This is a genomic window from Nocardia sp. JCM 34519.1 (genome assembly GCF_020361265.1).
In the GTDB taxonomy this organism is placed as follows: Bacteria; Actinomycetota; Actinomycetes; order Mycobacteriales; family Mycobacteriaceae; genus Nocardia; species Nocardia arthritidis_A.
Genome location: NZ_JAIRBR010000025.1, coordinates 57,672 through 114,293 on the forward strand (window position 1 = coordinate 57,672; position 56,622 = coordinate 114,293).

Below are 56,622 nucleotides of genomic sequence, written 5' to 3' on the forward strand. Positions count from 1 at the left end.
TAGCGCCACCGCGCGACCAGTGAGGTCGCCATGATGCGGTCGTCGGTCGGCCGCAGGGTGGTGTACTTGTCGGTGAAGAAGCCGTGGAATTCCGAGCCGGTCGACTTGAGCAGCAACAGATCTCGGACGCCGGTGATCACATGGGTGCGGCGTTGGTCGCCGTAGCCGTCCATATTGACGACCGTGTTGCGCACGCCGCCCTCGGCCCGCACGAACGAATGATCGTGTCCCGCACCGTCTACCGGGATCCGGTCCCAGGCGTACTCCTCGATTTCCACGCGTGCGCCGTCGGCGCCGGGGCAGCGTGCGATGAAGTGGTCGGCCAGCGTCAGCGCGAATTCCTCGATGGCGCGCACTCCCTTCTCCTTGGCGAAGGAGAAGGCGGTGTTCTTCTGGGTGTCGGTGGGCAGGACGTCACGCTGGTCACCGGTGATGTGCGCATCGCCGAACCGGCCGCGCAGCGCCGATGAGACATTGAGATCGCGGATGACGTGCCGATCGGTGTCGCGGTAGACCCGCACCACCCGGCTCTCGGCCTTGCCGTACTGATTGTGTCCAAGCTGGATTGCCATGCGAAACGTTCAACTCCCTCGGTAGACGGAACAGGCGAATGGGCTGAGCAGCAGCGGTACGTGGTAGTGCGCGCGGCCCTCGACAGGCGTGAAGCCGATATCCACCGTGGTGAGGAAGTAGTCCTGCCCGGTGGCGGCGCCGTACTGGGCGACGTCGAAAACGACTCGGTAGGAACCGGATTCGAGATGCTCCGGGCCCAGCTCCCGGATCCGGCCATCAAGGTCGGTAACACCGGCGCCGAGCACGCCCGCGCCGGCCAGCTCCAGCCGCACCGGGACTCCGGCCGCCGGTACACCCAGCGCCGTATCGAGGACATGCGTTGTGACAGCGCTCATTCCGCGATCACCTTCCGCAGCCGCAGGCGGGCGATCTTCCGGAGTTCGGCGGCGATCACCCGGATTTCGGTTTCCTCGTCGTTGTCGAGGCGCGCCGTCAGCGCGGTCAGCACCTCGTCGGCGGTCAGACCGGTGGCGCAGATCAGGAAGACGCGCCCGAATCTGTTCTCGTAGCGGCGATTCGCCGCAGCCAACGCGGTCGCCGCGGCGGCGGATATTCCCGACTGTTCCGCGCGGGACCAGGCCGCGCCGCGGTCCGCGCCGTCGCGGCGTTCGCCGATGCGTGGGTGGGCGGTCGAGGCGCGGTCCACCTCGGCCGGTGTGAACTCGCCCGCGAGGCGATCGGAGGTGTCGAGCAGGCTGTTGAGATCCCGATACGGCCGGGCGCCGAGCAGGGCGTTCGCCCATCGCGGCACGTCGCAGCATTCGAGCAGCGCGGGCAACAGTCGTTCGCTCCCCAACCTGTTGAACTCGTCGATTGTGAGCATAGGCAGCACTTTCTCGCATTGCGGAATCATGATTCCGACAAGAGAAATAGTGTCACGGGTCACGCGGGCGCGTCAACAGTTTGTTGAAAACGCAGTGCGGTCAGTAGAACCCGGCAACCGCCGAATTCGCTTCGAAACGCAGGAAACCCGTTGCATCGCAACGGGTTTCCAGTAACGATCGAATCAGGAGCGCGTGCGGTTGAGGTAGTTGTAGATGGTGAACCGGGTGACCCCCAGCGCCTCGGCCACCGTCTCGGCGGACCTGCGATAGCTGAACGCACCGCGTTCCTCCAGCAACCGCACCGCGCGCTGCTTGTCCGCGCGCGGCAATTCGGCCAGCGGCCGGTCGAATTCGGCCGCGACCTCCCGCAACAGGCGCTCGATACCGTCCACGACGCCGAGCCGCACGCAGGCGAGCGTCGCACCCTCCCACACCAGCGGCACATCGTCGGCGGCGCAGTTGGCGGCCGGAATCAGCGTCGCGCCAACGCGTTCCAGCAGCGGCGCGATGGTCACCAGCACCGGATGCGTGCGGTCGGGCCCGGGCGATTCAGTCATCGTCCCGCTCGACCTGCAGCGTCACCCGTGACGCACCGTTGCCGAAGGCCACCACCAGCATCTGCTGCAACGCCGGGAGCAGCGCCGCGGCCGGACCGGCCACCAACGTGCCGAGCGGACCGAATTCGCATGTGAGACCGAGCTTCTCCAGCGCGGCCAAGGCCTCCGTGGCATGCGGCGGCGGATCGCCCTCGCCACGGAAGGGCTCGGTGGTGAACTCCGCGCGTAATCGCATGGCGAACAGGCTACCGCCCTGGTCACCCATGCCGAGCCGGACGACCCGGCGACACATCGAACTCCGCGAATTCGAGAGTGTCCGGCACCGCGACCTCGGGCACCGGCACGCTGTCCCGGTGGATCGGGGCGCCGCTCGTGCCGAGCGGTAGGCCGGAGCCGCCGCGGCGCGACGCGATGATCTCGGCCGCGATGGATACCGCGGTCTCCTCCGCGGTGCGTCCGCCCAGATCCAACCCGATCGGCGAACGCAGGTGCGCCAGTTCGGCTTCGGTCAGCCCGACGGCGCGCAGCCGGGCCATCCGGTCCGCATGGGTGCGGCGCGAGCCCATCGCGCCCACATAGGCCACCGGCAGCCGCAGCGCCACCTCCAGCAGCGGCACATCGAATTTCGCGTCGTGCGTCAGCACGCACAGCACGGTGCGCGAATCCACCTGTGTACCGGCCAGATAGCGGTCCGGCCAGGAAACCACCACCTCGTCCGCCTCCGGGAACCGCGCCTTCGTCGCGAACACCGGCCGGGCGTCGCACACGGTGACGTGGTAGCCGAGGAACTTCCCGATCCGCGCCACCGCGCCCGCGAAATCGATTGCGCCGAAAACGATCATCCGCGGCGGCGGCACCTGCGACTCGATGAAAACGGTGCGCTCCCGATCGGCGCAGCCGATCACCCGCACCCCGGTAGCGCCGAATTCGAGCATCGCCCGCGCCTCGGCGGCGACGGTGGCATCGAATTCCGTCCCGACGATCCAGGACGCGCCAACGGCCATCGCCTCGCCGGAACCCATATCACGCACCAGCGCAACGGGTTCGACCGCTCGCAGCACCGCATCGAAGACGGAGCGTTCGGCCTCCCCCACCGGCTGCACGAAGACCTCGATGACGCCCCCGCAGGTCAGCCCGACCGCGAACGCGTCGTCATCGCTGTACCCGAAGCTTTCGCGCACCGGAGTTCCGGTGCGAAGTGCCTCGCGGCAGAGCTCGTAAACGGCGCCTTCCACACAGCCACCGGAAATACTCCCGATCACTGTGCCCTCATCGTCGACGGCCATGGCGGCACCGAGCGGCCGGGGCGCGCTTCCGGTGATGCCGATGACCGAGGCAACGGCGTAATTCTTCCGCGCCGCATGCCATTTCCCGAGTTCTGCCGCGAGGTCACGCATTATCTCCCGACCCTTTCCTATCCGCCGAGCAGCAGCTCGATCGCGGAAATTCCGAAGTAACAGGCGAATACGGCGCCGACCACCCAGAGCAACCAGTGCACTTCGCGGAATTTGCCGCGTGCCGTCTTGATCACCAGCAGCGCGATCAGACCCGCGCCGACACCGTTGGTGATCGAGTAGGTGAACGGCATCAGGATGATGGTGAGGAACGCCGGTACCGCCACCTCCAGATCCGTCCAGTCGATCTTGCGAGCCTGGGTCATCATCAGCGCGCCGACCAATACCAGCGCAGGCGCGGCGGCCTGGATCGGCACCACACCCGCGAGCGGTGTGAAAAGCACTGCGAGGCAGAACAATCCGCCGGTCACCAGGCTGGTGAGTCCGGTGCGGGCACCCTCACCGACACCCGTCGCGGACTCGACGTACACGGTGTTGCCCGCACCGCCGCTGAGACCACCGATGATCTGGCCGACACCGTCGACGGTGAGCACCTTGCCGAGCCCCGGCATGGTGCCGCGCTCGTCGAGCAGCCCGGCCTCGTCACATACCCCGAAAACCGTTCCCATGGCGTCGAAGAACCCGGTGAGCACCAGGGTGAACAGCACGACACCCGCCGTCAGCGCGCCCGCGGTGGCGAAGCCGCCGAGCGGATCGATATGCAGCATCAACCCGAAATCCGGTGCGGCGAACAGCTTTTGCGGCGTCTTCGGCACCACCGTGCCCCAGGACTTCGGATCGATCCTGGCCAGCGAATTGATCACGACGGCGACAACGGTCGCGACCGCGATGCTGATCAGGATGGCGCCGGGCACTTTCCGCACGTAGAGCGCGAGCATCAGGACCAGCCCGACGGCGAAAACCACTACGGGCCAACCGACGAGGTGCCCGCCCTGCCCGAGCGTCACCGGTGGACCATCGCTCGCACCGTGCCCGACGACACCGGAGGACACCAACCCGATCATCGCGATGAACAAGCCGATGCCCACGCCGATGGCGTTTTTCAGCCCGATCGGGATGGCGTTGATGATCAGTGTCCGCAGCCCGGTCGCGGCCATGATCACGATGATCACGCCCATCAGGAAGACCAGGCCCATGGTCTGCGGCCAGGTCATATGCGGCGCCGCCTGGAAGGCAACCACCGGAACCACGCCGAGACCGGCCGCCAGGGCCAGCGGCACATTGCCGACGACACCCATGAGGATGGTGCTCAGGCCCGCGGAAAACGCGGTGGCCGTGGTGAGTTGGGCAATGCTGAGCGATGCCCCGTTGACGTCCTTGACGCCGCCGAGGATCAGCGGGACGAGGAGTATGACATACGCCATAGCGACGAATGTGGTGACACCGCCGCGGATTTCCCGGGTTATAGTGGTTCCGCGTTCACGCAGTCGAAACAACTTCTCGAGCGCGGTCGAACCAATCGCCTGCCGCGATGCGGGAGATTGGGTCTGTACTTGGGTCATGGCTGCCCTCCTAAGGGCGTAGCCGACCTACGGTGCGCGGGGTTGCCGCCCCGGCACCGGTTGGTTCGGATCTAGCGGTTGTGGGGCCCGGACATGTCACCCGCCGGGCCCCCGTTGATCAACAGCTCCGGATGATGTCCTCCGGTCGCACCGGCACATGGGTGATGTGCACGGTTCCACCCGCCGACCGGCACGCGTCACGAATGGCGGCGACGATGGCGGGAGTCGAGGAGAGCGTGGGTGGCTCGCCTGCGCCGCGCAGCCCGTATGGGGCACGCGGATCTGGGTTTTCGAGTATGTCGAGCCGCTGCGGCGGCGTATCGAGGATGGTCGGGATCAGATAGTCGGTGAAGGACGGGTTGCGCACCTTGCCGTCGCGCACCTGGATCTCCTCCATGACCGCCAGGCCGAGGCCCTGCACGGCGCCGCCGTGGATCTGACCCTCCAGCGAGAGCCGGTTCATGATCTTGCCGACGTCCTGAACCGCGTCCAGCGCAACGACTTTCACCAAGCCGAGCTCGGTGTCGACATCCACCACCGCACGGTGCACGCACAGCGCGAGCTGGGTGTGGCTATTGCCCTGGCCGGTGACCGGATCCATCCCGGTGGTCCGATGATGCGAGTAGGTCCTTGTCTCCTCGATGAATTCGTCGCCGAGGATGTCGACAATGGCGGCCAGCACCTCACCGGTATAGGAGACCACCTTGCCGCCGATCAGCGCGACACCCGGATGTCCCTGTGCGGCAGCGCGTTTCAGCAGGGTCTCGCGTACCGCCTCGCATGCGGTCTTCACCGCGCCGCCGGTCATATAGGTCTGCCGGGACGCCGAGGACGAGCCCGCGTCGCCGACCCCGTTGTCCGCGGGATGAATGGTGACCCGCTCGATGCCGAGTTCGGTTCGCGCGATCTGCGCCTCGACCGTCACCAGGCCCTGGCCCACCTCGGCCGCCGCGGTGTGCACCAGCGCCACCGGCTCGCCGCCGATCACCTCCAGCCGCACCCGCGCCGTCGAGTAATCGTCGAAACCCTCGGAGAAGCAGATGTTCTTGATGCCGACGCCGTATCCGATGCCGCGCACCACACCTTCACCGTGCGTCGTCTGCGACGCGCCGCCGGGCAGATTGCGAATGTCGGCCGCGTCCAACGGTTCCGGCAACGGCATCGCCTTCGCCCTGCTCAACATCTCGGCCATCGGCGTCGGCGCGTGCAGCACCTGCCCGGTGGCCAGTTTGGAACCCTGCGATACCGCGTTGATCTGGCGCACCCGCACCGGATCCATATCCAATGCCTCGGCCAGCTTGTCCATCATCGACTCGTGTGCGAAACACGCTTGCACCGCGCCGAATCCGCGCATCGCACCGCACGGCGGATTGTTGGTGTACACACCGTAGGCGTCGATCTCGAGATGCGGAATCTCGTAGGGGCCCACCGCGAGTGAGGACGCGTTCCCCGTGACGTTCAGCGTCGCCGAGGTATACGCGCCGCCGTCGAGCACGATGCGCACCTTCCCGTAGACGAGCTTGCCGTCCTTGGTCGCGCCGTATTCGTAACGCATATGCGCCGGATGCCGGTGCACATGCCCGAAGAACGACTCCTCGCGGTTGTACATCATCTTGATCGGCTTGCCGGTGTACATCGCCAGCATGCCCGCGTGGATCTGCATGGACAGGTCCTCGCGGCCGCCGAACGCACCGCCGACGCCGGCCAGCGTCATCCGGATCTTCTCCGGCGGCAGGCGCAGGCACGGGCCGATCTGCGAGAGATCGTTGTGCATCCACTGGGTGGCCACATAGAAGTCGAGCCCGCCGTCCTCGCCGGGTATCACCAGACCGGCCTCGGGGCCGAGGAAGGCCTGATCCTGGATGCCGACCGTATACTCCTCGGTCACAACGACTTCCGCGAGCGCGCGGCCCACCGCGAGATCGCCGGTGCGCACCGGCTGGTGGCGGGCGATGCCGCCGCGCTCCTGCACCTTCAGCCGCTCCGGATCCTCGATCACCGCGATCGGATCGGTAATCGGTTCCAGCACTTCCCATTCGATCGCGATGGCCGCGACGGCGCGGCGGGCGATCTCCGGATGATCGGCGGCGACCAGCGCGATCGGCTCGCCGTGGTGGCGCACCTCCCCGATCGCCAATACCGGCTGATCCCAGGTGTGGTCGAGCCCGTACATCTTGCGGCCGGGCACATCCTCGTGGGTGAGCACCGCGTGCACGCCGGGCAGTGCCAGCGCGGGCGCGATATCGATCGAGACGATGCGGGCGCGCGGGTGCGGGCTGCGCAGCGTCGCACCCCACAGCATCCCGTCCATCCACAGATCGGAGGCGTAGGCGAATTCGCCTTTCACCTTGAGCGTGCCATCCGGGCGCAGCGGGCTCTCGCCGACGCCGCCCTTACCCGGCGCGGCGACCTGCTCCGGAAAACGCGTAGTACGTGCTGTAGGCCCGCCCGCCACCCGACCGCCACCCCTCACGGAATCGCTTCGCGATGTCGTAGTCATCGCCCCTCCTGTTCGAATCGCGCGAGGCGTTTACGGGCCAGCGCGCCCGCACGGCCGACGGCATCGTGTGCGACGGTGCGCAATTCGTCGTTCTCCACCACGGTCCGGCCGCCGACGAGCAGCCGGGCCAGCGGCGGCTGCGGGCCGAATACCAGGGCGCACACCGGATCCGCGACCGCGGACCGGAAACCGTCGACCCGCCACATCGCGATATCGGCCAGCTTGCCCGGTTCGAGCGTGCCGATCTCGTCCTGGCGGCCGAGGTTTCGCGCACCGCCGATGGTGCCGATCTCCAGCGCCTGCCGCGCGGTGAGCGCCTTCGGTCCGTGCACCGCGCGCTGGAACAGCATGGCCTGCCGCATTTCTCCGGCCAGGGAGGTCAATTCGCTGGAGGCGGCGCCGTCGACGCCGAGCCCCACCGGCGCACCCGCCGCCAAGAGGTCGGTGACGCGGGCGATTCCGGCGCCGAGCCGGGCATTGGAGCTGGGGCAGTGCGCCGAACCCGTTCCGGTTTCGGCGAAGCGGCGAATATCCTTGTCGTGCAGGTGCACCGCGTGCGCGAACCAGACGTCGTCACCGAGCCAGCCGAGCTTTTCCATATATTCGACCGGGGTGCAGCCCATCTGCTCCTTGCAGTGCTCCTCCTCGTCGAGGGTTTCGGCGAGGTGGGTGTGCAGCCGGACGCCCATACTCCTGGCGAGCGTCGCGGATTCGGTCATCAGATCGGCGCTCACCGAGAACGGCGAGCACGGCGCCACCGCGACCCGCAGCATCGAGCCGAACGACGGATCGTGGTACTTGTCGATGGTTTCCGCGGTGTTGGACAGGATTTCATCCCGGTCCTCGACCACCTCGTCCGGCGGCAGCCCGCCGTCCTTCTGCCCGCGATCCATCGAACCGCGGCACGGATGGAACCGGATGCCGAGTTCGTGCGCGGCGCGCACCTCGGCCTCGAACAGGTCGCCGCGACCCTTCGGGAAGACGTAGTGGTGGTCGGTGCTGGTGGTGCAGCCGGTGAGCGCCATCCAGCCCAAACCCGCTGCGGCAGCGCCATATACGACATCGGCGTCCATCCGTGCCCAGATCCGGTACAGGCCGGTCAGCCATTCGAACAGGGTGGCGTCCTGGTACAGGCCCTGCGTCGCCCACTGGTACAGGTGGTGGTGGGTGTTCACCAGACCGGGCGTCACCAGGCAACCGGTGCCGTCTATCCGCTGGGCGTCAAGGCCCGCGGGCGCCGCGCCCGAGCCGACCGCCTCGATCAGCCCGCCGTCCACCACGACGTACCCGGATTCGATCTCCGGCCCGGCAATCGGTGCGATGTACGCGTTTTCGATGACAAGCCGACTCATGACCGCGCCGCCTTCCGCTCGGCCGCCAGCCGGACGGCATCCAGGATCTTCTCGTAACCCGTGCAGCGGCACAGATTCCCGGCCAGTGCCTCACGGATCTCGGCATCCGACGGATCAGGGACCCGCTCGATCAGGTCGTGCGCCTGCACGATGAGACCCGGTGTGCAGAAACCGCATTGGACCGCACCCGCCTCGACGAAGGCCTGCTGCATCGGATCGAGCCGATCGCCCTGCGCCAGCCCCTCGACGGTGCGCACCGAGCGACCGTCGGCCTGCCCGGCCGCGACCAGGCAGGAACAGACCGGGGTGCCGTCCAAATAGACCGTGCACGAACCGCATTCGCCTTGTTCGCAGGCGTTCTTGGAGCCGGGCAAGCCCATTCGCTCGCGCAGCATGTAGAGCAGGCTCTCGCCCTCCCAGACATCGTCGACGGTCTCCTCGGAGCCGTTGACGTCGAAGGTGACGCGCATCAGGCCGCCTTCCTTTCTGCCACATAGTCGTTCCAGGCCCAGCCCAGCGCGCGGCGCGCCAGCACCGAGAGCGCGTGCCTGCGGTAGTCCGCGGCGCCGCGGACGTCGTCGATCGGCTTCGAAGCCGCCGCGACCAGTGCGCCGAATTCGCGCCGCACCGCATCCGGCAGCGGCGCCGGATCGTCCCACGGCAGTCGCGCGGCCAGGAATTCCTCGGCCGGGGTGGCCCGCAGCGGCGTCGGACCCGCCGAACCGATGCCGGTGCCAACGGTTTTCGTCTCCGGATGCAGTGCGACGGCGAACGAGCAGACCGCGATCACCATCGCGTTCCGCGTGCCAACTTTGGCGAAATACTGTGGCCCGCTTGCATTTTCCAACCACACCGCGCGAATCAGCTCATCGGGCTCCAGCGCGTTGCGCTTCACCCAGACGTAGAAGTCGTCCACCGGGATCATCCGGGTGCCGCGCGCCGCGGATTCCACCTCGATCACCGCATTCGCCGCCAGCAGCGCCGGATGACTGTCGCCCGCGGGGGATGCCGCGCCGAGATTGCCGCCGACGGTGCCGCGATTGCGGATCTGCGGCGAGCCGACGGTGCGCGAGGCCTGCGCCAGACCCGGCAGCTGCCGGTGCAGATCCCGGATGATCTTCACGTAGGGCACGCCCGCGCCGATGCGCAGCCGATTCCCCTCCACCTGCACACCGAACAGCTCACGACAGGGGTTGAGATCGAGTAGCGCGGCCGGGCGGCTGTGGTCGAAATTGAGTTCGACCATCACATCGGTACCGCCCTGTATCGCGCGGGCGTCGGGGCGCTCGGCCTTCAATTCCAATGCGTGCAACCAGTTTTCGGGTCGTAGAAAGTCCATCGCTCACTCCCACGCCGGACCGGGGGCCGGGGCGTCCTCGCGCAGCACCGCGCCCTCGATGAGCCCGTACGGGCGGTCGGCGGCGAAGAACACCTCGTTATCGTTGACCAGCCCGAACGGCTCCAGATCCACCTCGAAGTGGTGCTTGTTCGGCAGCGACAGCCGCACCTCGACGATCTCCGGGCAGGCGGCGAGCACCCTGTCGCCCATGGCGTAGAGGGTCTGCTGCAGCGAGAGGCTGTGCGTCTGCGCGAACGCCTCCAGCATCGCGCGCCGCGCCTCCCGGTAGGACTTGTCCCAATCGGCGGTGGCATCGGAGGCGTGCCGCCATTCGGCGTTCACCTCGGTGGCCAGGATCCGGTCGGTGGTCTCGCGCAGGGTGGTGTACTTGTCCTTGATATAGCCGTGGAATTCCGAACCGGTCGAGTTCAGCACCACCAGATTGCGCAAACCCGATACCACCCAGGCGTTTTCGCCGTCGAAGTGCACCCGGGCCGTCCGGGTCTCCTGACCGTTGCGCACGAAGGAATGCTGTTTGTCGCCGTTATCGGCGACGATCCGCTCCCAGCCGTACTCCTCGAGCGAGACCCGCGCATGATGGATCGGCTCCTGTGAGCCGACGAAATGCCTTGCGAGCAAAAGACCGAACGCCTCGGGCGAATCGATGCCGTATTCCTTGGCGAAGGCGAAGACGGTGTTCTTCTGGGTGTCGGTCGGCAGCACCGTCGCGTTGTCGCCGGTGAGATGCACCTGGTCCATCTCGCCGGAGAGCGCGACGCTCACGTTGAGATCCCGGATCTCATGTACGCCACCGTTTTTCGTCACCTTGACGACACGGTTCTCCGACTTTCCGTATCGGTTCGGACCGAGCTTGATCGACATTGTTCAGCTACCTCGATAGGTGGAGTAGGAATACGGACTCAGCAGCAACGGCACGTGGTAGTGCTCGTCGGCATCGGTGACGGTGAATTCGATGGTGACCGTCGGATAGAAGGGGCTCACCGCCGCGGTGTCGAAGATCAGTCGGTGCACGCCGGGCGCGGGCGCGGGCAGATCCTTGACCCGCCCGTCGTCATCGGTGCGCCGGTCGGCCAGCACCGTGCCGTCCGCGGCGACCAGCCGGACCGCGAGCCCGGCCGCCGGACGGCCCGTCGCGGCATTCAGCACATGGGTGGACAAACTCAACGGTGTCCCTCCACCAGCTTGGCCACCCGCAGCCCGGTGATCTCGGCGAGCTGATCGCGCACCACATCGCGTTCCACCTCGGGTGGGTTCCCCAGCCGTTTGTGCAATTCCACGAGCATCTGCGCCGCGTCGCGCCCGGCCGCCCGGATCAGGAACACATGGCCGAAGCGCTGCTCGTAGTCCCGGTTGCCCTGCGCGAGCGCCGCGAGCACGGTCGGGTCGGCGTCGGCCGCACCGGACTGCTCGGACCGCGACCAGGCCGCTTCCCGCTCCGAAAGACCATGCGGCCCTTTGGTTTCGGCGCGATCGCCGATGCGCGGGTGGGCGGCGAGCGCCGCCTCGACATCGGGCCAGGCCAGTTCGCGGACCGCGGCGGTCGCGGTCTCGATCAGGACGGCCGCATCGGCGTACGGGAGACCCGACGCCACCGTGCGCGCCCACCTCGGCGAGGCGCAGCAGGTGAGCAGTTCCCGCTCGGCCTGGTCGGGCGGCAGCGCGTTGAGCCATCCGATTCCGTTCGACATCCAACCTCCATGCGGCCATATCCGGTGGTCAGCCCAGTACACCCGCATTGGAGATCCACAGCCAGAAGCGAGAAATCTGAATTGTGCGCTGCTTCACAACCCAGCTTTTGTACTTATGTCCAAGGCCACCTCTCGTTAACCCTGTTAACCTTCGCAAACGTGCGACTTCGATCCCTGCTCACCATGACTGACCTGGGCCTACAGCTGGTCACCGGCGAGGATCAGCTCGACCGGTTCGTGCGCTGGGTGGTCACCACCGACATGCTCGACCCCAGCCGCTACCTGTCCGGCGGCGAACTGGTGGTGACCGGGATGCAGTGGCGTCGCGACGCCGCCGACAGCGAGGCGTTCGTCGCCGCCGTCGCCCGATCCGGTGCGGCCGCGCTGGCCACCGGCGACGCCCGCTACGGCGGTGCGCCACCCGATATCGTCGATGCCTGTCGCCGCTATCGGCTCCCACTCTTCCGCGTCCCGGAGGATATTGCGTTCGCGCAGGTCACCGAGGAGATCACCCGGAATCTGTCGACCGGCCGCGCCGCCGACCTCACCGCGGTGCTCGACCGGCACCGCCAACTGGTCTCCGGTGACGGGCTCGGCGCGGTGCTGGAGCTGATCGAACGCGACCTCGGCATGCGCTGCTGGGTGCTGTCGTCCACCGGCCGGGTGGTCGCCGGGCCCGCCGAACCGCCCGCCGACGTCACCGCCGCCTTTCTCAGCGCCCGCCGCCTACCGCACCTGATCGCCGAGCGACGGCTGTCGCTGTTCGCCGTCGACGAGCACAGCACCTCACGCGCCGCCGACTGGTTCCTGGTCTTCGAGGGCGATTTCAAGGATTGGCCGGAGGAGCGGCGCGCACTCGCCGAGGAATTGGCCGCGGTAGTGTCGCTCGAACGCGCCAGACAGGACGACCGGCAGCGGACCTCCGGGCGGCTCGCGCAGGAACTCATCCAATTGATCGTCTCCGACGCGAAACCGGCCGAGATCATCTCCCGGCTGGAGCTCACCGGGCTCGGCGCCACCGAGAACTATCTCGCGGTGGCCGCCGACGCCGATCTGCTGCGGCCAGGTGAGGTGCGAATGTTGTTGCGCGAGATGCAGTTCGGCAGGCGGCCCGCGGTCGGCGTGGTCGAGGAGGAGGCCATCGCGCTGGTGCCCGCCGACGAGGGCGGCTCGGTCATCGACGAAATACGGGACGCCGTCCAGGCTTTGGCGCCGGGACTGCGCGGCAGCAGGCTCTCGGTCGGCGTCAGCGGCATCGTCGACGGCGAGGGGCTGCGCGGCGCGGTGGAGGAGGCGCGCTACGCCCGGCGGATGGCCGCCGCCCGCCCGCAGCGGGCCAGCGTCGTCGGCCACGGCGAACTCGCCACCCACATGCTGCTGCTGGCCAGCGTGCCCGACGAGGTGCGCCGCATGTTCCGGCTGCGCCTGCTCGACCCGCTCAGCAGCTACGACCAGGACAACCGCGCCGACCTCATCCACACCCTGGAAACCTTCCTCCAGGTCTCCGGCTCGTGGACGAAATGTGCTGAGCTGCTGCACGTTCACGTGAACACCCTGCGCTACCGCATCCAACGGATCGAGGAGCTCACCGGCCGCGACCTGTCCCGCCTGGAAGACCGGGTCGACTTCTTCCTCGCCCTGGCCCTGCGCTGACCGCCTTGACGGCGAGCACCGTCGGCGTCGGCCCCCCGCCCTCCGCAAACCCAACCAATTCCATTCCAGCGCTGACGAATTCGGACAGCAATCCGGCCAGCGGCAGATGCGCCGCCCCGACCTTGTCGCGCAACCCACGATCGGTCCACGAGCGCGTCGTCCAGTGCGGTTCCCGATAACCCGGCCGGATCACGATCGCCGCCGCGTCGGCGCGATCGGCGAAACTCCCACAGAAGCAGGGATGTACGCCGATATGCACGAATATCCCGCCCGGCCGCAATATCCGCCGCACCTCGCCGAGCACCGCGGGATAGTCCGGCATATCGGTATGCGTCATGATCGCCACCGCGGCCGGGATGCTGTTGTCGCGGAACGGAAGTCGTTTCGCATCACCGCACACCACCGGTAGCCGGGGCGCCGCGTATGCCAGCATTCGAGCGGACAGGTCGACGCCGAGCGGGCGCCAGCCGAGCTCGTGCATGCGGGCCGCGTATATTCCGGTGCCGCAACCGATGTCGAGACAGGTGTCGGCTTCTTCGCGGCTGCCGAGCAATTCGCCGAGGATGCGATCGATCTCCAGCGGATCTCCCGGGCGCTGGCTCGCCAGGAACTCACGCTCGTACCAGTCGGCGATACCGTCATATCCGGTATTCATCGGTCTCGACCCCTCTGTTTCCATCGGTCGATTACAGACGGGCCGAGCGAGTAGGTGCCAGGGTTTCGGCCGAGGGCGGAATCGGTGGGTTCGCGATCTGCGGAAACGCGGTGAAATGAGCTCGCATGCAGCGACTTTCGCTGACATAGTGCATATATGGCCGTGACGGGGTTGGATGCCGATGGGTTCATCGCGCGAGAGGGTTCGCTCAGCAATGTCCAGCCGGAGTTCGCGCCGCTGGTGGCGCGCACTCGCGAATTGATCTCGGACACCTTCGGTCCCGGCCGACTGCACAGTGCCTACCTGTACGGGAGCGTGCCGCGCGGCACCGCCGTGCCAGGGGTATCCGATCTCGATGTGCTACTCGCGCTGCACCGCGAACCCACCGAGGAGGACCGGGCCGATGCCGACCGCATCGGCGCCGAACTGGATGCCGCCTTCGCCCAGATCGACGGCGCCGGAATGCAAATCGCGGCCACCACCACGCTGCTCGACGATATCGGCCACCATGACCTCGGCTGGATGGTCGCCTGCCTGTGCACCCCGCTGCTCGGCGACGACCTCGCCGACCGGCTCCCCCGCTACCGTCCCACCGCGCGCCTCGCCCGCGCCGCCAACGCCGACCTGGACCAGGCCATCGCCGCCTGGCGTGCCCAACTCGACACCGAACTCACCGACGCCGACCGGATCACGCTGTGCCGCAAGGCCGCCCGCCGCATCGTCCGCACCGGATTCACCCTCGTCATGCCCCGCTGGGGCGGTTGGACCAGCGACCTGCAACTGTCCGCCACCATCTTCGGCCGCTACTACCCCACCCGCGCCGCGCAAATGCGCACCGCCGCAACCGCCGCCACCACCCCGGACCCCGCCGTCCTCGACGACCTCATCAACGATCTCGCCCCTTGGCTCGCCGCCGAATACGATTCGGTCCTCGGACCGAATACGCCCGTTGCGGAACAGTCATGACCCGCAATGTCCTTGACAGCCGGCGGGGCTGCTTGCGAAGCTGGCGATCGGCCAGGTGCGGCCCGCCGCTCACCCCCGGTTCGGGGCAGGTGAACGCACCCTCGACGAACTTCGCGAGACATCGAATGCGCGGCGTGATCGTGGCAAAGTGAGCACCACCGTCAGCTTCCGCCGCGAGCAAGGATGTCCCGATGGAACCCACCTCCCGCGCCAAATCCATGGCCCGTGCGCTGCGTTCGGCGCTGGCCGAGCACGATGTGACGCTCGGCCACGGCCAATGCCTGGAGATCGTGGCCCGCCAACTCGGCGCCCGCGACTGGAATACGCTGTCCGGCACCGCGAACGGCGGATTCGCCTGCGCCGCCGCGATTCCGGTGCTGCGCATCTTCGACCTCGCCAAGGCGACCGAATTCTATGTCGACTACCTCGGGTTCACCGTCGACTGGGTGCATCAATACGAACCGGATACGCCGCACTACCTTCAGATTTCGCGGTCGAATACGGTATTGCACCTGTCGGAGCATCACAGCGACGGCAGCCCCAACACCGTCGTCTGGATCGCGGTGCGCGATGTCGAGGCCCTGTGCGCCGAATTGCATTCACGCCCATATCAATTCCTGCGCCCCGGCATCGAGGACGACGGCGAATTCCGCACCCTCGCCGCCATCGATCCATTCGGCAACGTGCTGCGCTTCGCCGAAGCGGCCTAGAGTCCGCCGAGCATCAGGTCGATGGTGAAATCGAACCGTTCGTGGCCGTCGCCCGCGGTGAGTTCGGCGGCGTAACGCGTTGTGTGCGGGAACGTTTCGGCGGGCAACGCGGTGAATCGGCGGATCAGTTCGGCGCGGTCGAGCACCCAGGCGGTGTCGTCGTGTACGGCGCGCTGCCGCACGACCGATATTTCGAGGCAGTACGCGGCCACATACAGCAGGAGGGCATCGGCGGTCCACGCGGCGACCTGCGGGGCGATACCGCCCGCCAGCAGGATCGCCAGCATGCCCTCGTTGATCCGCACGATCTCGAGATCGGTCGGGACCATCGCGAGCGCGGCGCGCGAAATCCCGGGATATTTCAGGTATTTGTCGCGCAGCTGGGTGCACACATCGCGGATCTGTGCCCGCCAGGCCGCCGGATCGGGTTCGGGTAGTACGAGTTCGGCGCACAGCCGCCCGATGAGCAATTCGCCGAGGTCGGCCTTATCGACGACGTGCGCGTACAGCGAGGCGGGTCCGGTGTCGAGCGCGCCGGCCAGCCTGCGCATGGTGAGCGCCTCGTAACCCTCCGTCGCGATGACGCCGAGCGCGGTGTCGACGACCTGTTCCACGGTGATCGGGGCCTTGCGGCGGCGCGGCCGCGGACCGGCCTCGACCTCCGGATTCGGCGGCAGGTGGCGCGCCGCGCGCCGCTGTCTCGGGTTCACGCGACAACCATAGCCCGGCACGAACGACGTTCGCGTATAGAGCACTGCCCTTGACACGAACAGTGTTCGTAAGTAGAACAGTGTTCGTGTTCAGTGATCGAGACGTGACCGTGGTCGGAGCCGGGCCGGTGGGTTTGATGCTCGCCGCCGAGCTGGCGCTCTCCGGCGCGACAGTCCAGGTGCTCGAGCGCCTGACCGAGCCCGACGAGGCGATGAAGGCACAGGCGATCAACGTGCCGACGGCCGAGGCGCTCGACCGCCGCGGCCTGCTCCCCGCCGCCGCGGCGGTGCACCGGGAGACGCTCACGCGTATGGGGCCGTTCGCCGGCACGCCCGACAACCGGTTCACCGGACATTTCGCGGGAATCGTCCTGGACGCCGACCTCGTCGACTGGTCCGATCCCGACCTCGCCGCACATACCGCGGCCGCCGGGGCGCGAATGGTGCCGCAGCGTGAACTGGTCGCGCTGCTCACCGAATACGTTGCGCGACTTGGTGTTCCGGTGCATCGCGGGGTGACGGTCACCGCACTGGAAGACACCGGCGACGGCGTGCTCGTCGGCACTACCGCGGGCCGGATCCGCACCGGCTGGCTGGTCGGCTGCGACGGCGGGCACAGCGCCGTGCGCCGCCTCGCCGGCATCGAATTCCCCGGCACCGACCCCGAATTCACCGGATACCAGGCGGTCGTCGAGATCGCCGACCCGGAAAAGCTTGCGAACAAATGGGTTTGGTCATCCCAAGGCGCCTACCGCTACGGACCGCAGCCCGGCCGGGTGGCCACCATCGAATTCGACGGCGGCCCCGTCGACCGCTCGGCGCCGGTCACCCTCGCCGAACTGCAAACCAGCCTGCGCCGGATCTCGGGCACCGATGTCACGCTGACCGTGCTGCGCGCCACCCCGACCCGCTGGACCGACAATGCCCGCCAAGCCGCGACCTACCGGTCGGGCCGGGTGCTGTTGGCGGGCGATGCCGCACATGTGCACCCGCCGTTCAGCGGTCAGGGGCTCAACCTGGGGGTCGGCGATGCGATGAACCTGGGTTGGAAGCTCGGCGCCGTGCTCGCCGGATGGGCGCCGGACGGGTTGCTCGACACCTACGACGCCGAACGCCGCCCCCTCGGCGCCTGGGTGCTGGACTGGACGCGGTCCCAGACCGCGATAATGCGCGGGGACGCCAAATCGGCCGCGCTGCGCGGGATCCTGGCCGATCTGCTGAACACCGGGGACGGCGCTACCTACGCGGTCAAGAAGATCTCCGGCGTCGACCAGCGCGTCGACCTGCCTGGTGACCATCCGCTGATCGGGCGGCTCGTCCCCGATCTGTGGCTGCGCGACGGCTCACGCCTCGTCGACCACGGTCACGGCGGCGAATTCCTGCTGCTCGACCGCACTCCGGACGGCGCGTTCGCCCGGCTCGGCGCGGCATGGGGCGAGCGGGTGCGCCGCGTGATCGACGAATACGCGGCGCCGACCGGTGTGCTGGTCCGCCCGGACGGGGTGGTCGCCTGGGCCTGCGACACGACCGATACCACCGGTCTCGAAGCGACTCTCCACCGGTGGGGAGGCGCACCGCAGCAGCAGCCGACGACATCGATCTATAGTGTCGGCTCGGACTCGATGCCATAGGGAGAACCCATGCCGCACATGCCAACTCGCCTCGCCGCCGGCACAATCGTCGCGCTCGGCTTGACGATGGCCTCGACGGCCGTCGGGCACGCCGCACCGCCGCCGGGCACGAAGTGCAACAACGGCAGCGCCGTCATCAACACGAACGGCCAATGCGTGCCCAACGGAAGTATGTGCTTCCTGACCGACGGAATCCTCATCGGCTGGACCAACGGCGACACCGGCCGCTGCGTGTCATACAACTTGTCGCAAAGTTATTGAGCGGACCGGGATTACAGCGCGGATGCCGCTCGGCCAACACGATGACCGGGCGGCCGTCCGCGCGGATTCGGCGATGACCGGCCTCGCCGACCGACGCACAAAGACGAACCGCGAGACGCTGCCCGCGGCCCTCCCCGCGCTGACCCGCCTGGCCGAACTCGGCCGACGGTAACCAGCCGATCTACGCCGGGCGCATTCCGTCGATCAGCCAGCGAAGGCCGGTTTCGAAGGTGGCGTCGGCGTCTGCGGATGCCGCGACGATGCTCTGGACCCCGGGACGGTCGAGGTGGCGGGCGGCGCCGGTCAGGGCTTCCCGCTGCTGTTCGGGCAGCGTCATGCCGATGGTGTAGTTGCTGACGGCGATGAAGGCCGCGCCCGCCTGTTCACGGGAAAAGCCCGCCGCGGCAAGGAGTTCGAAGAGCTGGTCCAGATAGTCCAGCTGATATTCGGCGTCCGGGCGCGCCCTGATCATCAGCAGCGCACCGTCGCGGCGGGAGCGGATGGCGCGGCGCTGGGTGCGTGCGAGATGAGTCAGCCAGGTGTCCCACGTCGCACCGGGATACCCCACCTCGCCGACCACCGAAAGCACCAGCTCGCGCGCCATTTCGTTCAGCAGGTCCTGCTTGTTCTGGAAGTGGTGGTACAGCGCCGACGGATGCACCTCGAGGTCCTTGGCGAGACGGCGCAGCGAGAGCGCCGCCAACCCGACCTCGTCGAGCTGAGCCAGGGCGGTGCGCACGATCAGTTCACGGTCGAGGGCCATGGCGGATGATCCTAGCCTTTTCTACTAGACAGTGTTCAGCTACTGTCACTAGACAGTGTTCAGTGAACACTGTCTAGTTGGGAGGAAACCATGACTGAAATCGCGCTGGACCGGGACATTCCGCCGGGTATCCGGCTCGGCGTCGTCCGCGGCATCACCTACGGTCTGCTGCGCCCGCCGGAACTGATCATGCCCGCGGTACGCAGCGTCGGCGCGGGCATGCTCCGCTGCTTCCTGTACTGGTCACAGATCGAACCCGAGCCGGGCCGCTTCGTCTGGGACGCCGTCGACGCGCTGCTCGCGCAGTTGGACGGCGACGAGGAGGTGTTGATCACCGTCTCGTCCGCATCACTGTGGGGCACCCGGCGGGTCACCGATATGCTGCCGCCTTCTCCGGCAAAGGATCTCGACACCTTCGGCGCATTCGTCCGCGCGCTGGTCACCCGCTGCCGCGGCCGAATCACCTACTGGCAGTTCGACAATGAGCCGTCCATGCCGATCCTGTGGGCCGGGACGCCCGCCGAGTATCTCGAACAGCTGAAGGTGTTCGCGGCCGCGGTGCGCGCCGCCGATCCGGAAGCCCTCGTCATGCTCGGCGGCGAACCGCACGAAAACAAGATCCGGCCGGACACTTTCGAATACCTCGTCGAACACGGCCGCGACCATTTCGACGTATACGACGTGCACCTGTACGAGGATCCGTACCAGATCCCCGACCGGATCGCCGCGACCCGCGCCATGATGGCCCGGCACGGCTACCAAAAGCCCATCGTCGCCGCCGAATACAACGGCCCGCTGCCGGGACCGCAGGCGTGGAGACACCTGGCGGCCGCGGCTCCCGGATTCATGGCGATGATGTCGGAGAACAGCGATTGGACCGCGACCACCACCGACGACAAACCCGCCGCCGAACACGACGCGATGGTCGAGCTCTACAACCGGATGCCCGAATTGCCGCCCGAATTGCAGATGTTCATGCAGGGCTGCCCACCGGAGTACGCGGATATGCACGATCGCTGGATGTGCCGAGAGATCGTGATGCGCAATCTACTCGCCCTTTCGGCGGGTGTCCGGCGCACGACATGCTGGAATCTTGCGCCCGAAACACCCGGCGGCCAAAAGCCTTACACGATACTCGGCCTGCTGTTCGACAAGTTCGCCCTCATGGACTACGACGAAGATGAGATCACCCTGCGGCACCGACAGGCGGACGCCCTCGCGCTGACTTCACGAATGCTGCACGGCGCCAAGACGATTCAGCGAATGCCCACCGAGAATCCGGATTCCTACATCTTCGAGGTCGACCGCGACGGTGGGCCGCTCGTCGTCGCATGGCAACGGCACGCCGACCTCGGCGACGAGTCGGCCCCGGCGACGGCCCACGAACTCCCCTGGCCTACCGCCACCGCCCGCGCGCTCAACGCGTACGGCGAACCGGTTCCCATCCGGGTCACCGACGGGCGCGCCACCCTGCCGCTGACGCTGACTCCGATTTTCGTCGAATCCTGATCCGATCCGGGTCGGCGCCCGCCGCGTCCACGGCAGTGCCGACCACCGATCGGATACCTTGCCGGACAACACATGCTGGCCATCACCCGATCGACACGATGATTCCTTCGTGTGGGCCGAGGCGAAGATCATCCGATCCGGTGCTGCCCGGGTGGGTTGAGCAGAGCAGGCGAGCATCGTCGAGCGCCATCGGAGCGGTCACCGAGGTCGCCGCGAAATTCAGTGCGACCAGCAGGCGTTCGTCACCGGTCTCGCGGTGATAGGCGAAGACCCGATCGTCACCGAAATCGGCTACGCGGTAAGCACCCTCGGTCAGCGCCGGATGAGTTCGACGCAGCGCCAGCAGTTTTCGATACAGGTTGAGCAGGGAATCGGGCCGTGCGCGCTGAACCGCGACATTGATGGCAGGTGCGTCGGCGGCGATGGGCAGCCAGGGTGTGCCGAGAGTGAACCCGGCGTGCCGGTTTGCGTTCCACAGCATCGGAGCGCGGCAGCCGTCGCGGCCGTCCGGATCGTGTGCCCGCTCCGCCGGAACGGGGACATCGGTCATGCCGATCTCCTCGCCGTAGTACAGAAATGGCGTGCCGCGCAGGGTGAGCAGCATCATCGCCGCCAGACGCGCCCGCGCCGGACCGTGGCCGTCCGCGGCGTAGCGGTGGGCGGCGCGCGGGAGATCATGGTTGGACAGCGCGTACGTCGGCCACGCGTGCGGTGGTGTCGTGGCCTCCACGACCGCGACCGCGTCACGAAAACCGTTGGCGGACCACGGTTGTGACCAGAACGCGAAATTGAACAGCAAGTTCAGTTCGTCGTCGTCGCCGTAATAGGCGGTCAGCCGGCCGGAATCGGTGACGCCCACCTCGCCGACCGCCACCCGGTCCGGATAGTCGTCGAGCACGGCTCGCAAGACGCGCAGCACCTCATGCACCTCGGGGCGATCGATATGCCGCTGCCGTCCCGGCGGTGCGCCGGTCGCCTTGCGCAGATGCGCCACATCGGGTGGATTATCTTGCAGCGCACGGTCTTTGATCAAACGGTGCGGGACGTCGAACCGGAAGCCGTCGACACCGCGATCCAGCCAGAACCGCATCACCTCGGTCATCGCCTGCCGCACAGCGGGATTCCACCAATTGAGGTCGGGTTGATTGCGCGTGAACGAATGCAGGTAGTACTGGCCGGTGGCCTCGTCGAATGTCCACGCCGTCCCGGTGTCCGGAAACGCGCTCAGCCAATTATTCGGCGGCCCACCATCTTCCGCGGGATCGGCCCACACGTACCAGTCGCGGCGCGGCGCGTCCCGCGCGGACCGCGATTCCTGGAACCACGGGTGCCGATCGGAGGTGTGGTTGGCGACGAGATCCAACACCACCCGCAGCCCCATTCCGTGCGCGGCCGACAACAACTCGTCGAAATCGCGCAACGTGCCGAACAGCGGATCGATATCGCGGTAATCACTGATGTCGTAACCGAAATCGACCATCGGCGACCGATAGCACGGCGACAGCCAGACCGCATCCACCCCCAAATCCCGCAAATGCGCCAGCCGCCCGATGATTCCGGGCAGATCACCCACACCGTCCCCATCCGAATCGGCGAAGCTGCGCGGATAGATCTGATAGAACACCGCATCCCGCCACCAGCCCATGCGCAATCCCTTCCGGCCCAAGGCATCGACACGACCCTATCCAATCGGTGCCGAACGCCCGTACGACATTCTGGTGCCGACCAATCGGCTGGCCGCCGGGCCGCTGCCACGCACTGTCCCCATCGCACGGTGCGGAGGCTGCGGCGATTACGACTCTTCGGGTACCGCTATCACGATCGCTCGCGTCGGTGATCTGGTGCGTTGGGAGTGGTCGAGGAAGGTGCCAATGGATCGTTCGGTCAATTTCGTTGCGGCCCAATATGATCGCGAGGTGATGCGGGTTGCGGCGGATCACTCGTGGGAGACCCCGGAGCGCACCGCCGGACGTCTCATCCTGACCGGCTTGGATGACGCCCGGCTACGCGCGTACGGCATTACTCCTGTCCGGGTCAGTAGGAATCCCGACGATCACGACATCCTGGAGATCTGGTTCGAGATCGATGACGACTACCAGGTGTTCGTCGACATCCCATGGCGCGATCGCAGTCCCGAGGAGATCGCGCATAAAGCCTGCGCAATCTTGGCCCGCCCGCCGCAGGAGTGGCATGCCCGTTGGCACGCCATCAAGTATGGGTTGCCCGCACCCGAGATCGCTGGCAGTCGTTGGGAGGAATGGAAGTTCTAGCGTTGCGACAGAAGGGCCTTCGGCCGAGCGGTTCGTCTCGGTCGAGGCGGAGTTCGTCGCCTTCGATGGCTCGCATCGCGCGGCCGGGCGCGCGGCCGACAGTCGCATCCCGTGGCCGCGCGCCCTAGTAGCCCTGCCGAAAGATCAAGGCATGCAATTACTTTGGCGGAGCTGCGCCGCCAACGTGTCCGAGATGGTCACCGATGTGCCCGGGGTGACCCCGTTCAGCGCGGAAACGTCGATGTCGGCGCGGGTCGCGCAGCCGAGCAAATCCGTGGTGACGGTGATGGTCTGGTCGGCGTGTGCGACACCCGCCCCTGCGGCGCATAAACCGGCCAGCAGTACAACCGAGGCACCCGCCTTGGCGAATCTCATGAGATGTCCTCCTTCGAATCGCGATCGTGTGAGTTTTCTCGATACCTGCACCGGTGGGCTTCCCTGATTGCGCGAAAGTAACCATCGACGGCCCGCAGCAAGTTGATCAACGCCATGATCGGACGCCGCACGCCCGACGGAGCGGCACCCGTCAGGCGGCGAAGACGGCGCGGACGACGGATTCGTCGCCGTCTATCTCCACCAGCCCGAGGGCGCGGGCGTCGCCGAGGGTGATGGCGCCCGCGGCGAGTCCGAGTATGTAGGCGGGGTCGGCGCGGACGGTGGCGTCGAGGTCGCGGCCGTCGTGCGGGGCGACCTCGAAGCCGGAGCGCGTCGCGCGGAGCTGGAAGGGTGGGCCGCCGATCTCGAGGCCCACCGTCGCCGAGGGGCGGACCGCGACCCGGGTGTCGAGCAGGGCGGGGACGGCGAGGGCGAGCCATCCGGGGCGGAAGGCGTCGCCGTCGGGGCCGCGCAGCATCAGCGGGGTGGACCAGCGGATCAGGCTTTCGATCGGCTGGCGCAGCTCGGCCCCCCACGGCGTAAGGGCGTATTCGACCGCATTGCCCGCCTCGGCCAGTCGCCGCTCGATCACGCCCGCGGTCTCGAGGTCGCGGAGCCGGTCGGCGAGCAGGTTGGTCGCGATGCCGGGGAGGCCGTCGATCAGGTCCCGGTAGCGGGCGGGGGCGATGAGGAGCTGGCGGACGATGAGCAGGTTCCACCGGTCGCCCACGACTTCGAGCGACCGGGCGAGCCCGCAGTACTGACCGTAGCTACGCATCATTCCTCTACTTGTCTTTCTCAAGTGTGCGTGACATTCTCAAGCATACCTTGCCGCCGAGCCCAAAGGGGGCCGCCATGGCCGATACCACCAGCAGCGTGCGGCCCGATTGGGTCGACGACGCCCTGTTCCCGTTCGAGAGCCGCTTCGTCGATATCGACGGGCACACCGTGCACTACGTCGACGAGGGGTCGGGGCCCACCCTGCTGCTCCTGCACGGCAACCCGACCTGGTCGTTCCTCTGGCGCGACGTGATTCGCGCGCTGCGCGACGACTTCCGCTGCGTCGCAATGGATTACCCCGGCTTCGGACTTTCGGCGGCGAAGCCCGGCTACCGTTATCTGCCCGAGGAGCACGCCGACGTGGTCACCGGATTCGTCGACGAGCTCGAACTGGAGGGGGTCACGCTGGTCGGGCAGGACTGGGGCGGTCTGATCGGCCTGGCCGTCGCGGAGCGTCGGCCGAACGTGTTCGATCGGCTGGTGCTCGCCAACACCTGGGCCTGGCCGGTCAACGGTGTTCTCCACTTCGAGTACTTCTCCCGCCTCTTCGGCGGACCCCTGGGCCGCTTCCTCGCCCAGCGGCTGAACTTCGTCGTCAACGTGTTCATCCCGTTGGGTCACCGGCGGCGGAAGCCGACGGCAGCCGAGATGGCCCACTACCGCCGGGCGATGGATACCCCCGAGCGGCGCAAGGCCTCCGCCGTATTCCCCGGGCGGGTCCTTGCCAGCCGAACCTTCTTCGCCGAGGTCGAGGCCGGACTTGCCGACCTCTCCCACCTGCCGACGCTGATCGTGTTGGGGTGACGCCGACATCGCCTTCCGCCCCCAGGAGCGCAAGCGCCTGGAAGCGACCTTCCCCGAGCACCGGACCGTGATCGTCGAGGGCGCGGGCACCTACGTGGAGTCCGACGCGCCCGCGGAGTTCGTCGCCGCGATCCGCGACTGGTCGGCGAAATAGGTCGGAGGCTATTCCGGCAGTTTCACGTCGCGAGATTCCTTGTCGGGCCGCAATCCTCGCCACGAGGGATGGCGAAGCCTGCCGTCTCCGGTCCATTCGGTGAAGGTCACCTCGCCGACGAGGGTCGGCTCGACCCAGACGGCGTCGGCGACGGGTGCCGCTACGGGTGCTGTATTGCGTTGCAGCGGTTCGAGTTTCGCATGTAGGTCGGCGAGCATGGCCTGGGTGAAGCCGGTGCCGACGTTTCCGATGTAGGTGAGTTCACCGGTGTCGTCGTGCACCGCCATGAGCAGTGAGCCGATCTGCCCGGCGCGCCGTCCGGCGCCCGGCCGCCAGCCGACGATCACGACCTCCTGATCGCGGATGTTCTTCACCTTGATCCACAGCGGGCTGCGTCGGCCCGGGGAATAAGGGCTGTCCACGCGTTTGCAGACAATTCCCTCCAATCCGAGGCGTCGCGATTCTTCGAGAACCGCGGCGCCGGATCCGTTCAGGCGAGCCGGGGTTTGCCAATTCGGGCCGCGTAAGTTGAGTTGTTCGAGTAATTCCCGTCGCTGCCGGTAGGGCAGGTCGATCAGTGAGCGATCCCCGATATGGAGTAGATCGAAAATCATATACGTGGCCGGGACGCTGTTGACCAGTGCGCGGATCGCGGCGGGATTGCGTTGATGCATCCGCGGCTGTAGCGCCTCGAACGAGGACCGCCCATCCGCGGCGAATGTGACGATTTCGCCGTCGACGACGAATGACGGATCCGATGGGGCGAGCCCGGCGAGTTCGGGCCAGGCCGCGGTGATGTTCTTGTCGTTTCGGGACATCAGCCGCAGGTCGCTATCGATATAGCCGATCGCGCGGACGCCATCGAATTTCACTTCGTAATTCCATTGCGAGTCGTTTCCGGGTATGACGCCGGCCGTGGCCAGCATCGGCGCATAGCGCGGCAGCCCCTTCATATCCGCCTCGCCGCCATCGCCGGTCCTCTCGCGAACTCGAACGCCGTTGCTCGACAGTCGCTCCAAGAATACCGACCGGTCTTTACTTCGAGGGAAATTACCGATGCAGATGTTCTCCGGCCAGGACGAGCGCCACCGCCAGTGCGAGTGCGGTGGCCCCGGAGATCAGCAGGGGGATGCGGCCGTCGGCATGCCAGGCGAGTCCGGCCCACAGTCCGGCGGCGAGGATGGCGGCGCCGGTGAGCCCTTGGTAGATGCCTTGGGCCGTGGATTGCCTTGCGGCAGGCGCGATATCGGCGATCCAGGCCTTACCGACACCGTCGGTGGCCGCGGCGAATCCGCCGTAGATCGGCAGGACGACGAAGACCCATCCCGGCGAGGTCGCGAGCCCGAGTCCGAGATAGCCCACCGCGAAACACACCAACCCGGCCGCGAAGACGAATTGCCGCGGCAGCATATCCGACACCGCGCCGGCCGGGTAGGACAGCAGCGCGTATGCGGCGTTGTAGGCGATGTAGGCGCCGATGACCCCGGCCACCGAAAGCCCGAGTTGGTGCGCGCGCAGCAGAAGCAGCGAGTCGGGGAAGTTCACCAGAGAGAAGACCGTCAGCACGCCGATCAACGTCTTCAATCGCGTCGAGAACCGTTGGGACGGTGGGTCATCCGGCTCATCGACTGTGCGATCCGTTGCGCTGGAAGAGTTTTCGCGAACCGCGGCGACCAGCGCGACGGCGGCCAGCGCGGGGACGACGGCGAGCACCATCAGCGGCCGCATGCGGTGGTCGAGCAGTTCGTAGAGCGCGAGCCCGAGCGCGGGCCCGGCGACCGCGCCGAGCGTGTCCATGGTGCGGTGGACCCCGAATATGCGGCCCTTGGCGGCGGGATCGGCGCCGACCATCAGCAGGGCATCGCGGGGTGCGCCGCGCACGCCCTTGCCGAGCCGATCCACACAGCGCCCGGCGAGCACGAGCGGCCAGGCGAACGCCGCGGCGACGATGACCTTGCCGAGCGCGGCGAGCGCGTATCCGAGCGCGATCAACGGCCGCTTGCGGTAGCGGTCCCCGAGGCGACCCGCGGCGATCTTGGTCAGCGCGGCGGCGGCCTCGGCCGCGCCTTCGACCGCGCCGACCACGGCGGCGGGCGCACCGAGGGTGACGGTGAGGAAGATCGGCAGAATCGGATACAGCAACTCGCCGGCGGTGTCGGCGAGGAAGCTGACCCCGCACAGCACCCGGAGATTCGGCGTCAGCCACGTCGGCAGGCGGCGGGCGTCCGGCGGAGTCGGCATGGGCGCACGCTACCCGGCCACGGCGGCTCAGGCGGGCGGGTGCGTCGCGATGACACCGGTGAGCAGGAAATCGATGCCCGCGAGGAATTGCTCGCGGTCGTCGTGCCCGCGGAGCTGATCGGCGATGGACCGGAGGAACGGATAGTCGTCGGGGTCGAGTTCTGCCCATGCCGCCGCCGCGTCGTCGAGGAATTCGCCGCGGTCCGGATGCTGTTCGCCGACGCGGGAGTTCTCGGCGTTCTGGCCCGCCGCGCCGAGGATGTAGTTCACCAGCGCCGAGGTGGCCGTGAACCAACTGCCCTCGGGCACGCCGAGCGCGCGGACCCGGCGACCGATGCTCTCGTAGATCCGCCGGGTCATCGAACCCCATGGGCTGCGAGCCAGCTGCATGGCGAGTTGCGTTCCGAGCCAAGGATGTTCGTCGATGGCGTCGAACAGGCCGAGCGCGATGGCGCGGATCTCGTCCTGCGCCGCGCCGGGAGTTTCGGCGGGCGCGATCGCCAGCGCGGCGGCGACGACGGTGTCGGTGGCGGCGGCGAGCAGCTCGTCCTTGTTCGCCACATGCCAGTAGATCGCCCCGGGCCCGGTGGCGAGGCGTTCGGTCAATGTCCGGAAGGTGAGCCCGCCCGCGCCGGTCGCGTCGAGCAGTTCGACGGCGGCTTCGACGATGGTCTCCCGGGAAAGCGCCGCTGCCCGACGTGTCCGCGTTGCCATGCCGCCATCTTGACACATCTGGAACGTTGCTCCAACATGGAACGGCATTCCATTTCTGGAATGGCATACCAGAAGGTCAGACCTCGAAGGAACCATCATGAAGATCACGATCATCGGTGCCGGGCTCGGCGGCCTGACACTGGCCCGCGTCCTGCACGTCAACGGCATCCCGGCCACGGTCTACGAGGCGGAGGACTCCCCGACCGCACGCGCGCAGGGCGGCATGCTCGACATCCACGACTACAACGGACAGCCCGCGCTGGCGGCGGCCGGTCTACTGGACGAGTTCCGCGGCCTCATCCTGGAAGGACGTCAAGCGCTGCGGATCCTCGATCGGGACGGAACGGTTCTACTCGACGAACCCGACGACGGTACGGGCGGACGCCCCGAGGTGCAGCGCGGCGAACTGCGACGGCTGCTGCTCGATTCGCTGCCGCCCGGCACCGTCCGGTGGGGCCACAAGCTCAGCGGCGCCCGCGCCATCGGCGAGGGCCGCCACGAGGTGACCTTCGCCGACGGCGGCACCGCGGTCACGGATCTGCTTGTCGGCGCCGACGGTGCGTGGTCGCGGGTCCGGCCGCTACTGTCCGCCGCCACACCCGAATACACCGGCATGTCATTCGTCGAGACCTATCTGTTCGACGCCGACACCCGTCATCCGGCCGCCGCGAAAGCCGTTGGCGGCGGGGCGCTCATCGCACCCGCGCCGGGCAAGGGCATTCAGGCCCACCGCGAGAGCGGCGAGACCCTGCACACCTACGTGGCGCTATCCAAACCCCGAAGTTGGTTCGCCGCAATCGATTTCACCGATCCGGCCGCCGTCGCGCGCATCGCGGGCGAATTCGACGGCTGGGCACCGGAACTCACCGCGCTCATCACCGAAAGCGACACCACACCGGTCCTGCGCCCGCTCAACACGCTGCCGATCGAACACCGTTGGGACCGGGTGCCGGGGGTGACATTGATCGGCGACGCCGCCCACCTCGCACCCCCGAACGGCGAAGGTGCCAACCTGGCCATGCAGGACGGCGCCGAACTCGGCAAGGCCATCGCCGCGCACCCCGACGACGTCGAGACCGCGCTGACCGAATACGAACAGGCACTGTTCCCGCGCGCCGCCGCGACCGCCGCCGACGGCGCCGAGGTCTTCGAGTTCATGTTCGGCGCCGACTCCCCGCACAGCATCGTGGACATGTTCACCGGGCACTGACCCCGGGCCTACACGGGTGCGGCAATCGGCGCGAGGATATCGGAAAGTCGTTGCAGCGCAGCCGGAACCACCCGGTAGTAAACCCAGGTGCCGCGTCGTTCCGAGGTCAATAATCCGGCTTCGCGCAGCACCTTGAGGTGGTGGGAGATGGTGGGCTGGGACAGGTCGAAGGCCGGGGTCAGCTCACAGACGCAGACCTCTTCGCCGCCGGCGGCGGCGATCAGCGACAGCAGCCGCAGCCGGACCGGATCGCCGAGCGCCTTGAACGCGCTCGCCAACTCGGCCGCCGCGGCGGCATCCAGCGGTGCGGACAACGTGGTGCAGCAGCCCGTCGTCGCGGCGATCAGCGGAAGTTCCTGTTTCGGCACACATCAATATTGACAGATATCGAATCAGGGCGGCAAACTTGCTTCGATAGATTTCGATACAACCCGTTCAGGAGTGATTTCTATGTCGGAACAGGGCAACGAGCTGCGTGAGACCGTGCGCGAGCGCTATGCGGCCGCCGCCGTGGCGGTCGCGGGCGGTGGCACCGCGACGGATTGTTGCGGCGGCAGCGGCTGCGGAGTGGAGATCGACGAACAATTCGGCGCGAGCCTGTACGGGGTCGCCGACCGCGATGCCTTGCCGATTCGGGCCGTCGCCGCATCGCTGGGCTGCGGCAACCCGACCGCGGTCGCCGAATTGCGCGTGGGCGAATCCGTGCTCGATCTCGGATCCGGCGGCGGCATCGACGTGCTGCTGTCGGCGCGCCGGGTCGGGCCGAGCGGCAAGGCATTCGGCGTCGATATGACCGATGAGATGCTGGCCCTCGCCCGGGAGAACGCGGCGAAGGCCGGTGTCACGAACGTCGAGTTCGTGAAGGGCACGATCGAGGCGATCCCGTTGCCCGACAACAGCATCGACGTGGTGATCTCCAACTGCGTCATCAACCTGTCGACCGACAAACCGGCGGTATTCGCCGAAATGGCAAGGGTGCTGGTACCTGGCGGGCGTATCGGGATCGCCGATGTCGTGGCCGACGACACCCTCACCCCCGCCCAGCGCGGTGAGCGCGGCGACTACGTCGGTTGCATCGCGGGGGCGCTGTCGTTCGGCGAGTATCGAAACTACTTGGCGGCGGCCGGATTCGGCGAAATCGAGATCACCGCGACGCATCCGGTGGCCGACGGGATGCACTCGGCGATCATCAAGGCCGTGAACCGCCGCTGAATTGATCAGACCCTACGCATCACCGAGACGACCTTGCCGAGCACGACGGCGGCATCACCGTCGATCACCTCGTACGCTGGATTGCGTGGCTCCAGGTAGACGTGCCCGTTGCGCCGCCGGTACACCTTGACGGTCGCCTCGCCGTCGATCATGGCGGCGACGATCTCCCCCGAATGCGCCTCGTGCTGTTTGCGGACGACCACGATATCGCCGTCGCAGATGGCCGCGTCGATCATCGAGTCGCCGCGCACCCGCAGCCCGAAAACCGTTCCGCGGCCGACGAGTTGGCGCGAGAGGGTGAGGACGTCGTCGGTGTGCTCCTCGGCGAGGATCGGGGTGCCCGCCGCGATATCGCCGACGACGGGCACCGGCACCGAATCCGTATCCTCCGTGCGCGGCTCGGCCGCCCGCAGGAACATCCGCACATCGATCGGCCGCGACACCGAACCGCTGCGCCGCAGAAAGCCCTTCTCCTCCAGGCTGTTCAGATGTTTCGACACCGACGAGGTCGAGCGCAGCCCGACGGCGTCGCCCAGTTCCCTGGTGCTGGGCGGATATCCGTACCGGACCACCCAATCCCGAATGGTGGCGAGGATCCGCTGCTGGCGCGGCGGCAGCAGTGAGGTGTCGAGGTGCTCGAACGCGTCGAGGTCGTATCCGGTCACCCCGGAGATGTTAGAGGTAGCGGCTCCCGGATCGGCGCAGGCTACCGCCGGGAGTCGACCTCGGCCCAGAACGCGGTGAGGTCGGCGCAAACCTGTTCGGGCCGTTCCTCGTTCGGCAGATGGCCGACGCCGGGGTAGACGACGCGCCGCGCGCCGAGGTCATCGGCGTAACGCTCGTGCACGGCGGGCGCCCACAGGTCGCCGGTGTCGCCGTAGGCGATGAGGATCGGCATCGCCGCGGCCCGCAGACCGGCGATATCGTCGTCGACGGTCTCCATGGTGTGCAGGATGCCGACGAGGTTCGCCTTCTTGGTCGCCATGATGCGTCGGTGCAGGAAGTCTCGTTTCGCGTCGGGGAGTGCGCTCATCGCGGAACTCATCTGCTCCCAGATCGCCTGCTGCCCACCGGCTTCCACCATCCCCGCGACCGATCGCGGTGGCGGGAAGGCGATATCGCGCACCGAAGTGGGCCCAGAGGCGAGCAGGGTCAGGCTGCGGAAGCGGCCCGGATCCGCGAGCACCGCGGCGCGGGAGACGTAACCGCCGAAGGAGTGGCCCACCAGGTGCACCGGCGCCCCGATTTGCTCGGCGACGCCCAGTAGATCGCCCGCGAAATCGCGCAGCGTGTAGTCGGCCGGATCGTCCGAACCGTCCGACTCCCACTGACCGCGCTGATCGTAAGCGACACAGTGGAATCCGGCCCGCGCCAGGCGCGGCAACATGGCCTCGAAATCCTCCTTGGAACCGGTGAAGCCCGGAACGAGCAGGGCGGTGCCGCGCACCTCGACGCCGTCCGGCGGCGCCGAACGCCACGCCGACAGCTGCCCCGCGCTCCCACGCAGGTCGAACGGCACGATTTCGGCGGTGTTCCCGGTGGCGTAACTCATCAATCCTCCTCGATTGCGACGACACGAGTGTGCCGACCACCGGCATCGTAACCGAGTACTCACTCGGTAATGTTATATATTCGAGACCATGACCGGACGGCACGGCAGACCGCGCGGCGACGCGCGCCGCGAACAGATCCTCGATGTGGCGCTGAAGACGTTCGCCGAGAACGGATTCCGTGGTGCGTCCCTGGCGGATATCGCGACGAACTGCGGACTCTCCCAACCCGGCCTGCTGCACCATTTCGCGAGCAAGACCGAGCTGCTCGCGGCGGTGCTGCAGCGCCGCGACGAAATCGACGCGCTGCGAATGGAATTCGACGGCAGACTGTCCGGCGTCGCCGCACTGGAGCGGCTGGTGCAGCTGGTCGAATACAACGCGCACCTGCCCGGGCTGGTGCGACTGTTCACGGTGGTGACCGGGGAGGCGGTGACCATCGACCACCCAGCGCACGAATGGGTCGTCGGCCGCTACCGCATGCTGGAGGCCTGGCTGGTGCGCGCGCTCGACGACGGCATCGCCGACGGCGCCATCCGGCCGGATACCGATACCGCCGCCCTCGCCCGCCAGGTATTCGCGATGATGGACGGCCTACAGTTGCAGTGGCTGCTCGATCCGGAACGAGTCGATATGCCGAAACTGTTCCGCGCCTACATCTCTCAGGTCACCTCGGCCATCGCCGCCGGGTAAGTTCGGGTCAGCAGAACACCCGCGCAAGCTCACCCGTCGGCGGGACGCGCGCCGGTTGTCCGCAGGCCGTCCATGGTGACCGCGAGCAGGCGGTCGGCCGCCTCGGGTGCGGTTTCGCAGGCGATGGCGATGCCGTGCCCGAAGCGCAGGAGGTCGCGCGGTTCGATATCGCCGCGCACCAGGCCGGCCGTCTGCGCGGGTTTCAGAATCGCGGTCGCCGCGTCGTTCATCAGGACGCGGCACAGCTCGAAGGTCTCCGACTCGCGGTCGATCAGCGCCTTCAGCGTCACCGCGAGACTGCGTTCCTCGAGCACCCAGCGCACCTGCCGCTGCAACCACATCTCCAGAGCCGTCTCCGGCGGATGGGTCGCGGCCAGCTCGTGCGCGTACGAGCTGAGCCGCTCGATACTCGACCGGTAGACGGCCTCGATGAGCGCGTCGCGGTTGGGGAAGTGCCGGTACAGGGTGCCCGCGCCGACCCCGGCGCGGCGGGCGATGTCATCCAGTGGCGCATCCGGTCCGTGTTCGGCGAAGGCCGCCCGCGCGGCCTCGACGATCCGCTCGTAATTGCGCCGCGCATCGGCGCGCATGGGCCGTGCGGTCGACGGTGCGTCCACTGATTCCTCCACTGGAAACGGATGAACTCTCCGTTTAGGCTTGCATAAACGGAGACCTTCTCCATATGCTAGCTCCTGTCCAAACGGAGACACTCTCCGCTTAGGTTCATCCCATGGAGCGTACTTGTCTACCAACACCATTGCCGCGGACATCCGTCCGGCCCTCGCCCGCCCACTGCGGCACGGCGTCGTGCTGGCCACCCTGCTGACCTGCCAATTGATGATCGTCCTCGACATCACCGTGATGAATGTCGCGCTGCCGCGCATCCGCACCGACCTGCACTTCAGCGCCACCGGCCTGTCCTGGGTGATGAACGCGTACACCCTGACCTTCGGCGGTCTGCTGCTGCTCGGCGGCCGCGCGGGCGATCTGTTCGGGCGGCGCAACCTGTTCGTCGTCGGCACCACCCTGTTCACCCTCGCCTCGCTGGCGGGCGGGCTCGCGCCGTCCGCGACCTGGCTGATCATCGCCCGCGTCGTCCAGGGCATCGGCGGCGCGATGGCGGGCCCGAGCACCCTCGCGCTGCTCACCACCACCTTCACCGAACCGAAGGCCAGGGTCCGGGTGCTCGCCCTGTTCTCCGGCATGTCCAGCGCGGGCTTCGCGATCGGCCTGATCATCGGCGGTCTGCTCACCCAGTGGCTGAGCTGGCGGTCCGCGCTGTTCATCAACGTGCCGTTCGGCGCGGCGGTCGGCGTGCTCGCGCTGCGCTACCTGCCCGATTCCGAGCGCAGGCCCGCCCACCTCGATCTGCCCGGCGCGTTCACCGCGACCGCCAGCATCGCGACGCTGGTGTACGGCTTCATCAGCGCGGCATCCGATGGCTGGTCGGCCACGACCACCGTGCTCTCGCTGGCCGTCGGCGCCGGACTGCTCGCCGCCTTCCTGACCATCGAAATGCGCACGGCCGAACCGCTGTTGCCGCTGCGCCTGTTCGTCGAGCGCAACCGCGCCGCCGCGTACGCCAATATGTTCCTCGGGCCGATGGCGGGCATGTCGATGTTCTTCTTCCTCACCCGGTACCTCCAGGAGGTACGCGGAATGAGCCCACTGACAACCGGTTTCGCCTTCCTGCCGACCGCGGTGATGATGTTCACCATGATCCGGCTGGTCCCGCGGCTGCTGCCCCGCCTCGGGCCCAAGCCGCTCACGCTGACCGGGACGGTATCGATGGGCACCGGATTGGCGCTGCTGACCCAACTTTCGACCGACAGCGCGTATTTCCCGATGCTGTTCGTCGCCACGCTGCTGCTGGGATGCGGTATCGGCCTTGCCTTTTCACCGCTGAACGTGATCATCATGTCCAGCGTGCCGAGCGCCGACGCCGGCGCGGCGGGCGGTGCGCTGCAGACCCTGCAGCAGACCGGGGCCGCACTCGGATTGGCCATCCTGGTCACGGTATTCGGCACCGCGGCCAAGGATGCGACGGGATCGCCCGAGCATGTGCTCGTCAGCGGCGTCACGGCGGCCTTCGCCGGTGCGGTCGGCATCGCGGCGCTGGCCTTCCTCGTCGCGCTGACCTTCCGCAGCGTGAAACCGGCTCGCGCATAAGGGGCGAGACCCGCGCCGGGTATGCGAGCGCCGCACTTGGCGGCTCGACCCGGCGCGGGTCTGGTTCCGCGGGTAGTTCGACACCCGCCGCCTTTCTGTACGGTAGGCAGAACTTTCGGTACCGGTTACCATGCGCGGGTGGCAAAGCTGAAGGTTTCCGTCGATGTGCCGATCCCGCCGGAGGACGCGTGGGCGCACACGTCCAATCTGGCCGACCTGGGCAAGTGGCTGACCATGCACGAGGCGTGGCGCGGGGAGGTGCCCGCGGAGCTGACCGTCGGCACCCAACTCGTCGGCGTCGCGACCGTGAAAGGCCTGCGCAACCGGGTGACCTGGACGGTGCGCGCCGCCGAACCGCCGCACAAGCTGGCCCTGCGCGGCGCGGGTAAGGGCGGGACCAAGCTGGGCCTGGAATTGCTTGTGCGGCCGAAGGGTTCGGGCTCCGAGGTCACGGTCGACATCGAATTGGGTGGCGCACCGCTGTTCGGTCCGATCGGCGCCGGGGTGGCGCGGGCGGTGAAGGGCGATATCGAACGATCGCTGGACAAGTTCGTCGCGCTGTACGGCTGAGGCCGAGCCCGCTCTCTTTGCGGAGCGGGCTTTTTCGATGATCAGAACTTCGGTCCCGCGGGCGGTTGATAATCCGGGCGCACCACCCGCATGGCCGCGATGTCGTCGCGGTCGCGCAGCGCGGGCATGCGCTGCCAGCGTTCGTGGAACCGGGCGAGCGCATCCCGGTCCAGTTCGATACCGAGTCCGGGCGCGTCGGTGACTTCGATTGCGCCGTCGTGGAATTCGAACGGCTCGGTGATCACCTCCTCCGCCTGCCACGGGTAATGGGTGTCGCAGGCGTGGTCCAGCTCGGCGATGGTGGCGGCGACGTGGGTCATGGCGGCGAGGCTGATGCCGAGATGGGTATTCGAATGCATCGAAACGCCTTTGCCGTATGCGCCGCATACCGCCGCCAGCTCCCGGGTGGCCAGCAGTCCGCCCCAGTAATGGTGATCGGATAGCACCACCTGCACCGCGTCCAGATCGAACGCCGGTTTGATCTCCGCCACCGAGGTCACCACCATATTGGTGGCCAACGGAATCCCGGTGCGGCGGTGCAGCTCCGCGAGATCGGTCAGCAGAGCGGTCGGATCCTCCAGGTATTCGACTGTGCCGGATAGCCTTTCGGCCACCTTCAGCGCGGTCTCGGCCGACCAGCCCGCATTCGGGTCCAGTCGCAGCGGATGGCCGGGAAACGCAACGGCCAACGCCTCGACGGCCGCACACTCCGCCTCCGGCTCGAACACCCCGCCCTTCAACTTGAAGGAGTGGAATCCGCCGTGCGCCTTGAACTTCCGCGCAAGTTCGACGACGCCGTCCGGATCGAGGGCCGCGCCCCACTCGTCGGCAGGGGCGTCCGCCATCGGATGTTCGGCCCATTTGTAGAACAGGTAGCCCGAGTAGTCGACGCGATCGCGCACCTTCCCGCCGAGCAGCGCGTGCACCGGCAGGCCGAGCTCACGGCCGTGCGCGTCCAGTGCGGCGACCTCGAAGGCGGACAGCACGCTCAGCCGGACCTTATCGGTGGTCAGTGCCCCGCGTAACCCGCTGGCCAGCGGGTTGTCATCGATCAGCCGGTCGCCGCTCGCCCGCTGCGCACCGAGCAACCGGATGGCGTTGATACCGGCCAGCGGCATGCCGATGAGCCGCGGCGCGAGTTCGGTCGCCCGCTCCAGGTAGCGGCGGTCCCCGTAGGTTTCGCCCAGACCCACCGTGCCGGAATCGGTCTCGACCTCGACGATCAGGCGCGGGGTGTACGGCTGGTGCACGCCGCCCACCAGCAGCAGCGGCGGATCGGCGATCAGGATCGGGGTGAGCCGGACGTCCTTGATAACGGCGGTCATACTTCAGCTTCGCTTTCCGTCGATACGTCGGGGTAGATCCCATGGATTGTGTTCACGCAGCGCGGGCGGCAGCAGCGCGTCGGGGAAGCCCTGCCAGGCCACCGGCCGCAAGAAACGGTCGATGGCCGCCGCGCCGACCGAGGTGGTCGTCGGCGTGGTGGTGGCCGGATAGGGTCCGCCGTGCTGCTGAGCCCAGCTCACCGCGACGCCGGTGGGCCAGTCGTTCCACAGCAGCCTGCCCGCCAGCGCGGCGAGCGCGGGCAGCAGCGGGCGGACGTCGTCGATCTCGCTGTCCTCGGCGAAAACCGTTGCGGTGAGGCCGGGTTCGAGTTCGCCGAGTAACCCGGCCAGCTCGTCGGCGTCCGCGTATTCGACCACCAGCGATGCGGGCCCGAAACATTCGTCCCGCAGCACCTGTCCGGCCGCCAGGAAATCGGCCGCCGGAACGCTCAGCAGGGTCGGCCGCAGCGAGCCCGGGTCCGGCGCGGAAATCGCTGTGACAGCCGGGTGTTCGCGGATGCTAGCAACACGGGTCGAATAGCCCTCGGCGATGCGGTCGTTCAGCAGCGGCTGCTCCGGTGCGGCGTCGACGGCGGCGCGCAGCGATTCGGTCAGGCCGTGTCCGGCCGGGAGCAGCAGCAGACCCGGTTTCGTACAGAACTGCCCGGCGCCGAGTGTGAACGAATTCAGGTATCCCGCAACGATTTCCGCCCCACGTGCGCGAACAGCGCCCGGCAGCACCACCACCGGATTGACGCTGCCCAGTTCCCCGTAGAACGGAATGGGGCGCGGTCGGCTCGTGGCGATATCGAACAGTGCGCGGCCGCCCGTCACCGAACCGGTGAACGAGGCCGCCGCGATATCCGGATGCCGCAGCGCGGCGACACCCGCATCGATGCCCGCTACCACCGCGAAAGTTCCTGCGGGCGCACTAGATTCGGCCAGCGCAGCGCGCACGATCGCACCCGTGCGCTCGGCGAGCCGCGGATGTCCCGGATGCGCCTTGACCACGACCGGGCACCCGGCCGCCAGCGCCGACGCGGTGTCACCGCCCGCGACGCTGAACGCGAACGGGAAATTGCTTGCGGCGAAGACCAATACCGGCCCGATCGGCACCATCGCGCGCCGGATGTCCGGCCGCGGACCCATCGGCCATCCCGGATCCGCGTGATCGACGGTAGCGCCGAGGAATTCACCGTCGGCCAGTACCTCGGCGAAGAACCGCAGCTGAAAGGTGGTGCGCAGCAACTCGCCACGCAGGCGCGGAGCCTCGGGTAGGTGAGTTTCCGCAGCGGCCAGCGGAATCAGTTCATCGGCGGCCGCATCCAATGCATCGGCGACGCGCGTCAACCAGCTCGCCCGCTCGGCGGGGGTGGTCTCGGCGATCGGCACGGCGGCGGCTGCCGCAGCCGCGATGATCCGGTTCAGATCGCTCGGCTCGGTATCCATGGGTCTCTCCTAACAGGCGCTGTCGGCGCATGGCCGGAGCGAAGGCGGCGGTACACCTAAGCTCGCACAACATATTCCGCGACGGTCCAGGCGCGCGCCTGTTCGGTGAGCGTCACGCCCAGCCCGGGCCGGTCGGACAGGTGCATGCGGCCGTCGCTGATCGCCAACCGTTCGGCGAACAGCACGTCGAACCATTCGAAATGTTCGACCCACGGTTCCAGCGGATACGCGGCGGCCAGGTGGACGTGCACCTCCTTCATGAAATGCGGTGCGAGCGCGAGGTTTTCCCGTTCCGCATGCGCCATGACCTTCAGGAACTGAGTGATGCCGCCGACCCGGGGCGCGTCGGGTTGCACGATATCGGCCCCGCCCGCCTGGATGAGCCGCGCGTGCTCGCCCGTGCTCACGAGCATTTCGCCGGTGGCGATCGGGGTGTCGAAGGCGGCGGCCAGCCCGGCGTGTCCCGCGAAATCGTAGGCGTCCAAGGGTTCTTCGATCCATTCCAGACCGAACGGCTCGAGGGCGCGGCACATGCGGCGGGCCGTCGCGCGATCCCACTGCTGGTTCGCGTCGACCATCAGCGGCAGCCGGTCGCCGAATTTCTCCCGGATCGCGGTGAGCCTGGCCAGATCGACGGACCGGTCCGGATGACCTAGCTTGATCTTGATCCCGCCGATACCCTGTGCGAGCGATTCGGCGGCGCGGTCGAGCACCTCGTCGATCGATGCGTGCAGGAAGCCGCCGGAGGTGTTGTAGCACCGCACCGAGTCACGATGCGCACCAAGTAGTTTGGCCAGCGGCAGCCCGGCCCGCTTGGCCTTCAGATCCCAGAGCGCGATATCGAATGCCGCGAGGGCCTGCACCGCGAGCCCAGCGCGGCCCACCGACGCACCCGCCCACATGAGCCGATCCCAGATCCGGCCGATATCGTTCGGATCGGCGCCGAGCAGTTCCGGGGCCAGTTCCCGCGCATGCGCGAATTGCCCTGGCCCACCGGCTCGTTTGGCATAGCTGATACCGAGACCGCGCAGCCCGGCCGCGGTGTCGATCTCGGCAAGCAGCACCGCGACCTCGGTCATCGGGCGCTGTCTGCCGGTGAGCACCTTGGCGTCGCTGATCCCGGCCGGCAGCGGCACCACCACCGAAGACAGTGCGACGCCGGTGATTTCGTCGACCGAACTCATCGCGCCACCGTGATGGTGCGCACCAGCTCGGTGAGTTCGTCGAGCTCGGCTTCGGTGAGGTTGGTCAGCGGCGGCCGCACCGATCCGGCGGGCCTGCCGATCGCGGCGAGCCCGGCCTTCACGATGGATACCGCGTAACCCGGTCTGCGGTCGCGGATATCGAGATACGGGATGACGAATTCGCGCAGCTTACGGTAGACGGCCGCCCGGTCGTGCGCCCGTACCGCCCGATAGAAATCGAGCGCGAACTCCGGGACGAAGTTGAAAATGGCCGAAGAGTATGTGGTAACGCCCATTTCGGTGTAGGGCAGCGCGAAGGTCTCCGCGGTCGGCAGCCCGCCGATGTAGGTCAACCGGTCGCCGAGCCGGGCGTAGACGCGGGTCATCGTCTCGATATTGCCGACGCCGTCCTTGAATCCGACCAGGTTCGGGCAGCGTTCGGCCATCCGCGCGACCGTCACGTCGTTCACCGCGGCGTTGGCGCGGCTGTAGAAGATCACGCCGAGCCCGGTCGCGCCGCAGACGGCGGCGACGTGTTCGACGATACCGTCGGGACCCGCCTCGGTGAGATACGGCGGCATCAGCAGAATCCCTTCCGCCCCAGCGGCTTCCGCGGCCCGCGCCTGTTCGATGGCCACCGCCGTGCCCGCCGTCGCGGGTGCCACCACCGGGATCCGGCCGCCGGTTTCGGCCACCGCGGCCCGCACCACCTGATCGATCTCCTGCGGGGTCAGCGAAAACCCCTCGCCGGTGCCGCCTGCCGCGAACAGCCCGGCGACCTCGTATTGGGCCAGCCAGGCGATGTGCTTGCGGTAGGCCGCCTCGTCGAAGGCGAGGTCGGCGTCGAAGTGGGTGACGGGGAACGAGAGCAGCCCGCGCCCTAGCGCTGGGCCCAGTTCTTCCGCGGACAGATGGGACACGGTCTTCCTCCTGGGACATGGAAACGATCGGCGGATTCAGTGCGCGGGTGGCAGCGAATCCAGCAGTGCGACAACGCGATGCAGTGCCGGGTTGGCGCAGTCGCGCCGCCACACCGCATGCAGTACGACCGGGTCGTCGACGCCGGCCAGCGGGCGGAACCGCACGCCGTCGGGATGTAGGTGGGTAGCGCTGTCCGGTACCAGCGCCAATCCGCGGCCCGCGGCCACCAGCGCGAGCATGGTGTGCACCTGGGTCAGTTCGTGGGTCGCGGTGTACGGCACGGCGGCCAGGATGCCCGCGACCAGGTCGGCGAAATACCGGGCCGGGCCCGGCGCGTACACCAGCAGCGATTCGCCGCCCAGTTGCTCGATCGGCAGCGGCTCCAGCCCGGCCAGCCGGTGCGCGGCCGGTACGGCGAGCACCAAGCGCTCGGAATGCACCGCGCGGCAATCGAATTCGTTCTGATCGAAGGGCGGGCGGGCCAGCGCCAGATCGAGTCGCCCGCTGCGCAGGTTGGCGAACTGCTCGGCGCTCACCATCTCGCGCAGCACCACCTCGACGCCGGGCAGCCCCTGCTCGATGTGATTGAGGAAGCGGCCGAGGAAGCCGAAACCGGAGGCGGCGGTGAAGCCCACCCGGACCGTGCCCGCGCCGCCCGCCGCGATCAATCGGGCCGCGCCGGGCGCCGCCTCGGCCAGCGCGAGCAGCCTGCGCGCCTCGATCAGGAATACCTCGCCCGCCGGGGTCAGCTGCACCTGCCGCTGGGTGCGATCGAAGAGTTCGACGCCGATATCGCGCTCCAACTTCTGGATCTGCCTGCTCAACGGCGGTTGGGTCATCCGGAGCCGCTCGGCGGCGCGGCGGAAGCTGCCCTCCTCCGCGACGGTGACGAAGCCGCGGATGTGCTCGAGCGAGATGAGCGAGCCGAGTTTGCCCGCATCGCCGCGGATCAGGTCGGCGCGCGGGTTGCCGATGGACGGCGAGGCGGCGAGGCGCAGCAGCGCGGGCGCCCGGTGGCTATCGCTGTTCATCGTCGGCCTCCTGTGCAACGGCGTATTCGCAGGCTATGCCGCCGAAGTGATACTCGTCCAACGCCATTTCCGCATCGTCCGATACCGGGTGGGTATCGAGCGTCATGACGCCGGATCGACGATCTCGACCCAGTTCGGATCGTCGCCGACGCGGCAGCGGCCGACGGCCCGCAGCGCGCCGTCGCCGCCGATGGCGTAGCTCGTCACCTGCCGCGATAGCTGGCCCGCGGCGACGAGGTAGCGCCCGCCGGGATCGATGGCGAAACCGCGCGGCCGCGTTTCGGTGGGCGTATACCCGATCGGTTCCAGCCCGCCCGTCGCGCGGTCCACCCGGAATCCGGCCAGTGTGCTCGAATTGCGGTCGGCCACATAGAGATACCGGCCGTCGGGGGTGATGTGCAGATCGGATGTCCATGCCGAGGCATGGCCGGGCGGCAGCACCGATGCCGACGCGGTCTCGGTCAATACACCGGCATCGAACGAATAGCCGTTCACCGTGCCGTCGAGTTCGTTCGAGACGAATACGGCGCGCCCGTTCGGGTGGAAGACGATATGTCGCGGTCCCGCACCGGATTTCGTCGGTGTAGCGGTCGGCTCATCGTGGATGCGACCTTCGGCGAATCGGTATCGCAGGATCACGTCACCGCCGAGCGCACCGACCAGCAGGTGGTGATTCGACGGATCGGCGACGATCGAATGCGCGTGCGGCGGCGTAGCTGTCACCGCGACCGCCGCACCCACCGCCGCGCCATCGATCGGGCACACCGCGATCCGGTCGCCCGTGTACGACGCGCCGAGCAGATACCTTCCGGACCGATCGGTCGCGAGGTATGCCATGTTGTCCGGCAACGGATTTCGCGAAACAACCCGCAACTCCCCTGATGCCGCGGCGATGGCGAGCACCACCACCTCGTACGGCTCCGACCGCAGCCCGGCGTACAGGTACCGGCGATCCGGGGCGACCGCGAGCGGCATCACCTTCCCACCGACATCGGTGGCGGACAACGGAATCAACTCACCCGTTGCGGTCAGCCGCAACACCGAGATCTCGCGGCTCTCCGCATTCGACACGTACACGATCACCCGTTACACCCTCACTTCGCCTCCGCCGCATGGCCGCCGACGCGCGCCCGCAGCTCCAGCTCGATCTGTTCCAGGCTGCGCCCCTTCGTCTCCGGCACGAATCGCTGCACCAGGAAGTACAGCAGCACGCTCACCGCGCCGAACACCCACGCCGAATGGGCAAGTCCCAGATGGTCGTTCATCACCGGGAACAGGAAGGTGATGGCGAAGGTGGACGCCCAGAGCACCACGCTGCCGACGCCCATGCCCACACCGCGGACCCGCAGCGGGAAGATCTCGGCCATCATCACCCAAACCACCGCGCCCCAACCGAGTTCGTATCCGGCGAGATAGACGTTGAGCAGGATCAGCGTCGTCAACCCGGTGACGGTGTGGTTGTGCACGGTGAGCACCACCAGGCCGAGCAGGAACAGTGAAAGCGCCATGCAGACATTGCCGAGCAGCAGCAACGGTTTACGGCCCCACCGGTCGACCATGAAGATCACCCACGCGGTGAACGCCACTTTGATGACGCCGAGCACGATCGAGGCGAGCAGCGAGGTCGAATTGCCGAAGCCGAGATCGGTGAACATTGTCGGCGCGTAGAGGTTTACCGCGTTGACACCGGAGAACTGCTGCCCGACGGCCAGAATCAGCGCGACCAGCAGCGCCGGTTTCGCCCACGGCATCAGCAGATCGCGCAGCCGGCCCTTCCGTTCGGCGTCCAATCGAATCACCGTGCGAATGCTGTCGATTTCGGCGTCCACCTCGTCGGCGCGATGCGTTCCGGCGAGTACGCCGCGCGCCTGCTCGACCATTCCCGCCTGCACCAGCCAGCGCGGCGTCTCCGGCAGCACCGACATGCCCGCGAGCAGCACCGCCGCCGGAACCGCGGCGAGCCCGAACATCAGCCGCCAGTTCCCGGAACCGGACAGCGCCCAATCCACTATGTAGGCCAACAGGATTCCGGAAACAATCATCAGCTGGTTCAGCGTGGACAGCGCGCCGCGGGCCCGGGTCGGCGCCAACTCGGACAAATAGGTCGGCACCGTCGCGGACGAGCAACCCACCGCGATACCGGTGATGAACCGGGCGACCACCAGCACCGCGACATTCGGCGAGAGCGCACAGCCGATGGCGCCGACCGCGAATACCGCGGCGGCGATCATGATGGTGCGCCGCCTGCCGAGCCGGTCGGTGATGCGCCCGGCCGCGGCGGCGCCGAATATCGCACCCGCGGCGAGACATCCGCCGATCACACCCTTGGTGAACGAGGTCAGATGCCATTGATCCTTGATGAACAGCAGCACCCCGGAAATTACGCCCAGGTCGTAACCGAAAAGGATGCCGCCGAGCGCGCCGAAGAAATAGAGGAAACGAACATCGGCGCCGAGAGCCGACACCGTCGGTTTGTACTGCATGGTGCTGCGCTTCTTTCGCGGTCTAGCAGAGATTTCCCCAGCGTCACATGCGCGGGGACGATGATTGCGCGGAAATACGATTCGTTCTCGGTATCGCGCAATGCGTTTCAGAGTGGGTTGGGTTTACCCAGCGGGGTATCGCAGAACGGCCCGCCGATATATTTCGGCGCATTCGCCGGATCGGTGTCGATCTCGGCGGCGAAGCGTTCGGCGTCGTCGACGCCGCGATAGCCGAGCGCCTCGGCCTCGCGCAGCGAGACCACCGCGCGGGTATTCGGCGAAACACCCCAGATCACCTGGTAGCCGGGACTTTTCGCGGCGAGGCAGGCCTCGAGCAGCCGGGCGCAGTCGTCCGGTGACAGCCACATGGACAGTCCGCGCAGATCGGCCGGGCGCTCGAAACAGGAACCGATCCGCACGCAGATCACATCCATGCCGAATCGGGAGTGATAGAGGCTGCCCAGCGCCTCGACGGCGGCCTTGCTCACCCCGTAGTAGGTGTCCGGCCGCGGAAACGCTTCTCCGGCAACCTTTTCCGCGCCGATTTCGGCGAATCCGGCGGCATGGTTGCTCGATGCGAGCACGATCCGGGATATCCCGGCCTGCCTGGCGGCCTCCAGCACCGTATGCGTGCCGTCGATATTGGCGGCGACGATGCGGTCCCAGCTGTCCTCGCGACTGATGCCGCCGAGGTGGATGATCGCGTCGACGTCCCGGCAGGCGGCCGCGATCGTCACCGGATCGGTCAGCGAACCCGTGACGAGTTCGACGGCCTCGCCGGGCCCGGCGGGCGGCAGCGGTCGCAGGTCGAGTAGGCGCAGTACGCGATCGGGCCGGGCCAGCCGCGGCCGCATCAGCGTGCCGATCCCACCCGCGGCCCCGGTGACCAGGATTCGTTGCGTCATCGTCGGTCCTCCTGTCGACGCCGGATGTGGTTCGAGTCACATCACCTGGCGTGCCAGCAGGCTATTTCGGCCGACTGATGCCTGTCCAACACTATCTGGGCATCGACCGATACTTCAGACGCATCAAATGAGTCCGGCGGCTACCGCGGTAACCGCCGGACCTCATCGAATTCGGTGTCAGTGCACCATGGCCGCCGGAGCGTCCTGCGCGGGCGCCTTCGCCTTGGTCCGCGGCAGCATGAACGCCGGTATCAGCGTCAATACGATCAGCACAACGGCGACCACGTAGGTGTGCGCGAAAGCCGTTGCCGCCTGGCTCAATCCGAGCTCGATCGCCTGCGGCGGCAGATGCAGTTTCGCCGCGAACGCCGGATCCTTCAGCGCCGCCATCGCCGGACCGGCCAACTCCTGATGTTTCAGGTTGTTCGTCAGCACCACCGAGATGGTCGCGGTACCGATCGAACTGCCGGTCTGGTTGATGATGTTCATCAGCGTCGATCCGCGCGCCACCTGCTCGTGGGTCAGCGTCTGGATGGCCGCGGTCATGGTCGGCATCATGGTGCAGCCCATGCCGAGACCCATCACGAACAGCGCGGACAGAATCATCGGATACGGGGTATCCGATTTCAGCTGGGTGAAGAAGGCTGAGCTCACCGCGATCACCGCGAGTCCGGTGAGCACGACCTTGCCGGGACCGATCTTGTCGACCAGCTTGCCGGCGATGGGCATGGTGAGCATCGCGCCGAGACCCTGCGGTATCAGCAGCACACCGGTCATCACCGGCGTCTCACCGCGCACCTGCTGGATGTAGTTCGGCAGCAGCACACCGGCGCCGAAGAAGGCGGTCGCGAACAGCACCATGGTGAGCACCGCGAAGGTCAGCGCCTTGTTCCGGAACAGGTGTAGGTCGATCAGCGGATGTTTGGTGCGCAGCGCGTGCAATACGAACGCCACCATGAGCGCGAGGCCGATCGCGGCCGGTATCAACACCTTCGGCGCGATCACCTTGCCCTCGCCGGGTATCGACGAGACGCCGTACAGGAACAGCGCGAGGCCGGGTGAGGCCAACAGCATGCCGAGGAAGTCGAAGGATTCCGACGGCTCGGGCCGGTCGGACGGGAAGACGACGAAGGCGAGCAGCAGTGCGATGATGCCGATCGGCACGTTGATCAGGAAGATCAGCTGCCACATATTGTGCCCGTCGGCCCAGTGGAAGCCGATCAGCCAGCCGCCGAGGATCGGGCCCGAGATCGGGCCGAGCAGCATCGGCACGCCGAGTACGGCCATCACGCGGCCGATCCGCTGCGGGCCCGCCGCATGGGTCATGATCGTCATGCCCAGCGGCATCAGCATGCCGCCGCCCAAACCCTGGACAACGCGAAATGCGATGAGCGACTCGATATTCCATGCGGTGCTACACAGCACCGAACCGAGTACGAAGAAGGTCAGCGCCAGCATGTACAGGCGCTTGGTACCGAATCGGTCGGCCGCCCAACCCGTCAGCGGGATGACCGTGGCCAATGCCAGGGTGTACGCGGTCATCGTCCACGCCGCGATGGCGGTCGTGGTGTTGAACTCGGTTTGGAAGGTCGGCAGCGCGATGATGACCACGCTGATGTCCAGAATCGACATGATCGCACCCAGTACGACCACACCCGCGACCTTGAGGACTGCGGGGTCGAGTTTGTCGGTCGACGGGTCTGGGCCCGCCGCCGCTATATCCGGAGGTGATGTCACCGCTTAAGCGTTCCATCACTTTCGCTATTTCTCTAGTGAATTCGGAACTTCCGTGCTGGCGGAAATTCGTCGGCGAGTGCGAGCGCGGCCATTGTGGCCGATTCGCCGGCCGGTAACAATGGCAGCCGGACGGCCGGGCTGGGAATTCGGCCCTGTGCGGCGAGTACCGATTTGATGACCGTCGGGTTCGGTTCGGCGAACAATGCGGACGACAGCGCGCTGAGGCGGTGGCCGATGGCGCGCGCCGCATCGACGGACCCCTTGTGCCACAGCGCGATCAGGTCGGCGAACTCCGCGGTCGCGACGGTGGCGGAGGCGAGAATGCCGCCCGCCGCGCCGAGGGCCAGCAGCGGAGCGATGAACAGGTCGTCACCAGCCAGCACCGCGAAATCGACGGGGCGCCTGCGCATCAGCTCGATCGTGGTCTCGTCGATCGCGCCGACGGCCTGTTTGACGCCGATGATATTCGGTGTTTCGGCAAGGGCGACAAGGGTATCCGCGCCGAGCGGGCGTCCGGTGCGGTACGGGATGTTGTAGACGATCAGCGGTATCGGGCTGGTTGCCGCGAGGCTGCGGAAATGTGCGAGCACACCGGCCTCCGACGGCCGGGTGTAGTAGGGGACGACGGTCAGCGCGGCGGTGAGCCCCGGATCGAGGTCGCGCAGTGCCGCGTGTGAGCCCGCGGTGGAGTTGGATCCGGTACCGACGATCAAGGGCGCGTTATGTTCCCGGCACACGTTCGCGCAGATTCGGATGACGGTCTCCCGTTCCTCGGCGGTGAGCGTCGCCGGTTCGCCGGTGGTGCCGAGGGCGACGATGCCGGTGGCGCCGTCGGCCAGTACCTCGTGCGCGAGCCGCTCCAGCGCGTCGGCGGCGAGGTCACCACCCGCGGTGAACGGCGTGATCAGGGGGATGAAAAGGCCTGCAAGCGTCATGGTTCCAGGTTCGCGCGCGAAAAGCTTCAGGTCCAGTTCACATTTCTGCCGCTGAGCATAAGCTGAGGTAATGCTCGATGTCCGTAAACTCCGCCTGCTGCGCGAACTGGCCCACCGGGAGACGATCGCCGCGGTGGCCGAAGCGCTCAACTACACGCCGTCGGCGGTATCCCAGCAACTCACCGCGCTGGAACGCGAGGCGGGTACGCCGCTGCTGGAGCGCACCGGGCGCCGGGTGACGCTCACCCCGGCCGCGCACCGGCTGGTCGCGCACGCGGAAACCATTCTGGCCGTGCTGGAACAGGCCGCCGCCGAACTCACCGGGGACGAACTCACCGGACATCTGCGGATCGGCGTATTCCCCACCGCGGTGCGCACCATCCTCTCCCCCGCCCTGGTGGCGTTGAGCACCGCGCATCCGCGCCTGGAACTGTTCGTCTCCGAACTGGATCCGGTGCTCGCGCCGGGCGCGCTGCGGGCCGGGACGCTCGATGTCGCACTGGTCCAGGAGTACGACTACGTGCCGGTCGAACGCGATCCGGCGCTCGATACCGAACCGCTGCTCACCGAAACCGTCTATCTGGCGGCGCTTTCCGATGGATCACTCGATATGCGACGGGAAAGCCCCTGGATCGCAAGCACACCCGGCACGCTCTGCCACACCATGACGGTACGGGCGTGCCAGGCCGCCGGATTCACGCCGCGGATCCGCCATCACGCCGACGATTTCGGCACCGTGCTCGCGCTGGTCGCCGCCGGTCAGGGCGTGGCGCTGGTACCCGGGCTCGGCGCGCTCGAACCACCGCCCGGCGTCACCCTGACACCACTGCGGACAAGGCGCAGAACGCATCTGGCGTACCGGCGCGGCACCGGCGCACATCCGGCGATCGATGCCGCCAGATCGGCGCTGAAGGCCTCGGTGGCTGATTTCCGATGAGCCGATTCGCTTTTCAGGCCCGTTCCGTGGACCGGACCCCGCCGGACCTGCGGGCCGCGCGGATATCGCGGCAGATCCGGTCGACGGTGTCCTCGACGGTCCAGTTGCTGTCGATCCTGGTCTCGCCGACGAAGGACAGCGGCTGCCAGCCGTGGAACCACAGCGCCATCTGCGATTCCGGAATGGTGGCCGACTGCGGGCGTCCGGCATGCCGCAGCAGGGTTTCCTCGAAGGTCAGATCGAAGCTGTAGAACAGCGCGGCCCGCGCGGCGGCGGCCAGCCGCTCCAGCATCGCACCGTATCGCCTGGCGTCGAGGATACCCTCGACGATCACCACCAGTCCGCGCGAAAGACACAGCGCCGCAATATGTTCGATCAACTCGATGTTGAATCCACCGGACCGGTCCGCCTCGCGAACCATCTGCCTGCGCACCACGTCCTGCGGGATGACAACGCACCGCCCGCGGGCGAATCTGCGCTGCGCCGCCGCCGCGACCGTCGACTTGCCGGACGCCGAATTGCCCCGGATCACAACGAGTGTGCTCACCCCGCGCGGCAAAACCGAACTCCCGGTCGAACCTCGAAGGATGGCACGTCACCGGTGTACACGATCCAGGCAGCGATGTCATGTGCCGCACCTCGACCGCGGGTGCACCGACCCAGATCTCGCCGTTGAGATCTCGTCGCCGTTGACGGTGACGGCGACCCGCGGTTGCCGACAGTACTGACATACCCGTCATATTCGGAGCCAATCGTGTTGCACTCGAAGACAAATGGAAATTCAGGCCTCCGCGACCGATACGTATACCGGCTCATCGGTACGGGCGCCCGGCTCGTCCAGCGTCCAGTCGTCGGGCAGGCCGCGCACCAGCAGGTCGGTGCCCTCGGCCTCGATGCGCACGGTCACCGGACCGAGGCGCAGATCGGTCAGGACGAGCCTGCCCCAATCCGCCGGGATGCGCGGCGCGACGGTGAGCGTCCGCCGCGGCACATCCGGCGCCAACCCGAGGAAGGACCGGACGAGCAGCAGTGGCGCGGCGCTGGCCCAGGCCTGCGGGGAACACGACGTCGGATACGGAATCGGCGCCGGGAACTGATCTCTGGCGAAGCCGCAGAACAACTCCGGCGGTCTGCCGTCGAAGGCGAGCGCGGCGGCGACGATGCCGCCGGTCAACTTCTCGGCGAGGGCGAGCGCACCCGGAATATGCCGGTAGCGCAGCAGACCGGCCACCGCGATCGCGGTGTCGTGCGGCCAGACCGAACCATTGTGGTAGCTCATCGGGTTGTACGCACCCATGCCGATTGCCAAGGTGCGCAACCCGAATCCGCTGTCCATCGCCGGATCGGCCATGGCGGCGACCAGTTCGCCCGCATGCTCGTCGTCGATGATTCCGGTCCACAGGCAGTGCGCCGCATTGCTGGCCAGCGCGTCGACCGGTCGTTTGTCGCGATCCAAAGCCATTGCATACCACCCCTTTTCGGGTATCCAAAAGGCCTCGTTGAACTTTCGCTTCAGCTCGGCCGCCGCGGCGCGCGAGCGCTGCGCGACGCGGGAATCGCCGAAGGCCTCCGCCAATTCGGCGCGGGCCAGCCACGCCGCGTACACATAGCCCTGCACCTCGCACAGCGCGATCGGCGGATGGGCGAGGTCGCCCGCGGCGTCGTTGATCGCGTCGAAGCTATCCTTCCAACCCTGATTCGACAGTCCCCGATCGGTTTTCCGGTGATATTCGACGAAGCCGTCGCCGTCCGCGTCGCCGAAGTGCTCGATCCAATCCAGCGCGGCATCCGCGGCGGGCAGTAGGTCGCGAACCGCGTCGTCGGGCGCACCCCATCTCCGGCATTCGGCCAGCAGCATGAGGAACAGCGGCGTCGCGTCGGCCGAGCCGTAATACACGGTGCCGCCGAGCACCTGATCGCCGGCCGGGCCGCGCCGCATCTCGTGCATGATCCGGCCCGGCTCTTCCTCGGTCACCGGATTGACCTCTTTGCCTTGTAGTTTCGCCAATCTGCGCAGGGTGCCCATCGCCAGCCCGCGATCGAGCAGCAGCGCCATCCACGAGGTCAGCAGGCTGTCGCGGCCGAACAGCGTCATGAACCATGGCGCACCCGCCGCGACGAAAGACGAAAGCCCGTCGTGACTTTCGATCCGCAGCGCGCCGAGATCGCTCTCGGTGTGCCGCAACATATGCGCCAGACCGGGATCGGTCGCGGTGAGATCGGTCGCGGTGGCCCGCCACGCGGTGATCCGGCCCGCCGGACCGTCGGCGGGCGCCTGCGTCACCTGGGTGCGCTGATGCCCGACCACCGGCTGTGCCCGCACCGTCGCCGACCAGTTGCCGCGGGACGGCACGACCGCGCGCCAATTCATGGTGCCGGGCAGCACCATCGGGTCGCCGTTGGCGGTGACCACCAGCCCGCGTCCCGGATCCGCGTGCGCGGTCAGATGCAGTTCGTCGCCGGCCACCGCCACCTCGGCGGTGCCGTGTTTGCTGCGGCCCTCCTTCACCGAGAACAGATCGGCGAAATCGGCGTCGATATGAATGGTCAGCGTCAGCGCGGTGTCCTCGCCGCCCAGGTTGTGAACCGTGAGCGTCTCCTCCAGGCCGCCGCCGACCCGGCGGTGCCGCTCGATCAGCACCGTACTGTCGGCCAGCCCCGGCCGGGGCGGCAGGCGCAGCAGGAAACGGGCGTCGAACGCCTCCGAGGCCTGCACGCTGAGCTGCTCCACCGGATGCCCGTCGACCGTCAACACCCAGCGCGACAGCACCCGCGCGTCCCGGTAGAACAGACCGAGCGTGCCGCCGGGGTGGATATCGCCGTGCTGATCGGACAGGCAGAATGTGCTGGCCTCGACCAGGGTGATGGTCGAATGACCACCACCGACGCCGACCGGCGGCCCCGCGTTGAAGATCCGCGGCACGGTCACGGCCTGCTCCGCTCACCACCGTGCAACAGCGTCACGGCACCGGCCAGATGGGATTCGGCGGCATCGATCTTCGGGAACTCGATCCCGTCGTCCGCGCGGACGACCGCCGCCCGGTACGCGGCCTCGTAGCCGGAACCGAGCCGGTCGATGCTGAACAGCTGCTCGACACGCAGGCGGCATTTGCGCGGATCGATGCTGTCGATCGCGGCGATGGCGTCGGGCAGTTCGGCCGGATCATCGCAGATGAAACCGGTGACACCGTCCTCGATCACCTCCGAGACGGCACCGCCGCGCAGCGCGACCACCGGTGTGCCGCAGGCCATCGCCTCGATCATCACCATGCCGAACGGCTCCTCCCAGCGGATCGGGAAGAGCAGGCAGCGCGCCTGCGACAGCAGCAGCCGCTTGGCCACCGCGTCGGCCTCGCCGAATACGAAGTCCGACGCGGTGAGCAGCGGCCGGACCTCGCTGTCGAAATAGGCCCGCTCCGGACGCTCGTTGCATTTCGCGGCCAGCACCAGCCTGCGGCCGGCCGCATGTGCGGCGGGCAATGCGAGGTGGGCGCCCTTGTACGGGGCATAGCGGCCGAGGAAGAGCAGGTAGTCCTGCTTTTCGGCCTGGAACGGCCAGGTATCCGGATCGATGGCGTTGTGCACCCGGCCGATCCAGTTGAGATCGGGCGCGAGCGAGCGCTGCCGGTCGCTGATCGCGACCAGTTGCGCGCTGGCCGCCATCGCGCGGTAGTAGTCGCCGGGTCCGTCCTCGACCGGGCCATGCACGGTGATCACCGTCGGGATGCCGAGGGCGCGGTAGGCGGGCGCGTTCAGCGGACCGGCGAACGTGTGGTCGTGCACCACGTCGATATGCTCGGTGGCCGCCAGTCGCTGCACACAGCGCCGCACCTTCAGTGCGTGCATCACCTCCGGAAACGGGTCGCCGAGGGCCGCGGCCTGCGTGGTTTCCCACAGCGGGATGAACCGCGCCCGCGTGCCGGGCTCCCCTGCCCCGAGCAGTGTCACCCGATGACCGCGCGCGACCAGCGCGTCGGCGAGCTGCGCCACTACCGCCTCCACCCCGCCGTATCCGGATGGCGGCACCGAGAAGTAGGGTGGCGCCACCAGCACGATGTGCAGTGCCGCATCGGTAGTCCGTCGTTTCAGTGCCGAATCCATATCGGCCAATACACTGCTCACGGTCTTTCCTCCTCAGCCGTCGTTGCTGCGGACAAGCGATCTCGTGATGGTCGAACGTCCAGACCAGGGTGGTCCGGTGGGACTGCACTATTGAATTGGGGAAAAGCGCTCGCCGGGAAGAGAATTCGCGAGCCGGACGGGTGCGGCGGAAACAGGGGGCCGACAAGCGGTTTCACATTTTGGCGGCTACCTGGTTCGCCTCATCGAACAGACCGTCTGCTGAATGTTTACCCACTGTTCGGATTTCAAACGTGGCAGAGCGCCGCGGCCGTGACCGCGACGGCGACCCGGTAGCGTCGAACGAATGGCGACGCCACGATCAGCACCACCGACCCCGGGCATCCAGCGGCTCGCCGAGCGCTGCCGCACCGAGACTCCCGTGCTGACCAGGCGGCTGATGGCGGCCGTATTCACCGACAACCCGGAATGGAACGACTACACCTCGGTACCGCGCGCGGATCTGCGCGACGGCTGCCGCCGGTACCTCACCCGCATCCTCGACCTGCTGACCGGCGCCGCCGCCGACCCGGATCACGACGATGTTGCCGCGGCCATCGGGCGACGGCGCGCCGAGCAGGGGGTGCCGCTGGAGGCGATGCTGCGCACCTTCCGGCTCGGCGGCCGGATCATCTGGGAGGCGCTGCTGGACAATGCCGAGCACACCGGGACGCGACCGCAGGAGATCAGGGACGTCGGCACCGCGATGTGGACGGTGATCGATGGGCTGTCGTCGGCGCTGTCGACCTCCTACCGCAATACCCAGCTCGAACAGGTGCGCCGGGACGAGCGGCGCAGGCATGCGCTCATCGAGGATCTGCTCGCGGGCCGCGCGCACGACGCGACCTTCGCCGCGCAGGCGGCACGCGAACTGGACCTACCCGCGCACGGCGCCTACCTGGTGCTGGCGGCCGAGCCGAGGACCGACGGCGCACCGGTACTGCCCGGTGCGGAAACGGTGTTGGCGGCCTTGGGAATTCGTTCGGTCTGGCACAGCAGGGTGGATACCGCCATCGGCATCGTCGCGCTGGAACACCGGGACGCCGGCGCGGTGCTGCACCGGCTGCGCCCGCTCAACCGCGGCCGCACCGGCTGCTCGCCCGCGGTCGCCCAACTGGCACAACTGGATTCGGCGCACGAGTTGGCACTCGTCGCCCTGGAGACGTTGCCACACAACGCGATCGAGCTGATCTCACTCGACGAGCGTTATCCGGAGGCGCTGCTGGTGCGCTCCCCCGATCTGACCCGGCTGCTCACCGCGCATCTGCTCGGTCCGGTGCTGGAATTGCCCGCGAAAGAACGCGACGTACTGCTGGACACCCTCGCCGCGTGGCTGGCCGAGAACTGTTCGGCCGCGCACGCGGCCGCGCGGCTGCACTGCCACCGCAACACGGTGCTGAACCGGCTGCAGCGGATCACCCATCTGCTCGGCAGGCCGCTCGACGGACAGCGTGCATACCTCGAGCTCACCCTCGCCCTCACGGCGCTGAACCTGCCTGAAATCACTGGTTGAGGCCGGTACCGCCGGTCCTACCGTCGGGTACAAATTGTGCATAGCGCCCATTTTCGATCCCGCAAACCTGGGCTTTCGGGGCATTGTGTGTGCAATTCTGGCGCGAAAGACTTTTCCGGCATGGTCCGTGCCACAACCTCGGCGCGGATGAATCATTCGAGATTGAGGAGCACCACGAGTGCCGGAATTCGATCTGCTGGTGGTCGGGGGTGGGCCGGGCGGGTATGTGGCGGCCATCCGCGCCGCGCAGCGTGGTCTGTCGGTGGGCCTGGTGGAGAAGGAGCGCCCCGGCGGGGTGTGCCTGAATTGGGGATGCATCCCGACCAAGGCGATGCTGCGTTCCGCAGAGGTCTTCCAAACCGTAAAGGATGCAGCCGAATTCGGCGTCCTCACGGACAATGTGCGCTTCGACTACGGTGCGGTGCGGCGCCGCAAGGACGGTATCGTCACCGAACTCACCGACGGTGTCGCGGGACTGCTTGCGGCCAACGGTGTTTCGGTGCTGGCGGGCCACGCGCGATTCACCGGCCCGACCACCGTCGACCTGTACGAAACGGGTCCGTCGCCGATCGCGCCCGACGGTCCGCGCTACGCCGCGGCGCCGGGGAAGTTCATCCGCAGTGTTTCCGCGCGTGACGTGATCATCGCGACCGGCTCGGTACCCGCGCGCCTGCCCATCCCCGGCGCCGACCTGCCCGGCGTGATCACCTCCGACGGCGCCTTCGGCCTGACCGAGGTCCCGGACCGGATCGTCATCGTCGGCGGCAGCGCGGTGGGCGCCGAATGGGCAAGTCTGTTCGCCACTTTCGGCAGCCGGGTGACCGTCGTCGAAATGCAGGACCGGTTGGTGCCCGCCGAGGACAAGGACATCTCCGCAGCGCTCGGCCGCTCCTTCACCAAGCGTGGCATCACCGTGCTCACCGGGCATACGGTCGCCGCGATCGCGCAGACCGACGCGCTGCGGGTGACCGTCGAGGGCCCGAAGGGGCAGGAGATCGACGCCGACGTGGTGCTGGTCGGGGTCGGCCGTAAACCCAATACCGCCGAACTCGATCTGGAGAAGACCGGAATCGTCACCGACGCACGGGGTTTCATTCCGGTGGACGACCAGTTGCGCACCGGCGTCGAGCATGTGCACGCGATCGGCGATGTGACCGGCCGGGCGCTGCTCGCGCACGTCGCATCCCATCAGGGCCTCACCGCCGCGGATGTCATTGCCGGACACGATGTCCGGATCGACTACGCCGCGATTCCGGCAGCCACCTTCACCCATCCGGAGATCGCGAGCGTCGGGCTCACCGAGGCCGCGGCGAAGGCGGCGGGCCACGAGGTGATCACCGCGCGGTTCCCGTTCGCGGCGCTCGGCCGCTCGAAGACCTTCGGCGATACCGAGGGGTTCCTGAAAATCGTTGCCGGAAAACAACATCAGGAGGTCCTGGGCGTCCACATCATCGGCCCGTCGGCCAGTGATCTGATCACCGAGGGCGCGCTGGCCATCACGCTGGAGGCCACCCTCGACGAATTGGCCGACACCATCCACGCCCACCCGACCCTCGGCGAGATCGGCATGGAGGCCGCGCTCAGCGCGCTCGGCCTGCCCGTGCACGTCGCGCCGCGCAAGAAGCGTTGAGGAGCACCGATCGTGACAACTTCGACCGCACCGCGCAAGACCACCCGTAAGTCCGGTAAACCCGCTGCCGCCGAAAACCGGCTCACCGCAACGGATCCGGAAACCCTGGTACGCCTCTACCGGGATATGCTGTTCGTGCGCCGCTTCGAGGAGCGCACCGCGCAGGCCTACCAGCAGGCCAAGATCGGCGGCTACTGCCACCTCAATCTGGGCGAGGAGGCCACCGTCGTCGGGCTCGGCGCCGCCATGCGCCCCACCGACTACCTGTTCACCAACTACCGCGAACACGGCTACGCCCTCGCCAAGGGCATCGAACCCGGCCGGGTGATGGCCGAGCTCTACGGCCGGGCCACCGGCACCTCCAAGGGCTGGGGCGGGTCGATGCACATGTACGACACCGCGACCCGGCTGCTCGGCGGCTATGCCATTGTCGGCGGCCAGGTTCCGCTCGCCATCGGCGCGGCGCTCGCCGTCGACTATCGCGGCGGCGACGATGTGGTGGTGTGCCAGATGGGCGAGGGCACAACGAATATCGGCGCCTTCCACGAATCGCTGAATATCGCGGCGCTGTGGCGGCTGCCGATCGTATTCCTGGTGATCAACAACCAGACCGGCATGGGCACCACCGTCGAACGCTCCTCCGCCGAACCGGATCTGTGGAAGCGCGCCGCCGCCTACCGCATGCGCGGCGAACGCGTCGACGGCACCGATGTGCTCGCCGTGCGCGATATGGCGAGCGAGCTCATCGAAACCGCCCGCCGCGAAGGCAAACCGGCGCTGCTGGAGGCGGTGAGCTACCGGCTGAAGGGGCATTCCGTCGTCGATCCGGCGAAATATCGCAGCAGCGATATGGTTTCGACGGCCCGCTCGCACGATCCGATCGAGATCTGGCATGCCAAACTGCTCGACGCGGGCGTGCTCACCGCGGAATCGGCCGCCGACATCGAGCGTGAGGTGGCCGAAAGCGTGGCCGCTGCGGTCGAATTCGCCGATTCCAGCCCGCATCCCGAGCCGTCGAGTCTGTTCGACTACAACTACGCGACCCCGGTGCCCGGCGATTCCCACCGCCTGCCCGCCGACCCACTCTTCGCCTAGCCCTGGCGCAGGGCTATCGCCTGAAAAGGATTACATCACCGTGGCTG

At 67.6% G+C, this 56,622-nt stretch carries 58 protein-coding genes (1 of these 58 cut by a window edge); 18 read left to right on the forward strand and 40 right to left on the reverse strand.

Translation table 11 applies throughout. The annotated features are described in order from the left end of the window. From pucL (LGY53_RS37680) to uraD (LGY53_RS37745), 14 genes are all read right to left on the reverse strand, one after another. Nucleotides 1-572: the 5' portion of a factor-independent urate hydroxylase gene (gene pucL, locus LGY53_RS37680; RefSeq protein ID WP_225731478.1), read on the reverse strand. The gene continues 334 nt to the left of window position 1, outside the view; only the first 572 of its 906 coding nucleotides appear in the window; the start codon lies at nt 570-572; its stop codon lies off the left edge, out of view. A 9-nt stretch (nt 573-581) separates the two neighbouring features. Then, the gene (uraH, locus tag LGY53_RS37685) at nt 582-908 is read right to left on the reverse strand and encodes a hydroxyisourate hydrolase (protein ID WP_225731479.1); all 327 of its coding nucleotides are present in this window, start codon (nt 906-908) and stop codon (nt 582-584) included. Continuing rightward, nucleotides 905-1,396, reverse strand: a complete 492-nt coding sequence (gene uraD, locus LGY53_RS37690; RefSeq protein WP_225731480.1) for a 2-oxo-4-hydroxy-4-carboxy-5-ureidoimidazoline decarboxylase — start codon at nt 1,394-1,396, stop codon at nt 905-907. Before uraD (LGY53_RS37690) ends, uraH (LGY53_RS37685) begins: the two co-directional genes overlap by 4 nt. 183 nt (nt 1,397-1,579) lie before the next feature. Continuing rightward, complete coding sequence (locus tag LGY53_RS37695; protein WP_225731481.1) at nt 1,580-1,954, reverse strand: helix-turn-helix domain-containing protein; 375 nt, start codon at nt 1,952-1,954, stop codon at nt 1,580-1,582. Further along, nucleotides 1,947-2,189, reverse strand: a complete 243-nt coding sequence (locus tag LGY53_RS37700; RefSeq protein WP_167474475.1) for a thiamine-binding protein — start codon at nt 2,187-2,189, stop codon at nt 1,947-1,949. The genes LGY53_RS37695 and LGY53_RS37700 overlap by 8 nt, the downstream gene beginning before the upstream one ends. Nucleotides 2,190-2,211: 22 nt before the next feature. Further along, nucleotides 2,212-3,351, reverse strand: coding sequence for an XdhC family protein (locus LGY53_RS37705; protein ID WP_225731482.1), 1,140 nt, complete (start codon nt 3,349-3,351; stop codon nt 2,212-2,214). A gap of 17 nt (nt 3,352-3,368) precedes the next feature. Continuing rightward, nucleotides 3,369-4,811, reverse strand: coding sequence for an NCS2 family permease (locus LGY53_RS37710; protein ID WP_225731483.1), 1,443 nt, complete (start codon nt 4,809-4,811; stop codon nt 3,369-3,371). Nucleotides 4,812-4,929: 118 nt separating this feature from the next. Then, nucleotides 4,930-7,311, reverse strand: a complete 2,382-nt coding sequence (locus tag LGY53_RS37715; RefSeq protein WP_225731484.1) for a xanthine dehydrogenase family protein molybdopterin-binding subunit — start codon at nt 7,309-7,311, stop codon at nt 4,930-4,932. Beyond that, the gene (locus LGY53_RS37720; protein ID WP_225731485.1) at nt 7,308-8,663 is read right to left on the reverse strand and encodes an 8-oxoguanine deaminase; all 1,356 of its coding nucleotides are present in this window, start codon (nt 8,661-8,663) and stop codon (nt 7,308-7,310) included. Before LGY53_RS37720 ends, LGY53_RS37715 begins: the two co-directional genes overlap by 4 nt. Next, complete coding sequence (locus LGY53_RS37725) at nt 8,660-9,133, reverse strand: (2Fe-2S)-binding protein (protein WP_167474471.1); 474 nt, start codon at nt 9,131-9,133, stop codon at nt 8,660-8,662. The genes LGY53_RS37720 and LGY53_RS37725 overlap by 4 nt, the downstream gene beginning before the upstream one ends. Further along, nucleotides 9,133-10,002, reverse strand: coding sequence for a xanthine dehydrogenase family protein subunit M (locus tag LGY53_RS37730; RefSeq protein WP_225731486.1), 870 nt, complete (start codon nt 10,000-10,002; stop codon nt 9,133-9,135). Before LGY53_RS37730 ends, LGY53_RS37725 begins: the two co-directional genes overlap by 1 nt. Nucleotides 10,003-10,005: 3 nt before the next feature. Continuing rightward, nucleotides 10,006-10,884 carry a factor-independent urate hydroxylase gene (pucL, locus tag LGY53_RS37735; protein ID WP_225731487.1) on the reverse strand — a complete coding sequence of 293 codons (879 nt, stop codon included), beginning with the start codon at nt 10,882-10,884 and terminating at the stop codon, nt 10,006-10,008. Between the two features lie 3 nt (nt 10,885-10,887). After that, nucleotides 10,888-11,187 (reverse strand): hydroxyisourate hydrolase, encoded by a 300-nt coding sequence (gene uraH, locus LGY53_RS37740; protein WP_225731488.1) that lies wholly within the window; start codon nt 11,185-11,187, stop codon nt 10,888-10,890. Continuing rightward, nucleotides 11,184-11,711 (reverse strand): 2-oxo-4-hydroxy-4-carboxy-5-ureidoimidazoline decarboxylase, encoded by a 528-nt coding sequence (gene uraD, locus LGY53_RS37745; RefSeq protein WP_225731489.1) that lies wholly within the window; start codon nt 11,709-11,711, stop codon nt 11,184-11,186. Before uraD (LGY53_RS37745) ends, uraH (LGY53_RS37740) begins: the two co-directional genes overlap by 4 nt. 159 nt (nt 11,712-11,870) lie before the next feature. Here uraD (LGY53_RS37745) and LGY53_RS37750 point away from each other — a divergent pair, with 159 nt between their 5' ends. Then, on the forward strand, nt 11,871-13,364 hold the full coding sequence (locus LGY53_RS37750) for a PucR family transcriptional regulator (RefSeq protein ID WP_225731490.1): 1,494 nt from the start codon (nt 11,871-11,873) through the stop codon (nt 13,362-13,364). Here LGY53_RS37750 and LGY53_RS37755 read toward each other — a convergent pair. Further along, on the reverse strand, nt 13,297-14,019 hold the full coding sequence (locus tag LGY53_RS37755) for a class I SAM-dependent methyltransferase (RefSeq protein WP_225731491.1): 723 nt from the start codon (nt 14,017-14,019) through the stop codon (nt 13,297-13,299). The two genes, LGY53_RS37750 and LGY53_RS37755, sit on opposite strands and share 68 nt — an antisense overlap. A 156-nt stretch (nt 14,020-14,175) precedes the next feature. On the opposite strand from LGY53_RS37755, the gene LGY53_RS37760 reads away from it, so the two are divergent. Together LGY53_RS37760 and LGY53_RS37765 are read left to right on the forward strand one after the other, a co-directional pair. Further along, nucleotides 14,176-14,985, forward strand: a complete 810-nt coding sequence (locus LGY53_RS37760) for a nucleotidyltransferase domain-containing protein (RefSeq protein WP_225731492.1) — start codon at nt 14,176-14,178, stop codon at nt 14,983-14,985. 191 nt (nt 14,986-15,176) lie between these two features. After that, nucleotides 15,177-15,695 (forward strand): glyoxalase superfamily protein, encoded by a 519-nt coding sequence (locus LGY53_RS37765; protein WP_225731493.1) that lies wholly within the window; start codon nt 15,177-15,179, stop codon nt 15,693-15,695. Here LGY53_RS37765 and LGY53_RS37770 read toward each other — a convergent pair. After that, nucleotides 15,692-16,405 carry a TetR/AcrR family transcriptional regulator gene (locus LGY53_RS37770; RefSeq protein ID WP_225731494.1) on the reverse strand — a complete coding sequence of 238 codons (714 nt, stop codon included), beginning with the start codon at nt 16,403-16,405 and terminating at the stop codon, nt 15,692-15,694. The two genes, LGY53_RS37765 and LGY53_RS37770, sit on opposite strands and share 4 nt — an antisense overlap. An 86-nt stretch (nt 16,406-16,491) precedes the next feature. Between LGY53_RS37770 and LGY53_RS37775 the strand changes: the two genes are divergently transcribed. From LGY53_RS37775 to LGY53_RS37785, 3 genes are read left to right on the forward strand one after another with little or no spacing between them, the layout of a single operon-like run. Further along, nucleotides 16,492-18,036 (forward strand): FAD-dependent monooxygenase, encoded by a 1,545-nt coding sequence (locus tag LGY53_RS37775; RefSeq protein ID WP_225731495.1) that lies wholly within the window; start codon nt 16,492-16,494, stop codon nt 18,034-18,036. Between the two features lie 9 nt (nt 18,037-18,045). Further along, nucleotides 18,046-18,297 carry a hypothetical protein gene (locus LGY53_RS37780; RefSeq protein ID WP_225731496.1) on the forward strand — a complete coding sequence of 84 codons (252 nt, stop codon included), beginning with the start codon at nt 18,046-18,048 and terminating at the stop codon, nt 18,295-18,297. Between the two features lie 22 nt (nt 18,298-18,319). After that, the gene (locus LGY53_RS37785; RefSeq protein ID WP_225731497.1) at nt 18,320-18,469 is read left to right on the forward strand and encodes a hypothetical protein; all 150 of its coding nucleotides are present in this window, start codon (nt 18,320-18,322) and stop codon (nt 18,467-18,469) included. A gap of 9 nt (nt 18,470-18,478) precedes the next feature. On the opposite strand, the gene LGY53_RS37790 is transcribed toward LGY53_RS37785, so the two are convergent. Continuing rightward, the gene (locus tag LGY53_RS37790) at nt 18,479-19,060 is read right to left on the reverse strand and encodes a TetR/AcrR family transcriptional regulator C-terminal domain-containing protein (protein WP_225731498.1); all 582 of its coding nucleotides are present in this window, start codon (nt 19,058-19,060) and stop codon (nt 18,479-18,481) included. Nucleotides 19,061-19,150: 90 nt separating this feature from the next. Between LGY53_RS37790 and LGY53_RS37795 the strand changes: the two genes are divergently transcribed. Beyond that, on the forward strand, nt 19,151-20,569 hold the full coding sequence (locus tag LGY53_RS37795; protein WP_225731499.1) for a glycoside hydrolase family 5 protein: 1,419 nt from the start codon (nt 19,151-19,153) through the stop codon (nt 20,567-20,569). An 82-nt stretch (nt 20,570-20,651) separates the two neighbouring features. Here LGY53_RS37795 and LGY53_RS37800 read toward each other — a convergent pair whose 3' ends face one another. Further along, nucleotides 20,652-22,214: an alpha-amylase family glycosyl hydrolase gene (locus LGY53_RS37800; RefSeq protein ID WP_225731500.1), complete on the reverse strand. Its 1,563-nt coding sequence runs from the start codon at nt 22,212-22,214 to the stop codon at nt 20,652-20,654. A 271-nt stretch (nt 22,215-22,485) separates the two neighbouring features. Here LGY53_RS37800 and LGY53_RS37805 point away from each other — a divergent pair, with 271 nt between their 5' ends. After that, a complete protein-coding gene (locus LGY53_RS37805; protein WP_225731501.1) occupies nt 22,486-22,839 on the forward strand; it encodes a hypothetical protein in 354 nt (117 codons plus the stop codon). Nucleotides 22,840-22,983: 144 nt separating this feature from the next. On the opposite strand, the gene LGY53_RS37810 is transcribed toward LGY53_RS37805, so the two are convergent. Continuing rightward, entirely contained in the window at nt 22,984-23,214 is a 231-nt protein-coding gene (locus LGY53_RS37810) for a hypothetical protein (RefSeq protein WP_225731502.1), read from the reverse strand. Between the two features lie 151 nt (nt 23,215-23,365). Further along, a complete protein-coding gene (locus LGY53_RS37815) occupies nt 23,366-23,992 on the reverse strand; it encodes a helix-turn-helix domain-containing protein (RefSeq protein ID WP_225731539.1) in 627 nt (208 codons plus the stop codon). 77 nt (nt 23,993-24,069) lie between these two features. Here LGY53_RS37815 and LGY53_RS37820 point away from each other — a divergent pair, with 77 nt between their 5' ends. Further along, the gene (locus LGY53_RS37820) at nt 24,070-24,798 is read left to right on the forward strand and encodes an alpha/beta fold hydrolase (protein ID WP_225731503.1); all 729 of its coding nucleotides are present in this window, start codon (nt 24,070-24,072) and stop codon (nt 24,796-24,798) included. A gap of 162 nt (nt 24,799-24,960) precedes the next feature. On the opposite strand, the gene ligD is transcribed toward LGY53_RS37820, so the two are convergent. From ligD to LGY53_RS37835, 3 genes are all read right to left on the reverse strand, one after another. After that, complete coding sequence (gene ligD / locus LGY53_RS37825) at nt 24,961-25,905, reverse strand: non-homologous end-joining DNA ligase (protein WP_225731504.1); 945 nt, start codon at nt 25,903-25,905, stop codon at nt 24,961-24,963. 97 nt (nt 25,906-26,002) lie between these two features. Next, complete coding sequence (locus LGY53_RS37830) at nt 26,003-27,193, reverse strand: MFS transporter (protein WP_225731505.1); 1,191 nt, start codon at nt 27,191-27,193, stop codon at nt 26,003-26,005. A 27-nt stretch (nt 27,194-27,220) separates the two neighbouring features. Then, nucleotides 27,221-27,907: a TetR/AcrR family transcriptional regulator gene (locus LGY53_RS37835; protein WP_225731506.1), complete on the reverse strand. Its 687-nt coding sequence runs from the start codon at nt 27,905-27,907 to the stop codon at nt 27,221-27,223. Nucleotides 27,908-28,004: 97 nt separating this feature from the next. Between LGY53_RS37835 and LGY53_RS37840 the strand changes: the two genes are divergently transcribed. Further along, nucleotides 28,005-29,117, forward strand: a complete 1,113-nt coding sequence (locus tag LGY53_RS37840; protein WP_225731507.1) for an NAD(P)/FAD-dependent oxidoreductase — start codon at nt 28,005-28,007, stop codon at nt 29,115-29,117. Between the two features lie 8 nt (nt 29,118-29,125). Here the strand turns inward: LGY53_RS37840 and LGY53_RS37845 are convergent, their stop codons facing one another. After that, nucleotides 29,126-29,485, reverse strand: coding sequence for an ArsR/SmtB family transcription factor (locus tag LGY53_RS37845; RefSeq protein WP_374111293.1), 360 nt, complete (start codon nt 29,483-29,485; stop codon nt 29,126-29,128). An 82-nt stretch (nt 29,486-29,567) separates the two neighbouring features. Between LGY53_RS37845 and arsM the strand changes: the two genes are divergently transcribed. Beyond that, nucleotides 29,568-30,329 carry an arsenite methyltransferase gene (arsM, locus tag LGY53_RS37850; RefSeq protein ID WP_225731508.1) on the forward strand — a complete coding sequence of 254 codons (762 nt, stop codon included), beginning with the start codon at nt 29,568-29,570 and terminating at the stop codon, nt 30,327-30,329. Between the two features lie 5 nt (nt 30,330-30,334). Here arsM and lexA read toward each other — a convergent pair whose 3' ends face one another. Further along, entirely contained in the window at nt 30,335-30,994 is a 660-nt protein-coding gene (gene lexA, locus LGY53_RS37855; RefSeq protein ID WP_225731509.1) for a transcriptional repressor LexA, read from the reverse strand. A gap of 41 nt (nt 30,995-31,035) precedes the next feature. Beyond that, a complete protein-coding gene (locus LGY53_RS37860) occupies nt 31,036-31,881 on the reverse strand; it encodes an alpha/beta fold hydrolase (protein WP_225731510.1) in 846 nt (281 codons plus the stop codon). 88 nt (nt 31,882-31,969) lie between these two features. Here LGY53_RS37860 and LGY53_RS37865 point away from each other — a divergent pair, with 88 nt between their 5' ends. Next, nucleotides 31,970-32,572: a TetR/AcrR family transcriptional regulator gene (locus tag LGY53_RS37865; RefSeq protein WP_225731511.1), complete on the forward strand. Its 603-nt coding sequence runs from the start codon at nt 31,970-31,972 to the stop codon at nt 32,570-32,572. 29 nt (nt 32,573-32,601) lie between these two features. On the opposite strand, the gene LGY53_RS37870 is transcribed toward LGY53_RS37865, so the two are convergent. Next, on the reverse strand, nt 32,602-33,189 hold the full coding sequence (locus LGY53_RS37870; protein ID WP_225731512.1) for a TetR/AcrR family transcriptional regulator: 588 nt from the start codon (nt 33,187-33,189) through the stop codon (nt 32,602-32,604). Nucleotides 33,190-33,313: 124 nt separating this feature from the next. On the opposite strand from LGY53_RS37870, the gene LGY53_RS37875 reads away from it, so the two are divergent. Further along, on the forward strand, nt 33,314-34,741 hold the full coding sequence (locus LGY53_RS37875) for an MFS transporter (protein WP_225731513.1): 1,428 nt from the start codon (nt 33,314-33,316) through the stop codon (nt 34,739-34,741). Between the two features lie 138 nt (nt 34,742-34,879). After that, nucleotides 34,880-35,311 carry an SRPBCC family protein gene (locus tag LGY53_RS37880; protein WP_225731514.1) on the forward strand — a complete coding sequence of 144 codons (432 nt, stop codon included), beginning with the start codon at nt 34,880-34,882 and terminating at the stop codon, nt 35,309-35,311. Between the two features lie 41 nt (nt 35,312-35,352). Here the strand turns inward: LGY53_RS37880 and LGY53_RS37885 are convergent, their stop codons facing one another. The 10 genes from LGY53_RS37885 to dapA all read right to left on the reverse strand — a co-directional run bounded on the left by LGY53_RS37885 (nt 35,353) and on the right by dapA (nt 47,281). Next, nucleotides 35,353-36,636 (reverse strand): enolase C-terminal domain-like protein, encoded by a 1,284-nt coding sequence (locus tag LGY53_RS37885; protein WP_225731515.1) that lies wholly within the window; start codon nt 36,634-36,636, stop codon nt 35,353-35,355. A 3-nt stretch (nt 36,637-36,639) separates the two neighbouring features. Then, nucleotides 36,640-38,085: an aldehyde dehydrogenase (NADP(+)) gene (locus tag LGY53_RS37890; protein WP_225731516.1), complete on the reverse strand. Its 1,446-nt coding sequence runs from the start codon at nt 38,083-38,085 to the stop codon at nt 36,640-36,642. A gap of 56 nt (nt 38,086-38,141) precedes the next feature. After that, nucleotides 38,142-39,269, reverse strand: coding sequence for a mandelate racemase/muconate lactonizing enzyme family protein (locus tag LGY53_RS37895; RefSeq protein ID WP_225731517.1), 1,128 nt, complete (start codon nt 39,267-39,269; stop codon nt 38,142-38,144). Further along, entirely contained in the window at nt 39,266-40,189 is a 924-nt protein-coding gene (kdgD, locus tag LGY53_RS37900) for a 5-dehydro-4-deoxyglucarate dehydratase (RefSeq protein WP_225731518.1), read from the reverse strand. Before kdgD ends, LGY53_RS37895 begins: the two co-directional genes overlap by 4 nt. Before the next feature lie 36 nt (nt 40,190-40,225). Beyond that, a complete protein-coding gene (locus LGY53_RS37905) occupies nt 40,226-41,221 on the reverse strand; it encodes a LysR family transcriptional regulator (protein ID WP_225731519.1) in 996 nt (331 codons plus the stop codon). 102 nt (nt 41,222-41,323) lie between these two features. Next, a complete protein-coding gene (locus tag LGY53_RS37910) occupies nt 41,324-42,304 on the reverse strand; it encodes a beta-propeller fold lactonase family protein (RefSeq protein WP_225731520.1) in 981 nt (326 codons plus the stop codon). 11 nt (nt 42,305-42,315) lie between these two features. Beyond that, a complete protein-coding gene (locus LGY53_RS37915) occupies nt 42,316-43,704 on the reverse strand; it encodes a sugar porter family MFS transporter (RefSeq protein WP_225731521.1) in 1,389 nt (462 codons plus the stop codon). A gap of 107 nt (nt 43,705-43,811) precedes the next feature. Next, complete coding sequence (locus tag LGY53_RS37920; protein ID WP_167474438.1) at nt 43,812-44,609, reverse strand: NAD(P)-dependent oxidoreductase; 798 nt, start codon at nt 44,607-44,609, stop codon at nt 43,812-43,814. 177 nt (nt 44,610-44,786) lie between these two features. After that, nucleotides 44,787-46,346, reverse strand: coding sequence for a DHA2 family efflux MFS transporter permease subunit (locus LGY53_RS37925; RefSeq protein WP_225731522.1), 1,560 nt, complete (start codon nt 46,344-46,346; stop codon nt 44,787-44,789). 32 nt (nt 46,347-46,378) lie between these two features. Then, the gene (gene dapA / locus LGY53_RS37930) at nt 46,379-47,281 is read right to left on the reverse strand and encodes a 4-hydroxy-tetrahydrodipicolinate synthase (RefSeq protein ID WP_225731523.1); all 903 of its coding nucleotides are present in this window, start codon (nt 47,279-47,281) and stop codon (nt 46,379-46,381) included. 70 nt (nt 47,282-47,351) lie between these two features. On the opposite strand from dapA, the gene LGY53_RS37935 reads away from it, so the two are divergent. Next, nucleotides 47,352-48,218, forward strand: coding sequence for a LysR family transcriptional regulator (locus LGY53_RS37935; protein WP_225731524.1), 867 nt, complete (start codon nt 47,352-47,354; stop codon nt 48,216-48,218). Nucleotides 48,219-48,231: 13 nt separating this feature from the next. Here the strand turns inward: LGY53_RS37935 and LGY53_RS37940 are convergent, their stop codons facing one another. The 3 genes from LGY53_RS37940 to LGY53_RS37950 form a co-directional block, all read right to left on the reverse strand. Continuing rightward, complete coding sequence (locus tag LGY53_RS37940) at nt 48,232-48,765, reverse strand: AAA family ATPase (RefSeq protein WP_225731525.1); 534 nt, start codon at nt 48,763-48,765, stop codon at nt 48,232-48,234. Between the two features lie 234 nt (nt 48,766-48,999). Continuing rightward, nucleotides 49,000-51,147, reverse strand: a complete 2,148-nt coding sequence (locus tag LGY53_RS37945) for a glycogen debranching N-terminal domain-containing protein (RefSeq protein WP_374111294.1) — start codon at nt 51,145-51,147, stop codon at nt 49,000-49,002. After that, complete coding sequence (locus LGY53_RS37950) at nt 51,144-52,319, reverse strand: glycosyltransferase family 4 protein (RefSeq protein WP_225731542.1); 1,176 nt, start codon at nt 52,317-52,319, stop codon at nt 51,144-51,146. Before LGY53_RS37950 ends, LGY53_RS37945 begins: the two co-directional genes overlap by 4 nt. Before the next feature lie 325 nt (nt 52,320-52,644). Here LGY53_RS37950 and LGY53_RS37955 point away from each other — a divergent pair, with 325 nt between their 5' ends. The 3 genes from LGY53_RS37955 (at nt 52,645) to pdhA (ending at nt 56,575) form a co-directional block, all read left to right on the forward strand. After that, the gene (locus LGY53_RS37955; protein WP_225731526.1) at nt 52,645-53,850 is read left to right on the forward strand and encodes a CdaR family transcriptional regulator; all 1,206 of its coding nucleotides are present in this window, start codon (nt 52,645-52,647) and stop codon (nt 53,848-53,850) included. 178 nt (nt 53,851-54,028) lie between these two features. Further along, complete coding sequence (lpdA, locus tag LGY53_RS37960; protein ID WP_225731527.1) at nt 54,029-55,480, forward strand: dihydrolipoyl dehydrogenase; 1,452 nt, start codon at nt 54,029-54,031, stop codon at nt 55,478-55,480. A 12-nt stretch (nt 55,481-55,492) separates the two neighbouring features. Continuing rightward, nucleotides 55,493-56,575, forward strand: coding sequence for a pyruvate dehydrogenase (acetyl-transferring) E1 component subunit alpha (gene pdhA, locus LGY53_RS37965; protein WP_225731528.1), 1,083 nt, complete (start codon nt 55,493-55,495; stop codon nt 56,573-56,575). Nucleotides 56,576-56,622 lie beyond the last annotated feature (47 nt).

Coding starts and splice junctions, on each gene's coding strand:
- uraH (WP_225731479.1), bottom strand. CDS start 908: ATGAGCGCTGTCACAACGCATGTCCTCGATACGGCGCTGGGTGTACCG.
- uraD (WP_225731480.1), bottom strand. CDS start 1,396: ATGCTCACAATCGACGAGTTCAACAGGTTGGGGAGCGAACGACTGTTG.
- LGY53_RS37695 (WP_225731481.1), bottom strand. CDS start 1,954: ATGACTGAATCGCCCGGGCCCGACCGCACGCATCCGGTGCTGGTGACC.
- LGY53_RS37700 (WP_167474475.1), bottom strand. CDS start 2,189: ATGCGATTACGCGCGGAGTTCACCACCGAGCCCTTCCGTGGCGAGGGC.
- LGY53_RS37705 (WP_225731482.1), bottom strand. CDS start 3,351: ATGCGTGACCTCGCGGCAGAACTCGGGAAATGGCATGCGGCGCGGAAG.
- LGY53_RS37710 (WP_225731483.1), bottom strand. CDS start 4,811: ATGACCCAAGTACAGACCCAATCTCCCGCATCGCGGCAGGCGATTGGT.
- LGY53_RS37715 (WP_225731484.1), bottom strand. CDS start 7,311: ATGACTACGACATCGCGAAGCGATTCCGTGAGGGGTGGCGGTCGGGTG.
- LGY53_RS37720 (WP_225731485.1), bottom strand. CDS start 8,663: ATGAGTCGGCTTGTCATCGAAAACGCGTACATCGCACCGATTGCCGGG.
- LGY53_RS37725 (WP_167474471.1), bottom strand. CDS start 9,133: ATGCGCGTCACCTTCGACGTCAACGGCTCCGAGGAGACCGTCGACGAT.
- LGY53_RS37730 (WP_225731486.1), bottom strand. CDS start 10,002: ATGGACTTTCTACGACCCGAAAACTGGTTGCACGCATTGGAATTGAAG.
- pucL (WP_225731487.1), bottom strand. CDS start 10,884: ATGTCGATCAAGCTCGGTCCGAACCGATACGGAAAGTCGGAGAACCGT.
- uraD (WP_225731489.1), bottom strand. CDS start 11,711: ATGTCGAACGGAATCGGATGGCTCAACGCGCTGCCGCCCGACCAGGCC.
- LGY53_RS37755 (WP_225731491.1), bottom strand. CDS start 14,019: ATGAATACCGGATATGACGGTATCGCCGACTGGTACGAGCGTGAGTTC.
- LGY53_RS37760 (WP_225731492.1), top strand. CDS start 14,176: ATGGCCGTGACGGGGTTGGATGCCGATGGGTTCATCGCGCGAGAGGGT.
- LGY53_RS37765 (WP_225731493.1), top strand. CDS start 15,177: ATGGAACCCACCTCCCGCGCCAAATCCATGGCCCGTGCGCTGCGTTCG.
- LGY53_RS37780 (WP_225731496.1), top strand. CDS start 18,046: ATGCCGCACATGCCAACTCGCCTCGCCGCCGGCACAATCGTCGCGCTC.
- LGY53_RS37785 (WP_225731497.1), top strand. CDS start 18,320: ATGCCGCTCGGCCAACACGATGACCGGGCGGCCGTCCGCGCGGATTCG.
- LGY53_RS37790 (WP_225731498.1), bottom strand. CDS start 19,060: ATGGCCCTCGACCGTGAACTGATCGTGCGCACCGCCCTGGCTCAGCTC.
- LGY53_RS37795 (WP_225731499.1), top strand. CDS start 19,151: ATGACTGAAATCGCGCTGGACCGGGACATTCCGCCGGGTATCCGGCTC.
- LGY53_RS37800 (WP_225731500.1), bottom strand. CDS start 22,214: ATGGGCTGGTGGCGGGATGCGGTGTTCTATCAGATCTATCCGCGCAGC.
- LGY53_RS37810 (WP_225731502.1), bottom strand. CDS start 23,214: ATGAGATTCGCCAAGGCGGGTGCCTCGGTTGTACTGCTGGCCGGTTTA.
- LGY53_RS37815 (WP_225731539.1), bottom strand. CDS start 23,992: ATGCGTAGCTACGGTCAGTACTGCGGGCTCGCCCGGTCGCTCGAAGTC.
- LGY53_RS37820 (WP_225731503.1), top strand. CDS start 24,070: ATGGCCGATACCACCAGCAGCGTGCGGCCCGATTGGGTCGACGACGCC.
- ligD (WP_225731504.1), bottom strand. CDS start 25,905: ATGAAGGGGCTGCCGCGCTATGCGCCGATGCTGGCCACGGCCGGCGTC.
- LGY53_RS37830 (WP_225731505.1), bottom strand. CDS start 27,193: ATGCCGACTCCGCCGGACGCCCGCCGCCTGCCGACGTGGCTGACGCCG.
- LGY53_RS37835 (WP_225731506.1), bottom strand. CDS start 27,907: ATGGCAACGCGGACACGTCGGGCAGCGGCGCTTTCCCGGGAGACCATC.
- LGY53_RS37840 (WP_225731507.1), top strand. CDS start 28,005: ATGAAGATCACGATCATCGGTGCCGGGCTCGGCGGCCTGACACTGGCC.
- arsM (WP_225731508.1), top strand. CDS start 29,568: ATGTCGGAACAGGGCAACGAGCTGCGTGAGACCGTGCGCGAGCGCTAT.
- LGY53_RS37860 (WP_225731510.1), bottom strand. CDS start 31,881: ATGAGTTACGCCACCGGGAACACCGCCGAAATCGTGCCGTTCGACCTG.
- LGY53_RS37865 (WP_225731511.1), top strand. CDS start 31,970: ATGACCGGACGGCACGGCAGACCGCGCGGCGACGCGCGCCGCGAACAG.
- LGY53_RS37885 (WP_225731515.1), bottom strand. CDS start 36,636: ATGACCGCCGTTATCAAGGACGTCCGGCTCACCCCGATCCTGATCGCC.
- LGY53_RS37890 (WP_225731516.1), bottom strand. CDS start 38,085: ATGGATACCGAGCCGAGCGATCTGAACCGGATCATCGCGGCTGCGGCA.
- LGY53_RS37895 (WP_225731517.1), bottom strand. CDS start 39,269: ATGAGTTCGGTCGACGAAATCACCGGCGTCGCACTGTCTTCGGTGGTG.
- LGY53_RS37905 (WP_225731519.1), bottom strand. CDS start 41,221: ATGAACAGCGATAGCCACCGGGCGCCCGCGCTGCTGCGCCTCGCCGCC.
- LGY53_RS37915 (WP_225731521.1), bottom strand. CDS start 43,704: ATGCAGTACAAACCGACGGTGTCGGCTCTCGGCGCCGATGTTCGTTTC.
- LGY53_RS37920 (WP_167474438.1), bottom strand. CDS start 44,609: ATGACGCAACGAATCCTGGTCACCGGGGCCGCGGGTGGGATCGGCACG.
- dapA (WP_225731523.1), bottom strand. CDS start 47,281: ATGACGCTTGCAGGCCTTTTCATCCCCCTGATCACGCCGTTCACCGCG.
- LGY53_RS37935 (WP_225731524.1), top strand. CDS start 47,352: ATGCTCGATGTCCGTAAACTCCGCCTGCTGCGCGAACTGGCCCACCGG.
- LGY53_RS37950 (WP_225731542.1), bottom strand. CDS start 52,319: ATGGATTCGGCACTGAAACGACGGACTACCGATGCGGCACTGCACATC.
- LGY53_RS37955 (WP_225731526.1), top strand. CDS start 52,645: ATGGCGACGCCACGATCAGCACCACCGACCCCGGGCATCCAGCGGCTC.